The organism is Solwaraspora sp. WMMA2101, assembly GCF_049179175.1.
Taxonomy (GTDB): Bacteria; Actinomycetota; Actinomycetes; order Mycobacteriales; family Micromonosporaceae; genus Micromonospora_E.
On record NZ_JBMHMA010000006.1, the window covers coordinates 5207340 to 5265010 of the forward strand.

Here is a 57671-nt window from a genome sequence, read left to right on the forward strand (position 1 = left end):
ACCTCGGCGGCCACCCGCGCCAGATCGGCACCGAACCCGCCGTCACCCGACAGGGCAGTGTCGGTGAGCCGCAGCGGCAGCAGCACCGCGCACGGGCCGAACAGCCGGTGCAGGTCCGGCAGCGGATGGTCGCGGCCGGTCACGGTCAGCCCGACCACCAGGTCACCCTGGCCGGTCAGCCGGGCCAACCCCCGGTGGTACGCGGTGAGCACCGGCGCGTACCCGGTGGTGCCCGCCGCTGCGGCCAGCCGACGCAGCCCGGCGGTGGCCGTACCGTCCAAGGTGAACCCGCCGGTGCGGGCCGGCGCTGCACCATCGGCGGTGTGCTCGCGCAGCGTCGGCGGCCGGTACGGCGAGGCGAACCGCTCCCGCCACCAGCGCAGCGCCACCGGATCCGGCACCTGGCGGTGCAGCCAGTCGACGTAGTCGCGGAACGTGGTCCGGGGCGGCGGTGCCGCCTCGCCGGTGGCCGGATCGTCGTGCAGCGCCAGCAGTTCCTGACCGAGCAGCGCGGCGCTGTAGCCGTCGCCGATCAGATGATGGGCGTGCACCACCAGGACATGCTCGTCCGGGGTGAGCGTCAGCACCAGCAGCCGCAGCAACGGCCAGGCCCACGGCTCCACCGGCCGCTGCCGTTCCCGGGCCACGATCTCTGTGACCTGACCGGCCGAGGCGACGCGCTCGAACCGCACCGGCAGGCGCAGCGTCGCCGGCAGCTCCTGCTGCACCGGCGGCCGTGCCCCGGCGGGAAACACCGTCCGCAGCATCGGATGCCGGGCCACGACGGTGTCGACGGCCCGTTGGAACCGTCGCCGGTCCAGCCGACCGGCCAGCCGCAGCCGGGCCAGCCAGGTCGAACTGCTGCCCGGCGCGGCGGCCTCGGCGAGCAGGAACCCCCGCTGCGCCGGGGACAGCGGAAACGGCCGTGGGTCGTACGCGTCGACCACTGCCGGCACCGCGTCCGGTGCTGCCTCCGATCTCGGTGCCGTCGCCGCCTCGGATTCCGGTGCGGCGGTGTCGATCGCGGCGGCCAGTCCGGCCAGGGTCCGGTGGTCGTAGATGACGGCCGGGCCGGGCACGGCAGGGAACCGCTCCCGGAGCCGGGCGAAGACCTCGATCGCCACGATCGAGTCACCGCCGAGGGCGAAGAAGTCGTCGTCGCGGTGCACGGCCGGCACCCCGAGCACCGCCTGCCACACCTGCGCCACCTGCCGTTCGGTGCCGGTACGCGCTCCGCCGTCAACTGGTGCCGGCTCGTCGTCGAGCAGCCCGGCCAGCAGCTGCCGGTCCACCTTTCCAGTGGCGGTCAGCGGCAGCGCCCGTACCGGTCGGATCCGGGCCGGCACCCACTGCGGCGGCAGCCGGTCCGCGAGATGCCGGCGCAGCGCGGCGGCCGTTTCCGCCTCGAACGCGGTCACGCTGTCGGCCAGCTCGACGAACGCGACCAGCCGGGGGTACGGCGTCGCCTGGTGCAGCACGGCCGCGCCGCTGACCGCCGGGTGCTCGCCCAGCGCCGCTTCGATCTCCGCCGGCTCGATCCGGTGGCCGTGCAGCTTCACCTGGTCGTCGAGCCGACCGAGGAACTCGAGGTCACCGGTGGGGCCGACGCGGACCCGGTCGCCGCTGCGGTACCAGCGTCGGCCGTCGCGGTGAGTGAACGCCGCCTGAGTCTGCTCCGGATCGTCCAGGTAGCCGCTGGTCAACCCGGGCCCGGAGATCTGCAGCTCGCCGGCTTCGCCCGGCGGGCAGGGTCGCCCGTCGGCGTCGACGACGGCGAGGGTCGCGCCGGCCGCCGGCCGGCCGATCGGCACCCGCCGCAGGCCGTCGGCGGGCCGCCGGTCGATCAGGAACCAGGCGGCGTTGATGGTCGCCTCGGTCGGCCCGTACAGGTTGGTGATCCGGTGCCCGGGGCCGAACAGGTCGAACCAGCCGCGTACCTGCCCGGGCGGCAGCGCCTCGCCGCCGACGTGGATCCAGCGCAGCGCCGACAGGTCCGGTCGCCCACCCGAGGCGGTACGCCGCCGGGCCGCCGCCAGCAGTTGGCTCCACAGGGTCGGCACCGAGCTCCAGACCGTGATCCGGTCGTGTTCGACCCGGCGCAGCACCTCGTCGGGGTCGCGCAGCAGCCGCTGATCCAGGACGACGACCGTCGCCCCGACCAGCAGCGGTGCCAGCAGTTGCCGGACCGAGGCGTCGAAGCACCACGACGACGTCTGCGCCAGCCGGTCGTCGCTGTGGTAGCCGAACGTGTCGACCGCCCACCGCAGGTAGTTCCCCATCGACCGGTGGCTGACCGGCACACCCTTGGGCTGGCCGGTCGACCCGGAGGTGAAGATGATGTACGCCGTACCGTCGGGGTCAGGGGCCACCGCCCCCCGCACCACCGTGTCCACAGAGGTCTCATCGGCGACGGCCGCGTCGACGTCGACCGTCACCAGCCCGGCCTGCGCATCGGCCAGTGCGTCGACCAGCACGGTGGACGCCGCGTCGTGCAGCAGCACCCGAGCGCCGCTTCGCCGCAGCTGGTCACTGAGGCGGGCCGCCGGGTGGGCGACGTCCAGCGGCACCCAGCCGGCCCCGGCGCGCAGCACCCCGACGACGGCGGCGACGGCGGCCGGGCCGCGCGCGGTGAGCATCCCGACCAGGTCACCGGCGCGGACCCCGGTGCGGCGCAGCGCGGCAGCGACCCGGTCGGCGGCGGCGTCCAACTGCCGGTACGTCATCCGTACCGCGCCGTCGGCGACGGCGACCGCGTCGGCGTGCCGGCGGCACACCTGCCCGATCCGCTCCACCACCGAGGGTGCCGTGCCCTCAACGGACTCCGCAGACGTCGATTCAGCCAGCTTGGCCAGGTCAGCCAGTTCGGCCAGGAAATCGGCGGCCAGCCCGGCGACGGTCGACCGGTCCAGCAAGGCCGCCGGATGGTTCCAGGCGAACCGCAGCCGCTCACCGTCGGGCCAGCAGAGCAGGCCCAGCCGGGTGCTGGCCGACGCGGTGCCGGCGGCCACCGGCGACACCCGTACCGGGCAGTCCGCGTCGGGCGTGACCGGGAAACGGGCGAAGCTGAAACTGGCCGGGCTGGCGGTGACCGGCCCGCCGCCGCCAGTGGGGTAGTCGGGTCGCGGCGTCGCCCGCGCCAGGTCGACCGCGTCGACCGTGCCGTGCCGCTGCGCCACCAGCCAGGCGGCCAGGATCCGGTGCGCGAGGTCGGCCGCCGGCTCGGCCGGGTCGACGTCGACCGTCACCGGCAGGGTGTCGGCGAACGGCCCGACGACCCGGTCGACGCCGGGCAGCCGGGCGTCGCGGCCGGCCCGCGCCACCGACACGGTGACGATGCGCTGCCCGCTGGCGCGGGCCAGGCACCGGGCGTACCCGGCGAGCAGCAGGTGGAACAGCGACACCTGCGCGGCGGCGGCCGCCCGGGTCAGCGCGGCCACCGTCGGCGGGTCCACACTGACCTGATGGGCCGCGTACGGCGGCGCGGGCGGTGCGGCCGGGTCACGCCACGGCAGCCGCAGCCCGGCCGGCCACGACGCCAGGGTCTCCCGCCAGAAGGCCAGGTCCTCCTCGCGTGCCGGGGCGGCGGCGGCCAGCTGGTCGCGGAACGTCGTCGGCACCGCCGGCAACTGCGGTACGCGGCCGGCGGCGAACGCGCCGTACACCTGCCACAGCTCCTCGCTGAGCACACTCAGGCTGGCCCCGTCGCCGGCGGCGTGGTGCAGCACCAGCAGCAGTTGAGCGTCGGCGGGACCGGTACGGATCAGGTCGGCCCGCAGCGGCGGCCGGCAGGTCAGGTCGATCGGCTCGTTGCACAGCCGTTCGGTCAGCGCCTCGACGTCACCGTCGCCGCCAGCTTGGCCGGCGTCGTGGACGGCGTACCAGTCGGTCAGCGGCGTCGGCGGGCCGATCAGCTGGCGGGGCGCCGCGTCGCCGTCGCCGTCGGTCCACCGCATCCGCAGCATCGGGTGCCGGCGCGTCAGCTGGTCGAGGGCCTGGCCGAGCAGGTCGGCGTCGAGCGGCCCGGTGACGGCGTGCCGGACGAAGCCGTACGCGGCCACCTGCGGGTAGAACCGGTGCAAGGTGTGGAACGCCCGCTGCACCCCGGACAACGCGAACGACTCCGCGTCACCGTCGGCAGACGGCGTAACCGCAGACGGCAGCGGTGCCGGATCCGCCAGCCGGTCGACGAGTGCGGCGATCGTGCCGTGCTCGAACAGCAGCATGGTCGGCAGCGGCCGGCCGAGCTCGCCTTCGAGGATCTTGACCAGGTCGATGGCGGTAAGCGAGTCCAGGCCGAGGGAGAGAAACGGCGTGTCGTCGTCGATCCGCGCCGGGTCGCAGTCCAGCGCGTCGGCGAGCAGCCGCCGCAGCAGGTCCCTGATCTCACCCGGACTGTGGACCTGCCGACCCGCGTCACCACTCGACACTGCCTGCGGCTGCGGCACGGCGTCAGCTGGAGGCACGTTCGCGGCGGTCAGCCGGGCGACGACCAGGTGGGCGGCGGGTCGGCGCAGCGCCGACCGCAGCGCCGGCAGGGCGTCGTCGAACGGCAACGCCGGCAGACCCCGGGCGGCCAGCCGCGCCGCGAGCGCCGGATGCGCGGCCATCCCCGCGTCGGCCAGGGCCGAGAACCCGACGGTACGCAGCGGCTGGCCGGCAGCCTGTTCGACAGCGGCGTACGTGTCCAGGAAGGCGTTGGCGGCGGCGTAGTCGCCGACTCCTCCGGCGAGTCCGGGCAGCAGCGCGCTGACCGAGGTGAACGCCACCACGGTCGCCGGGCGTCGACCGTACCGGCGCAGCGCCTGGACGAGCAGGTGGCCGCCGCGTACCTTCGGCGCCAGCACGGCCTGCAGCTGCGCCACGGACCTCGACCGCAGCGGACCTGGCCGGACCACCCCGGCGGCGTGGAACACCCCGGCGAGGTCGGGCAGCCCGGCGATCAGCGTGTCGACGTCGGCGGCGTCGGTGATGTCGCACCGGCGGTAGTCGACCCGCGCGCCGAGGGTCCGCAGCCGGTCGACCAGCCCGTCCGGTGCGGCGGCGGCGCGACCGGCGAGCACGATCCGGCGGTGTCCGCGCGCGGCCAGGTCCGCGGCGAGCGCGGCGCCGACGCCACCGGTGCCGCCGACAATCAGCTGTACGCCGTCGGCGTCGACAGATGGTGTCGGCTCCTCGCCACTCGGCTTGCCGGCGGCGGACTCGTCGGTGAGCGGCGCGGCGGGGACGAGTCGGGGGCCCAGCCGCTGCCCGGCCCGCCACGCCACCAGACCGGACTCCGCGTGCGTGGTCGCCACCTCGGCGGCCAGCGCGTCCACCCGGGCCGGTACGTCGTCGGCCCGCGATAAGTCCACTGCGGACACAACGCTGTCGGGATGCTCGTCGGCGAGCGCCGCCGACAGCCCGGTGACCAGGCTCTGCACCGGGTCCGGCCGTTCCCCGGCCGCCCCGGTGCCGACCGCGTCGTGGGTGACCACCAGCAGCCGGAACCCGCGTTCGGGCAGCGTGGCGACCAGCCCGGTCACGCCGTGCAGCGTGGCGTCGACGGCCGCGTCCAGCCCGGCCACACCGCCGTCGACGTCGAACGGGTCGACGCTGGCCAGGTACACGACGAGCTCGGCGTCACCGGTCCCGGTGACAAGCTCGATGCCGTCGGCGGCCAGCCGGTCGCGCAGCCCGTCCGCCAGCGGGCCGCCGGCCACCGTGCCCGGCCCGGTCAGGTGCACCGAGGCGGGGGATAGCCCGGCCGGCACCGGCAGTGGCGACCAGCGCACCTGATGGACCAGATCGTCCTTCATGGTCGCCGGCAGCCAGTGCCGGCGCCGCTGGAACGGGTACGTCGGTACGGCGACCCGCCGCCGACCGCCGGCCATCCGGACCCGGTCCACGGCGACCCCGCGCTGCCACAACGCCCCGACCAGCCGAACCAGCCCGGTCGGGCCGGTCGGGCCGTCGTCGTCGGTCGGCGGCACCGACAGCACCTCGACCCGGTCGGCCGACTCCGGCGACGCCTCGCGTACCGCCCGGGTCAGCTGGTGCGGGTCGACGCCGAGCAGCAGGTCGTATCCCTGGTCGAGCAGGCCCCGCAGCTGGTCGGCGTCGTCGCCGACGACGGCATCGGGCACCACCCCCCAGTCGGCGAGCCGCCGGCAGACCGCCGCCGGCCCGGTCGCGTCGTCGGCCGTGCCGTCGAGCGCCACCACGGCGGTACGCGGCCGGCGTACCACCTCGGTGACCGGGCCGGACGCGGCGGCGGCCAACGCGGCGGCCAGCCCGGCGGTGCTGTCGGCGACGACGGCGACCCGGTGCGCCCGGTCGTCCCGGAGGGTGTTCACAGTGGCGCAGACGTCGCCGGGATCCAGATCAGGGTGGGCGTCGAGGTGGGCGGCGAGGTCCCGCAGCGACTGCCGCAACGCGACCTCGGTCGCCGCCGAGCAGGTCAGCAGGTACGGCGGCCCGGCGCTGTTCGCCCCGGCCCGCTCAACTGTCGCCCCGGCAGCCTGCTGCGATGCCGGTGCCGGTGCCGGATCGGCCTGCTGCAGGATTGCGTGCGCGTTGGTGCCGCCGAACCCGAACGCGTTCACCCCGGCGGTCAGCGGAGCGTCGTCGTCGACCCAGTCCCGTGCGCCGGTCACCACCTCGAATCCGGCGCCGGCCAGGTCCAGCCGGGGCGACGGGGTGTCGACGTGCAGCGACGGCGGCAGTTGCCGGTGCCGCAGCGCCAGTATCACCTTGACCAGAGCCGGCATCCCGGCGGCGTTGAGCAGGTGACCGAGGTTCGACTTGACTGAGCCGAGCAGCCGGGGCCGGCCGTCCGGGCGCGGCGGGAAGGCGTACGCCAACGACCGTACCTCGACCGGGTCGCCGAGCTCCGTACCCGTCCCGTGTGCCTCCACGTAGGACACAATGGTCGGGTCGACGCCGCTGTCCCGGTACGCCTGGGCGATCACTTCCCGTTGGCGCAACGGGTTCGGTGCCAGCAGACTCAGCGAGCGGCCGTCGTTGTTGACGGCGGTCCCGCGTACCAGGGCAAGCAGCTCGTCCCCGGCGGCGCGGGCGTCGTCGGCGCGGGCCAGGACCAGCGCGGCCCCGCCTTCACCAGGCACGAACCCGTCGGCGGCGGCGGCGAAGACCCGGCACCGGCCGGTGGCCGACAGCGCCCCGGCGGCATCCAGCAGCCGGTGCCCGGTCGGCGTCAGGTTCAGGTTGACCCCGCCGACCACCGCCAGGTCGCATTCGCGCTCGCGCAGGCTGCGGACCGCCAGGTGCAGCGCGACCAGCGCCGACGAGCAGGCGGTGTCGACCGCGAGTGCCGGCCCGGTCAGGTCGAGAGCCTGCGCGACCCGGGCCGGGATCAGGTTGCGTAGGTTGCCGGCCAGCGCGGCCGGGTGGGTGGCACCCTCCGGTTGGGCGCGCAGCAGTTCGGCGTAGCCGCTCTCGCCGACCGCCGCGAACACCCCGACCCGGCGGCCGTGCCGACGCGGCCCGGCGTACCCAGCGCGTTCCAACGCCTCGTGTGCCAACTCCAGGAAGATCCGGGCGTGCGGGTCGGTAACGTCGGCGTCGGTGTCGGACATGGCGAAGAAGTCGGCGTCGAAGCCGGCCGGGTCGTCCAAGAACGCCCCCCAGCGGGCGGTGCCGGTGTCGGTGTCGTGCTGCCAGCGCTGCGGCGGGATCTCGCCGACGCTGTCGTGCCCGTCGAGCAGTTGCCGCCAGAACTCGTCGGGGCTGTCCGCACCGGGGAACCGGCAGGCCAATCCGACGACCGCCACCTCATCTCCCGGCCGGGTAGGGACCTCGGCGGCTGCGCCGCCGGCCACCTTCTGCGCCACGCTGCCCGCCAGGCGCCTCGTCCTGCCGTTCGCACCCTTCACCGGGGTGAGCAGATGGTCGACCAGTGCCGCCACTGTCGCCCGTTCCCGCAGCTCGGCCGGGTCGAGTTCGCGGCCGAACGCGTCCTCCAGCCCCGCCAGCACCTCCATCGCCTGCAGCGACGAACCGCCCAGCGTGGTGAACCGGTCGTGCAACCCGATCTCGTCGACGGGCCGGCGCAGCACCTTCGCCCACACCGCCAACACCACCTGCTCCACCTCGTCCCGCCTCCCATCCCTCCTCTCCGCCCCCCACCTCCCTGACGATCTTGCAGTTATCGCGAGCTTTTGTCCGGATTGTCCAACGATAAGTGCAAGATCGTCGGGATCTTGAGCGGGTGATGGTGGCAGCGGAGAAGGTGCCCAGCGCTGCTCGACCGCGGCGAAGTCACCGGCGGCGTACCGCTGGCGCAGCAGGGGACGGCGCAGCTTGCCGCTGGTGGTACGCGGGAACGCCCCGGGCGGCACCGGCAGCACCCGTACCTGGTCGTGCCCGGTCGCCGTCACGATCCGGGCCGCCACCTGCGCCAACACCGCACCGGCGTCGGCTGAGGGCGCCACGGCGTTGGCCCACTGCACGAACACCACGATCCGCTCGGCACCACTGGCATGGTCGGTGCAGCCGATCACCGCGACCCGCCCTGATGGCAGCCCGGCCGTGCCGGCGACGACCTCCTCCAGGTCGGCGGCGTGGAAGGTACGGCCGTTGACGAAGACCACGTCCTTGTTCCGGCCGGTCACGCATAGCCGGCCGTCGTCGCGCAAGAACCCCAGATCACCGGTACGCAGCCAACCGTCCACGAACACCTCGGCGGTGGCCGCCGGATCACCGTGGTAGCCGGCGGCCACGTTCGGGCCGCGTACCTCGATCCGGCCGACCTGACCGTCACCGGCGACGCAGCCGGCGTCGTCGACGATCCGTACCTCGCAGCCGGGCACCGGCAGCCCGACGTCCATGAACTCCACTGCGCCCGGGTCACCCTCGCCGGCCGGCTGCACCGTGCCGACCGCGAGCGCCGCCCGGTCCACCCGCACCGGTACGGCGACCTCGCCCAGCGGCGGGACGGTGACGGCAAGGGTCGCCTCGGCCAACCCGTACACCGGTTGCAGTGCGGCCGGGTCGAGCCCGGCGGGCCGGGTCCGTTCGACGAACGCCCGCCACACCACCGGCGAGATCGGCTCCGCGCCGACCATCATCAGCCGTACGGCGCTCAGGTCCAGCCCGGCCAGGGCTTCGGCCGGCACCCTCCGGACGGCCAGGGCGAGGGCGAAGTTGGCGGCCGACAGCAGCGTGGAGCGGTGCCGGTGCGCGACGCTGAACCACAGCAGCGGCCGTTTCGCGAACGTCAGCGGGCCGATCCGCACCTGCCGCAGCCCGGCGGCCAGGGGCGCCAGGTGGGTGCCGATCAACCCCATGTCGTGGAAGTACGGCATCCAGCTGACCGAGACGTCGTCGGCGGTCAGCGCGGCGGCCTGGCCGATCTGCCGCAGGTTGGCCAGCACGTTGCGGTGCCGCAGTTCGACGCCGCGTGGGGTGCCGGTGCTGCCGGAGGAGAACTGCAGGAAGGCGGGACTGTCGGGGTCGGGTGCCGGCAGCCGACGTGGCGTCCGCCCGTCGGCCCGCAGCGTGGCGAGGTGCAGCGCCGGTGCGTCGGCCGCTTGCGCGACCGGGGCGCAGGCATCGTCGACGATCACCGGTACGCCGCCGAGCAGGTCACGCACGCCGGCCACCCGGGTCGGTTCCGCCGGCAGCGGTACGGGCACCAGCCCGGCCGCCAGCGCGCCCCAGAACATCGGCTGGAAGTCGTCGCCGGCATCGGCCAGCAGGATCACCGGCGTGCCGGCCGCAATCCCGGCATCGTGCAGCCCACCGGCGACCTTCAGCGCCTCGTCGCGCAGCTGCCGGTGCGTGACGACGCGTTCGGTCCCGTCTCCGCGAACGTGCGTGACCGTCTGATCGGGGGCGGTGTCGGCGGCTGCGATCAGCACATCGAGCAGGTGTTTCTCGCCGTTGGGCCCGTCCGTGATCAGCACGGCCAGACCCTAGCCGAGCCGGTCGACACCCCACCTGGTCCGACCGGCCGGAACGTGGCGGATCCCGGGTGCCGTGTGCCGGCGAGCGTCGGCGTGTGAGCCAGTCCGGCTTGGCGTAGCTGCGCGCCGGAAGCGCTCGTCGCTACTGCTCGGCTGGATCCGGGAACAGCTCCTCAAGCATGAATTGAACCTTGGGGGCGATCGGTCGTCCTGGATACACGGACTCGACCAGGTCAAGTCCTTGCGCCGCTGTGGTGAATCCGCAAAGCCGATACAAGATGGCTATGTCATCAATGTCCTGTTCTCTTGCCGCCAGGAGTTTCATGGCGAGGAGATACTCAGGTGAGGCGACGTCGACGCGAAGAGAGTCGTTCTCGAACACCTGGCGTGCTTGTGGATCCGATCCAGGGAGGAACCCTTTGACGGCATCGTTGAGCCAGTCGTCGGGAAGATCGTTTCTGGCTGCCACGGCAGCGGCCGCCAGGTGCACTCCGGTTTTCGGGGCGAAGATGGCATCGATGTCCCGGGTCGCCCGGCGAGCGTCGTAGGCGAGAGCCATCGCCGCACCACCGACCAGGAAGACTTCAGCGCGAATGCCCTGGTTGCGCAGCTCTGCGGAGAGCTCGTTGAACAGATGAATAATCTGGCTGCGATCGAGAAGGCTCATACTCGCACTAACGCCGATTCTGTGATGAACACACCGCGCTTGCGGAATGCCAGTGGTGACTCGACGATTGCGGTGGCATGCCAGGACTTGAGTCCCGATACGAACCACCAGGGCTTTGCGTACCGCTTCTGGTCGAAGGCCCAGGCCGGTGGCCGCCAGCCATCCCGGCGGGCGAGATGTTCGGCCAATCCAGCGAGAGCGGCGTCTACCCGAACGTCGCCAGTTTCGGGTGGCACCGTTGCGAACAGCGTCGCTCCAGAGGCAACACCATCCGTGGACAGTGCTCGCTGGTAGTCGTCAAGGAGCTGAAGGAGACAGCGGAAGGCGTGCTGAGGACCGCCGCCGCCTGCCAGCTCGGCGGCGGCATTGCGGGCGGCATCTGCTGCGGTCCAGAGCGTCACACTCAGAGCTTACGACGCCGCGCTGCACGTCGCCTCAGGGCGCGGGACTTCGTCGAGGAGCATGACGTGGCGAGGTGAGCCGGGTCCAGCTGCGGTCGAAACGCAGGGCGGCGAGCCTGGTGACGGTCTCCGGCGGGAAGTCGGGCCAGGTGCGCAGGGTTTCGTGGCGTCGGTTCAGCCGGCGGTCGAGGAAGCGTTGGGTGCGGACGAGCCCGTCGGCCGCCTCGGCCGGCGTCAACGCGCCATCTCTGGCCGCTGCGGCGTACTCGTCGAGGTCGAGCACCCGGTAAGGATGGTCGGGTGGTCCGACGATGACATCGATCCATAGGTCGTCGACGACGATCTCGGTGTCGGTGCCTGACACCCGGACCAGGTCGCAGTACCACCACCCTTGCTGCGCCGGTGGAAAGATCACCGGCTGGTTGATCTGGAACCCGTCATCGAGCAGTACGTAGCTGCGCTGCTCGTGGTGCCGTCCGTTGAGCCGGAAGCCCCAGTCGTAGACGATGACGTCGTCGAGCCGCCGTCCCGCTGCGCGTATCTCGCCGTCGCGTACCACCGTGACCGGCGCGAGTCCGTCGATGCTGGTGTCGTCCATGCGTGGCATGGTGCCCCAGACAGCTTGCCATCTGGTACGGAGTTCCCGAAACGCTGGATGCTATTCGACGGCCGAGGGTCGTGGAAATTCCACGAAAGGTGGCGAGTGCGAGTTGTCCACAGGCCGTTGAATTGATCTCTCCGATCTGCGTTACTTGTGTGCACCGTGGACACGGGCCGCGACGGGAGGGCGTCCAGTTGACCGGACGGCGGGACAGTTTCATCAGGAGGCGCAGGGCGGCCGGCTTCAGCCAGGAAGGGCTGGCCGAGCGCCTGCAGGTCGATCGCACCACCGTTGCCCGGTGGGAGCGGGGTAAGGCCGAGCCGCAACCGTACACCCGAGCACGACTCGCGGAAGCGCTCGGGACCTCGGTCGATCAACTCGATGCCCTGCTCGCCGGGGAGCCAGAAAACCGATCTCTGGACATCGACGATTGGGGCGGTACCGTTACATCGGGGGACGACAATGGAGGTGATCTTACGGACCGGCGTGCGTTCACGATCAATGCTGCTCTGGCGGGCCTGGGCATCGCCAGCCCGCTGCGGGACTGGGTCACCGCGCCCGATGTGCCGCAGCACCTGAGCATGGAGCACCTGCAGCAGGTGTCGGCCACCATCGCGAGCCTTGAGCGGGCCGACGCGGCGGCCGGTGGCGGCAGGCTTTGCGACATCGCCATCGCCATGCACCGGCGGCTGACCCGCTGGGATCGGGAGGCCACCTATCCCCGGCAGGTCGGGGACGCGCTGCAGAGCAATCTCGGCGATCTGGAAGCCTGGATCGGCTGGCTCGCACTGGATGCGGAGCGGCGTGCCGAGTCGCGCCGCTACCTGCAGGAGGCGATCGTCCGCGCTCGACTGCGCGACGATCCGCACCTTGAGGTCCAAGTGCTGGCGATCATGGCGATGCTGGTCAGGGACGCCCGGCCGGTCGAGTCGGTGCAGATTGCCGAGGCAGCCCTCCGCATTTCGGCACCCTGGGCCACTCCTCGGCTTACCAGCCTGCTGCACCTGCGGACCACGCACGCGTCGGCGTTGATGGGCGACGCCGTCGAGTTCAACCGCGCACTCGCTAGAGCCAAGACCGCGCTCGATCGTGGCCCCAGCGATGACGACCCGCCCTACACCTGGCATGTCGGCGAGCGCGAGGTCAACGGAGCGGAAGGGCTGTCGCACCTGGCGCTCGGCCGCCCCGACCGGGCGATTTCCTGTCTGCAGGCTCGGGTGGCACACCACGACCCTGTCTATCGGCGGAATCAGATCCTCGGCAAGGTCAGCCTGGCGATCGCGCTGCACCAGCAGGGCGACTCCACCGCAGCAGGCACCGTCGCGCTGGACGCGCTGCCGGAGATCGCCGACCTGAAGTCCGGGCGTGGCCGTAAGCGGCTCGCTGGGTTGCGGGCCGACCTCGGGCAGGTGGCCGACCAGGTGCCAGCGGCACGGGACTTCGTCGAGGCGTACGACGTGGCGAAGATGGCGGCCTGACGAGTCGCCCGACCTGCCGGTGTCGGCGGGCTGGGCCAGGCTCTGGCCGCCGGCGTCGGCTTGGCTGAGGCTGGGAGACTGGGCGGTATGTCGACTGTGATCGTGCCCGCCGGGTTGAGCATGGGTCCGCGCTACCGGTACGTCCGACCGCCGGACCCGACGCCGGAGTGCTACGAGGTGCACCTCGGCGACGACCTGGTCGAGTTGACCGAGACCGAGGCGGCGGTGTGGGCGGCGGCGTTCCTCTACCCGGACCGGCACGCCAAGCTGTCGGTCAACCGGGAGTCGCTGGTGCGGATGCTGGAGACCGCACCGAAGCCGGAGCCACAGGCCGCCCGGTACGTCGACGATCTGATCGCCCGGGGTCTGCTGGTGGAGTTCGACCCGGACGGCGATCTGCGCCCGGTGTTCAGCCGGCACAAGCTGCTGCCGCTGGCCCAGGGCCTCGGCTCCACACCGGACGCCCCTCACCAGCACCGCATCGGCATCGCCGACCAACCCCTCGTCGCCCTACCAAATTCGGTGTACGGGCTCTGGTCGTTCTCGTTCCACAGCAAGAACCTGTGGGAGGCGTGCGCCTACTACGCGGCCGCCGACGAGGACGAGTTGGAGCCGGGGGAGGAGCCCTTGGGGCTGACGCCCGAGTCGATAGCTCAGGAAGTCGCCGAGAACCTGCCGGTACTGATCTCGGCGACCTGCGCCTTTCTCGATCCGGTGGTCGACGAGTGAGCTGGCGGCGGCGTCAGTATCGGGCTGGTGAACGACCGGCTCAGTCGTTCGTCCAGCAGTGGCGGCACGAAACCACGAAGGAAGGCACCGGCAACCTCGTCCAACAGTTGGGGGCCGGCCTCGGCGCCCTGGCTGCACTCGCGACCACGAAGTGGGGACTTCCGTCGTCCGTCGCGATCGTCGGGGCGATCCTCGGCCATGCGGTCAGCGTCGCCGGTAAGGGGTTCGTCAACACGGTGTTGGACCGGCGACGTGAGGCTCGGGCGGGCGACGGGGCGACCCCGGGTGGCTCCGGCGCTGGTGGTGGCGGTGGGGCGAGACCGTTGAGCGGCATCCGTCGCCGCTATCCCGGCCACCGGATCCGGGGCGGTGGCGACCGTACGATCAGCATCGGCGGCCCGGCCAGCCGGGGCGGCAGCGGTGGGGGCGGCGGCAGCACCGGCTCCTATCTTCAGCAGCTGCGTCGGCTGCTGGACGAGATTGAGACGCAGCAGGTGAAGCTGGCGAACGTCGCCAACGCGATGCGGGCGAGTCAGCTCGGCGTGGCACAACTGCTCGCCGGTGGGCGGCAGGACCGTACGCAGGAGATCTACACCTGGTCGGAGCTGTCCCGCGCCAACGTCGAGGAAGCTGCCGTCCTGACTCACCAGGCAGTCAAGAGCCTGAAGGCGTACCTGTCGAACCTCTAGGTTGATCATGCGTTGACCAGCGTTGATTCCTCCGCCTGGTCACGAAGGTCGGCACGATCGTTCGTGTCGTGCTGCGACAGTCGCAAGTAACCTGGCCCACAATCCCTTGTGGCAAGTGGGGACATGGCTGAATCTAAACGGTTCCGTGTCCACCACCACTCAGCCCCTTGGGACATGACTCCGTGATCACTGGTGAACTGAAGAGCAAGATCGACCGCATCTGGGACGCCTTCTGGTCGGGCGGTATCTCCAACCCCCTCGAAGTGATCGAGCAGATCACGTATCTGCTGTTCATCCGCCGTCTCGACGAGTTGCAGAAGCTCGCCGACAACCGGGCGCAGCGTCTCGGCCCCGACGGGGTTCGGCACATCTACCCCGACGGCGACGACCCGCTCGGTCGCCCGTACAGCGAGCTGCGCTGGTCGTACTTCACGGGCCTTGGCGACCCGCGAAAGATGTACGAGATCGTCGGCGAGCACGTCTTCCCGTTCCTGCGCACCCTGGGTGGCGACGGGTCGGCGTACTCGCGGCACATGAAGGACGCCCGCTTCACCATCCCGAACCCGGCGCTGCTCGGGCGGGTCGTCGACATGATCGACGACATCCCGATGGATGACCGGGACACCAAGGGTGACCTGTACGAATACATGCTCAGCAAGATCGCGACGGCTGGGCACAACGGCCAGTTCCGGACGCCCCGGCACATCATCAACCTGATGGTCGAGATGGTCGAGCCCGGCCCGAAGGATCGCATCTGCGACCCGGCCTGCGGCACCGCCGGCTTCCTGGTCGGCGCGGTCGAGTACATCCGCCGGCGGCATCCGGCCGCGCTGCACGACCCGGTGCTACGTGGCCACTTCCACCAGGACATGTTCCACGGCTTCGACTTCGACAACACCATGCTGCGGGTCGGCAGCATGAACATGCTGCTGCACGGGGTGGAGAACCCGGCCATCGACTACCGGGACTCGCTCGGTGACGACGTCAGCGACGAGACCGACGCGTACTCGGTGATCCTGGCCAACCCGCCGTTCGCCGGCAGCCTCGACTACGAGCGCACCTCGCGGATCCTGCAGCAGACCGTCAAGACGAAGAAGACCGAGCTGCTGTTCCTGGCGCTGTTCCTGCGGCTGCTGCGCAACGGCGGCCAGGCGGCGGTAGTCGTGCCCGACGGGGTGCTCTTCGGCTCCAGCAAGGCACACAAGGAGCTGCGCCGCATGCTGGTCGAGGACCAGAAGCTCGACGCGGTGGTCAAGCTTCCCGGCGGGGTCTTCAAGCCGTACGCCGGGGTGTCGACCGCGATCCTGTTCTTCACCAAGACCAACAGCGGCGGTACGGGCAACGTCTGGTTCTACGAGGTGAAGGCCGACGGTTGGAGCCTCGACGACAAGCGTGGCCCGCTGCTGCCGGAGGCGAAGCTCGGCCCGGTGCCGGCCGAGGCGCTGACCGCTGAGGAGCACGCCAAGAACAACCTGCCGGACGTGCTGGCCCGCTGGAAGCAGCGCGACGGTGCAGAGCGGGAGCGGGCGCGCACCGAGCAGTCCTTCTGCGTGCCGAAGGACGATATCGTCGCCCAGGACTACGACCTGAGCCTCAACCGCTACAAGGAGATCGTGCACGAGGAGGTCGAGCACCGGCCGCCAGCCGAGATCATCGCCGAACTCGAACGCCTCGAATCCGAGATCCGGCAGGGCCTCGCCGACCTCAAGGGGCTGCTGTGACGTGGGCTACGAAAAGGCTGGACGAAGTCTGTTCGATCGTGATGGGACAGGCGCCACCGGGTGAGGGTTACAACCTCGATGGGTTGGGTTGGCCGCTGGTGGCAGGTCCCGGCGACTTCGAAGGTGACCGCCCAGTAGTCAAGAAGTTCACGAAGCATGCCGCCAAGCTTTCTCAGCGAGGGCAGATCATCCTCGGCGTGCGGGCGTCAATCGGCGCGAAGGTTTGGAGTGATCGAATCTATGCGTTGGGTCGTGGAGTCGCTGGTCTGACTCCTGCGGAAGAAGTTGACTCCCGCTATCTCTGGCACTGGCTAACGTGGTGTGCCCCTGAGCTTTCAGCTAAGGGTAAGGGCGCGACATTTAAGCAGGTGAATCGACAGGACATTGGCGAGATGGAGGTGCCGGTTCCTGGTTTGGCTGAGCAGTGGCGGATCGCGGACGTGCTGGACCGCGTCGATACCCTGCGCGCTAAGCGTCGCGCTGCTCTCGGTCTGTTGGGTGCGGCGCGCACTGCCGCCTTTGTTCACATGTTCGGCGATCCGATCTTGAATGACCGATCATGGAAGAGGGTGGCGCTTGGTGCCTTGGTCGAAAGGATTCATAGTGGGCGTAGCCCGATCTGTCTCGATCGGCCGGCTTCTGAGGGTGAGTGGGCTGTGCTCAAACTGGGGGCTGTGACAAGCGGTGAGTTCCGACCTGCCGAGAACAAGGCGCTTCCGGTAACCGTCGCGCCACGCGCTGAAGACGAGGTGCGTGCTGGTGACATCCTATTTTCGCGTAAGAATACGAGAGATCTGGTTGCTGCCTGTGTTCTTGTGCGGTCTACCCCGGTGCGGCGGCTGATGCCTGACTTGATGTTTCGGCTTGAGCTGAAGGAGGAAGCCCCTGTCGTAGCGGAGTATCTTCATGCATTGCTCAGTTATCCACCGAAGAGGCGGACCGTCCAAGATCTTGCATCTGGTTCGGCTGGATCTATGCCGAACATCTCAAAGGGCAACCTGGCCACTGTGGCTGTCGAGGTTCCTCCCTTGGATCTTCAGCGGGAATTCGCGAGCGCTATCTCTTCGATTGAGACTGCCAAGGTGGTGCAGCGGAGGGCGTTGGGGGAGTTGGATGCGTTGTTTGCGTCGTTGCAGCACCGGGCGTTTCGGGGGGAGCTGTGACGGCGGCCAGCAACTTCGCCTTCCTGCGGGCTGAGTGGCCCGACCTGTTCGACGAGGCGCAGCGGGTCGAGCAGCACACGTTCGCAGACCCCCGCTACGCCTGCTTCTATGCTCGGCGCTGCCTCGAACACCTGGTGAAGTGGCTGTACCGGGCCGATGAGGCGCTGGGCCGGCCGTACCGGGGTCAGCTCGCGGCGCGGATCGCGGAGCCGGCGCTGAAGAACCTGGTCGGTGAGCACCTGCACGCCAAGATGGAGATTATCCGGCGGCAGGGCAACACGGCGGTCCACGAGAGCCGCCGGGTCAGTGACCGGGACGCGCTCGTGGTCTGCCAGGAGCTGTTCCACCTGATGTACTGGCTGGCCCGCACCTACACCCGCGACCAGGCCGCCGTGCCGTCGAGCAGCCTCGTCTTCGACGAAGCGCTGCTGCCGAGGCCGCAGGTGCGTCAGGCCAAGACCCGTGCCGAGCTGCGTGCCCTCGCCGACCAGCTCGCCGCGCAGGAAGAGCGCGAGGAGCGCGAAGCCGCCGCCGAGCTCGACGGTGACCTCGACGAGCAGGTCAAGGAACTCCGCCGGCAGGTCGCCGCCGCCAAGGCGCGCAACAGCAGGGTGCCGGACACCCACGACTACAACGAGCAGCAGACCCGGGACCTGTTCATCGACCTGCTGCTGCACGAGGCAGGTTGGGCGCTGGATCAGGCACGGGACATCGAGTTCCAGGTCAGCGGCATGCCGAACCAGACCGGCATCGGCTACGTCGACTATGTCCTGTGGGGAGACGACGACCGGCCGCTGGCGATCGTCGAGGCCAAGAGCGCCCGGCGGCACGCCATCGACGGCCAGAACCAGGCCCAGCTGTACGCCGACGCGCTGGAGCGGATGTACGGCCGGCGGCCGGTGATCTTCTACACCAACGGCTATGAGATCTGGCTCTGGGACGACGTCAGGTACCCGTACCGCAAGGTCCAGGGTTTCTACACCAAGGATCAGCTTGACCTGCTGATCCAGCGCCGGTCGAGCCGGCAGCGGCTGGCCGACACGTCGATCGATTGGGGGATCGTCAACCGGCACTACCAGCAGCGGGCGATCCGCCGGATCGCCGACACGTTCGAGGTCGACGGCCAGCGTAAGGCGCTGGTGGTGATGGCCACCGGGGCCGGCAAGACCCGCACCACGATCGCCCTGGTCGACCTGCTGCAGCGGGCCAACTGGATCAAGCGGGTGCTGTTCCTCGCCGACCGGTTGGCGCTGGTGCAGCAGGCGACGAACGCCTTCAAGACGCACCTGCCGGACACGGTGACGGTGAACCTGTCGCAGGACCGTAACCGCACCGACGGCCGCGTCTACGTCGCCACGTACCCGACGATGATGGGTCTGATCAACGAGCTGGACGAGGGCGGCAGCCGACGGTTCGGGCCGGGCTACTTCGACCTGGTGATCATCGACGAGGCGCACCGGTCGGTCTACCAGAAGTACGGCGCCATCTTCGACTACTTCGACTCGCTGCTGGTCGGGCTGACCGCCACCCCGAAGGACGAGGTCGACCGCAACACGTACCGCCTGTTCAACCTGGAGAACGGCGTGCCGACCGACGCGTACGGCCTGCAGGACGCGATCCGCGAGGGTTACCTGGTCCCGCCGCGCGCCGTCTCCGTCGCGATCCGCTATCCGCGCCACGGCATCCGCTACGACGACCTTCCCGAGCACGAGAAGGAGAAGTGGGACGAGCTGGAGTGGGGTGAGGAGGAGGCACCGGACCGGGTCGACGCGCAGGCCATCAACCAGTGGCTGTTCAACGCCGACACCGTCGACAAGGTCCTCGAACTGCTGATGACCCGGGGGCACCGGGTGGCCGGCGGCGACCGGATCGGCAAGACCATCATCTTCGCCAAGAACACCCGGCACGCCGAGTTCATCGCCGACCGGTTCAACGCCAGCTACCCGCAGCTGCGCGGCGAGTTCGCCCGGGTCGTGCTGCACAAGGACCGGTACGCACAGAGCCTCATCGACTCGTTCGGCACTCCGGACAAGGCACCGCACATCGCCATCTCGGTCGACATGATGGACACCGGCATCGACGTGCCGGAGGTCGTCAACCTGGTCTTCTTCAAGCAGGTGCGGTCGAAGACGAAGTCTTGGCAGATGATCGGCCGAGGCACCCGGCTGTGCAACGACCTGTTCGGCCCCGGCCAGCACAAGAAGGACTTCCTGGTCTTCGACTTCTGCGAGAACTTCGAGTACTTCGGCCAGTCACCCACCCGTACCGAGGGGTCCACGGCCGCGTCGCTCAGTGAGCGGATCTTCAAGGCGAAGGTCGAGCTGATCAGCCAGCTCGACCAGCGGCTGCCCGCCGGCACGGTCATCGACGGCGACGGCACCCGCAGCGAAGTCGGGCTGCGCTGGGACGTCGCGAACGAGCTGCGCGGCCTGGTCGCCGGTATGCGGCTGGAGAACTTCCTGGTCCGCCCACACCGGCAGGCCGTCGAGCGGTACGCCGACCCGGCGAGCTGGCAGCGGCTGACGCCGGAGTCGTCGGAGGAGATCAGCCACGAGCTGGCTCGGTTGCCGAGCGAAGTGCGCCCGACCGGTGACGAGGAAGCCAAACGGTTCGACCTGATGATCCTGCGGCTGCAACTCGCCCGACTCGGTGCCGGCGGCCGCTTCGACCGGATCAAGGCCGATGTGCAGGCGATCGCCGCCGCGCTGCTGGAGCAGACGAACATCCCGGCGATCCGCGCCGAGGTGGAGCTGCTCGACCAGGTCGCCGCCGAGGAGTGGTGGCGCGATGTCACCCTGCCGATGCTGGAAGGGCTGCGGCGACGGGTCCGGTCGCTGGTCAAGCTGGTCGAAAAGTCGAAGCGGGCGATCGTCTACACCGACTTCGAAGACAAGATCAACGACGTGACCGAGGTACGCCTGACCGGTCTCGACGTCGGCACCGACTTCGAGCGGTTCCGGGAGAAGGTACGGGTGCACCTGCGGACCCACGAGGACCATGTGGCGTTGCAGAAGTTGCGGCGTAACCGGCAGCTGTCGCCGACCGACCTGGCCGAGCTGGAACGGATGCTGGTCGACTGCGGCGGCAGTGAACAGGAGATCGCCCAGGCCCGGCGGCGGGCCAACGGCCTCGGACTGTTCCTGCGCTCCCTCGTCGGGCTGGACCGGCAGGCCGCCACCGAAGCGTTCGACGAGTTCACCGCCGGCCGCAACCTGGACGCCGGGCAGCTCGACTTCGTCAACATCATGATCGAGCACCTGACCCAGAATGGGGTGATGGAGCCGAGCCGGCTCTACGAGTCGCCGTTCACCGAGCTGGCGCCGGCCGGACCGGATTCGGTCTTCCCGTCGGCGGACGTCGACAAGCTGGTCAGCATCCTGCGTACGGTGAAGGCGAGAGCGGCCGAGCCGGAGACCGACGTCGCCTGACCTTGCAGCCGGAGTCGCCGGAGGGATTGGAATCGGCTGTGACTGACCGAGTGCCGCCTTGAATCAGTAGATCGAGGGTGTTTGACTGAGCGCATGGCAACCAGACCGGTTGAGATGAGCGAACGCATCCTTACGGACTCCAGACGGGCTCCAGTCAAGGCCTTGGCGGAGGCGATCTGGAACGCTCTCGACGTCGGTGCCGATCACGTCAAGATCGACTTTGAGTTCGACGCGCTCGAAGCAATCCACACGATCATCGTCACAGACGACGGTGAGGGAATGAACCGGGAACGTGCCAGCAAGGGGTTCGGAGAGTACGGGGACTCCTGGAAGCGGCGCATCGATGCGCGGACCCACAACGGTCGCACCGTCCATGGTCAGCGCGGGCAGGGGCGGTATGACCTTCTTGGTCTCGGGCTGTCCGCCCGTTGGGAGTCGGTTGCCCAGCAGGCTGATGGGGCCGTCGCGGCTATTCAGGTCGAGCTCACGGGCACTGATCCCCGTAACTACGAGATCAGCGAACCGGTGTCCTGTCTCGGACCTACTGGGACGATGCTGCGGATCGCGAACGTAACTCCCGCAGCAGACAAAGAGCTGAATCGGCCAGATCTTGCCGACCTTCTTGCTGCTGAGTTTGCTCTTTATCTCCGGCAGTATCCGAAAGTTGAAATTGAGATCCGGGGCGTTAGTATCGACCCTTCGTCAAGTCATCTTCCCCCAGTGGATGTGCTCGTCGACGTCGAGGGCCTGACTGAGCCGGTCACGGTAACGTTCATTGAGTGGAAGCGCAAGATGAAGGGCATTCAGCGCGTCTACCTGTGTGACTCTAACGGGGCGGCTCTTCTTGATGTTCCGGCAGATCTCAGGGCACGTGACATTCTCTTTACTGGTCATATCTGCTGGGATGGCTTCAAGGGTCCGGACACCAGCGCGAGCCTAGCGATTCTGGGTGGCGAAGACGTGGGCGCGCGGGTGTTCGAGGCTGGCCGACAGGCGATCGCCGAACAGATAGAGCAGCGGTCCCGTGAGCGTCAGATGCAGGTCGTCGACGATTGGAAGCTGGAGCAGTCATACCCGTACAAATCGGAGCCGACGACCGCGTCTGAGCAGGTCATCCAGAAGGCATTCGACATCATGGCGACTGCCGCAACCCCATTACTCACGAAAATGAACGTCGAGCAGCGACGATTCAGCATGCGGATGTTGCGTGTCGCGGTCGAGACCGATCCGTCGGCCGTACACAAGATCATGCTCGAAGTGCTGCGGCTACCCGAAGAGCGTGCGGAGGAGATGGCCGCGCTGTTTGAGCGGACCACGCTCGAAAGTATCATCACCACCACGCACAGCGTCTTGGATCGTCTCGACTTCATCTCTGGTCTCCGGTCCATGGTGTTCGACCACGAGTCGAAGAAGGCCACTACTGAGCGGCGCCAACTACACAAGATCCTCGAACGCGAGGCTTGGATATTTGGCGACGAATGGACGCTGATGGCAAGTGATGAGGCGCTCCGGCGCGTCCTCGTCAAGCACCTGAATCTGCTCGGCGAGGATGTTGCCTACGATGACGTCATTCCTCAATCCCGGGAGGACGGGCAGCTGTTGATCCCGGACCTTGTGATGTCGGGCAGCGCTTCCTCCTACTCCAAGAGTCGCGAGTACCTGGTTGTCGAACTCAAGCGTCCATCGGTTACTCTCGGTAAAGAAGAGCTGGACCAAATCGAAGCGTACGCTATAGCGATCACCGATGATGACCAGTTCAGTCAGCCAGGAATATCGTGGGATTTTTGGTTGATCGGCAACGACTACGATTCATATGTCAAGCGAAAGCTCGACACACCCGGCAATCCTCGAGGCTGCGCACTGGTGGCACCGAAGTTCCGGGTCCATGTTCGGACGTGGGCCGAGGTGTTGGCTGATGCTGAGCACAGACATCGGTACATCCAGCAATCGCTCGCCAGCAACTCCGACGAGGATGCTGGGCTGAGCTATCTCAACCGGGTGCACCAGCAGTTGCTGCCGAGCGTCATGAAGCTGGGCGCAGCCGGATCGAGCTCCGCGACGCCCAAGCAGCGGCGACCGACCGACGCGCCAGCCGAGCCTCTCCCATAGGGTTGGCCGCGAGGACCGGGGTTCAGCCGGCCGGTGGTGCTGGGATTCTCATCTGGTCGCGGCGTAGCTGCAACGCCGGGTGACGGGCCGGGGCGAAGCCCATCGACTGGTACAGGGTTCCGCTGCCCGCCGTGGCGTTCAGGTCGACGACGCTGACCGTGGTGTCGGTGGCGAACCAGTCCAGCAGCGCCTTGAGACAGTCGCGGGCGTAGCCGCGGCCCCGATGGTCCGGCTCGGTGCACACGTTGAACAGGTGCCCGCGCAGCCCGCCCGGGTTGCCAGGGGAGGGGGCGTGCCGGTCGCAGAGGCCGACGGCACCGCTGATGATGCCGTGCTGCGGGTCGTCGACCACGAACGCCGCGAACATCTCCGGGTCGCCGAGTGACCGGGAGAACCAGTCGAGGGCCGCCGAGCGCCAAGCTGCCGACTCGTCGCCGACCGGCGCGCCCATGTCCTGCAGCATGACCGCTCGGAGTCGCACCAGGGCGGGTGCGTCGGCGAAAGTCGCGCGTCGCACCTGCGGATGCGCAGGCAGCTGCGTCGACGGTTGCGTTGGATCTTGCATCAGCGCAGCCTATCGCCGGCCGCCGAACCGGGCGTCGACTGCATCGAGGGAACCGCCATTGTCGTCACACCGGCGGTTTAAGAACAATGACGGTTCCCTCGTGGTCGGCAACGCGGTCGACGACGAACACTCCCACCCCGGGTACGCCTCGGACAACACCCTCTGCCTGCAGGGCGAGGATCGCTTGGCGGACGACCGAGGCGGCGACCCGATGACGTTCGCGCAACTGGTCGGTGGGCGGCAGCCGATCGCCGGGACGGAGTTCACCGGACTCGATCTGCGCGCGGATGTCGTCCGCTACCTGCTCCCACTGAGGCCCTGTGGTCACTCGCCCTCCAGCGCGTTGGCGCTACGAGCCGGCGGCCTCGTCGCGGTCGGCGACGAACACCCCAAGCCCATGTACGCCCTGCACCATGCCCTGCATCTGCAACATGAGGATGGCGCGGCGGACCACTGTGGTGGATACGTCGTGCTGCTCGCGGAGCTGCGCGGTTGACGGGATTCGATCACCAGGGCCCAGCTCGCCGGACTCGATCTGCGAGCGGATGTGATCAACGAGCTGTTCCCACTTGGGCTTCACGGGCATTGAGGACTCCCAGGTCTGCCCCGCCATTGGATCACAGCCCAGCTATGTACGACAAGACACAGCTACTGCAGCAAAGCTGTATGCGACCGGATGCACAAAGTTGGCTCCGGTGTCTTGCTTGGTGCAACCGGGTGTGCAAAGCTCCCATTGACCGGTTCCCAGGTCTGCAAACCCGGAGCTGGTTTTCCCGCAAGGAGCCTGGTCAGCCGGCCCGCCAGCCGGCTGACCAGGTGCGCCCTCTCCACGCCCTGAACGGGAGGCACCGACCGGTGACATCCGACCCCCTATCCATCACCGCCCAGCCCGAACAGCAGCTCGACCCACAGGTGGCGACCACCGCCAGCGGCACCGTCTACACGGCGTACGCCCGGAAGGTGGTGATGGCCGCGCAGCAGGCCGTCGACGTGCACACCACCTCGGCGTACAACGGGTGTTGTCTGGGCTGCGGACGGCCCGGCCCCTGCGCCGACCTGGCCGCCGCCGAAGCGGCCCTGGCCCGCTACCACCGGCTGCCGTTCCGCCGGCCCGGCGCGACCCTGCTCGACCCGCGCCCGCTCGTCCCGACCCGGACCACCCACGCCGGCCAGGCGCGGTTCACCTGGTGGCGGCGGTCGGCATGAGCGACACCGACGCGCCAGCTGAGCAGAACGAGAACGCTGACGGACAGGCGTTGCAGGCGGCCGCTGACACGATCGACGTGCTGCGGGCCGTCGCCCTGGCGATGGAGACGGCAGTCACGCACGCCGAGGAGCAGCTCGACGGCGGCCGGCACCCGGACGCGTGCCTGGCCACCGACCGCTACCAGGCCGCGCTGCACGAGGCGTGGGAGGCGTACGGCGATGTCCTCGACGCCGTCGCGGACGGCCGCCCGCAGCTGCCGGGTGGCCGGCCGGTCGCGGTCGCGTCCATTCTGTACGGCCTGCGGACCGCGCGCCACCACGCCGCGCACGCTGCCGCCCAGCTGCCGCAGCTGCGGCACCGACTCGGGTACGCCGCCGACCGGTTGCGCCGCAGCGACCACGCGCCCGCGCAGGCGACCGCCGACCGGCTGACCGCCGCACTGGGGCGGCTGCGTGACGTCGAGATCAGCCTCGACCTCGGTAGCGGGGCGCTCGACCGCTACCTTGACGCCCTCGACACCGGTGCCGATCCGCCGGCCGCGCGGACCGCCCGGCTGGCGGCGGTGCGGCCGATGGCCGGCCCGAACGGTGACGCCGTCGCCGTCGGCACCCGGATGGCGGCGACGGTGGTCGCCGCGCACCGGCGGCACCTGCGGTTCCGGACCCGCTGGCAGGTGTTCCGCCAAGAACTGTGGAACAACGTGAAGCGGGAGGTGGGGCGGTGACGGCCAGCCAGCCGGTGGCGGCGCTGACCTTCCTGATGGCCGGGCAGGTGGGTGCCCACGACCGGCGGGTCCAGCGGTTCACCGACGCCGACCGCCAGCACTATCTTGACCTGCTCAGCGGGCTGTTCGTGCTCTGCGTCGACCGGCGGTTCCGCCGTGACGACGACCACGGGGCGGTGATCCGGTTCGTGGCCAGTGTCCGGGAGCGGTTCGACCCCGAGCGCACCCTGGTCGACCCGACGGTTGCGGAGAATCTGCTGCTTGCCGCGCTCGGCGGGCACGACACGCTGCCGGCCACCGCCGAGAACGTCACCGTGCAGACGCTGCTGACCGTCGCCCTGGTCAGCGATGAGCAGCCCAGCCCGGCCGGCTACGACGCGCTGCTGTGTCAGGTCGACGCGATGATGGCTGTCGTGCCGTCCAGCGACTAGGCATCCACCTCGACGATTGTTCCTTGATGGACTGACCGGAATACGCTTTTCCGTAACCGATTCGAGGATGGGCGATGACAGCGACCAACCCGACCTCCACCATGCTGCTGCAGACTCCCGGCGAATGTGAACTCCAGCCGGCCCGTCTGCTCGACGCCGTCGCCGACCAGCGGCGGCAGCTCCTCGACGACCTGCGCGGCTTCGGGTCGCCGGAGTGGTCCTCGCCGACCCGCTGCCCCGGCTGGTCCGTGCACGACACGGTACGGCACATGTGCGACGTCACCCGCGCGATCGCCGCCGACCCCGGCGACCGCACCCTCGACATGACGGCCGGGTTCGACCCTCGGGTCACCCCGAACCGGTGGCTCACGGCGTCTGCCGGTGAGCCGCCCGCCGCCACCGTCGACCGGCTCGCCGCGACGACCGACGAGGTCCTCGCCGTGGCGCGGGGCCGGCTGGCCCGCGGCGAGCGGTTCGACGTCGTTCTGCCGTTCGGGCCGATGGACTGGACGGTGCTGGTGCTGCACGTCCTGTGGGACTCGTGGCTGCACGAACGGGACATCTTCCTGGCCCTCGGCGTCGACCGCCCGACCAAGAACGGGGCGACCGGCTACGCGACGGCGTACGGGCTGCTCATCGCGGCGGCGGTCGCGCGACAGTTCGGTGACCAGGTCAGCCACCGCCTCGAGCTCGGCGGCGACGGCGGCGGCATCTTCGAGCTGGAAGCCCGGGACGCGGTGACGCTCACCGTCACCTCGGCGCCGGCGGCCGGCCCGTCCGCCGCCGAGGTGACCGACGCGCTGGCCGGGCGCGGCTCGGCCGCCGTGCTCGACATCATGCCCGACGCGCCGCGGACCGCCCTGACCCACCTGGCCACCTTCTTCACCAGCCCGGTCGAGCAGACCAGGGTCTGATGTGGCACAGGTGGTACCTACGGGGTGATGACGATCCGGGCGCCGGCCGACCCGTCGGCCTGGGCCTGCCAGGCGGCGGCCACCTCGTCGAGCGGCCGTACCTGGTGGTCGACGGTCAACCGGCCGGCGTGGGCGTGCCCGGCGATCGCGGCCAGCGCCGCCGCCCGCTGCTGCGCCGTCAGCTCGTTGTTGCTGTAGCCGAGTACGCGCAGCGCGCCGCCGCGTAGCGTGGCCGATTCGAACGGGGCGGTCGCCCCGGCCGAACCACCCAGGTTGACCAGCCGGCCACCGGGGCGCAGCACCCGTAGCGAGGCCGCCGCCGGCACCCCGAACAGCGGGTCGAGGACCAGGTCGACCGGTCCGCCGGCGGCATCACGCAGCCGGTCGGCCAGACCGGGTACGTCGTCGTCGGCGCGCAGCGGCACCACCGCGTCGGCACCCAGGTCGCGCAGCCGCTCGGCGGCCGCGGCCGACCGGGCGGCGGCGATCACCCGCCGGGCGCCGACCAGCCGGGCGAGCTGCACCCCGGCCTGCCCGACGGTGCCGCTGGCCCCGAGGACCAGCACGTCCTCGCCGGGGCGCAGCCCACCCCGCATGGTCAACGCCGACCAGGCGGCGATCGCCGAGTAGCCGAGCGCGGCGATCAGCCGGTGGTCCACTCCGTCGGGCAGCGGCACCAGGTCGGCGACGGCCACGGCGGCGTACCCGGCGAGGCCGCCGTCGCCCGGTGCCATCCCGGCGCGGGTCGGGAACCACACGCCGGAGCCGTCGGCGAGGGTGCCGACGCCCTGCACCCCGGGCACGTACGGCAGGGCCGGCGCGCCCAGGTAGGAGCTGCCGGAGGCGCAGAGCAGGTCCAGCGGGGTGATCGGCGCGGCGTCGACCCGGACCAGGACCTGCCCGGCGGCGGGTCTCGGCCGGGGCCGGCGCTGCACGACCGGTGGTTCGCCGTACCCGGTGAGCACGGCCGCCGACATCATGCCGGTCGTGGGCATCGACTCCGACGTGTTCATCAGGTGGCGATGTCCGGGTACGGCAACGCGAAGTGGGCCAGCCGCAGCCCGTACTGCTTCTGGTAGGCCAACGGCTCGTCGTGGTCGCGTTCGAACATGGCGATGAACAGGGTCAAGGTGAGGAACGGGTGGGCGCCCAGCTCGAACAGCCGGACGTGGTCGTGGGCTGCGAGGGCGTCGCGTTCGTCGTCGGTGAAGCGCAGCCAGGTGCTGGCCTCACCGGTGTGACAGTTCAGTACGGAGTTCGCCCGCTCCGCCTCCCACCAGGTGACGAATTCGGCTGGCTCGGACCGGTAGCGCTCGACGAGCTCCGGGTCCCGGTCGACGGTGTAGAGGAACTTGTCCACAAGTTACTTGCTCATGCCGGCGCTCCGTTCGGGTACCAGGTGAAGTAGGCCTCCATGGTGTGGAACAGATCGAGGGTGTCGACGTGGTGTGCCTTCGCCCCGGCACCGGCGACGCCTATCATCAGCATGAAGTCCATGAAGCCGTGGGTGGCGTTGCCGGGGGAGTGCAGGCTGTCGAGCGTCACTTCGGCGAGGCAGCCGTCCAGGTCGCCGTTGGCGATCCACTCCACCGCCCGCTGGTCTAAATCCGGGTCCGGGCCGTGCGGGCCGAACTGGCGCGGCCCGCCGAGCTCCAGCGACAGGTGGCCGGTGCCGATGACCGCCACCCGCAGGTGGCTCGGCCAGGATTCGACGATGTCCCGGATCGCCTCGCCGAGCTGCACGAAGCGTTTCGGCTGCGGCAGCGGCGGGGCGAAGATGTTGGTGTAGATCGGCACGATCGGCAGGTCGGCCTCGGGCCGCAGGGTGATGATCGGGCAGGTGATGCTGTGGTCGATCCGCAGTTCGTTGCTGAACGCCAGGTCGAAGCCGGCGTCCAGGCCGGCCCGCAGCAGGTGCCCGGACAGGTCCTCCTGGCCTTTGAGCAGCATCCGGGGCAGGCCGAACTCGCGTTCCTCGTTGTACCAGTTGGCGTCGTAGAACGGCGCCTTGCCGACCAGGAACTGCGGCATGTTGTCCAGCCACAGCTGGTAGAAGTGGTCGGAGCCGACCATCACCAGCGCGTCCGGGTTGGCCTTGGTGAGGGTCTCCCGGAAGGCGAGGATCTTGCGCTGCCACTCGTCGGCGAAGGGTGGCCGGTCCTCGCCGGTGGCGGTGGTGGCCCGGTAGTAGAACGGGTGGTGTGTGGAGGCGATGACCGCGACGATGCTGGCCATGGCCGCTCCTTCCAAGAGTTGGGATCAGGCGGTGGCAGGGGGGACGTAGCGGGCGTTGCGGTCGACGGTGCGGTAGATCTCCATGCCGAGCGGGTTGCGGCGTTCCTCGGCGAGGTGGCCGAGCAGCCCGGCGGTGCGGGCCAGCAGGGCGAAGCCGCGCAGCAGGTCGACCGGCAGGTCCAGGTCGGCCAGCGCGGCACCGCACACCCCGGCGCCGTTGAGCGGCAGGGTGCGGCCGAGGACCTGCGGGTGGACCCGGCCGACTCTCTGGACAACCCCCGGCGGACACCCGTCCGCCGGGCCGTCCCCGGCCGGGGTGTCACCCGCCGGGTCACCGGCAGCGGAGGGTCGCCATGGCGCGGAAAGCCGGACGTGAAGCCGGTGCCGACTTCATCGAGGCGCTGGCCCGGGGGCTCGACGTGCTGCGCTGCTTCCGGCCCGGCCGGCCAACGATGACGTTGAGCGAGATCGCCGCCGCGACCGGGCTGGCCCGTCCGACCGTACGGCGGATCCTGCTCACCCTCGAGGAGCTGGGGTACGTGCGCAGCGCCGCCGACCGGGGTTTCGCGCTCACCCCCCGGGTGCTGGAGCTGGGCATGGCGTACGTCAACGCGTTGAGCATCTGGGACGTGGCCCGCCCGCACATGCAGCGCCTGGTCGGGCAGACCGGCGAGTCGACGTCGATGGCGCAGCTCGACGGCAGTGACATCGTCTACGTGTCCCGGGTCGCCGTGCCGAAGATCGTCACCCTGGCGGTGACCATCGGCACCCGGTTCCCGGCTGTGGCGACCTCGATGGGCAAGGTGCTGCTGGCCGCGCTCGACGACGAGGAGCTGACCGCCGTACTGGCCCATCCGGGTCGCTCCGGCATCTCCCCACGCTGGCAGCCGGAGCGCGCCGAGCTCGACCAGGTGCTGCGCGAGGTCCGCGCCCGGGGCTGGGCCGCCGCCGACCAGGACCTGGCCGCCGGGATCCGGTCGGTCGCCACCGGGGTACGCGACGGCGACGGCCGGGTGGTCGCGGCGGTGAACGTGACCGTGTACGCCGCCGAGACCTCGATGGAGCAGCTGCTCGGCGAGTATCTGCCGAAGTTGCTCAGCACCGCCGCCGACATCAGTCACGACTGGGCGTTGCTGGCCGCCGTACCGATGTCGACCGTACGGCAGTTCGCCGCCCAGCCCGTGCACGGCTGACCGGCCGACCGTACCGTCGACTCCTGGGCGGCTTTGGTCCGATTGTGCCCTTTTTTCGGTAAACATCGCTCTTGTTCGGAAAGGCGCTGATAGAACTGTCCGTACCTGTCGGGGTTCGGAGAGTGGGTGCGCAGCGCAATGACCAGTGCCGAGCTGGCCACGAGCGAGCCGCGAGTGGCCGTAGCCGCGCCAGCGTCGACCGTGGTCCGCCCGGCCGCGGCCGGTCGTGAAAACTCCGCAGTGGACACCGCCCGGCCGACGACCGACCACCGCGGACCCACCGGCGGATTCCGCCGGGACATCGAAGGGATGCGCGCGGTCGCCGTCGCGCTCGTCGTCGCCTACCACGCCAAGGTGCCGCTGTTCGGCGGCGGCTACGTCGGCGTCGACGTCTTCTACGTCATCTCCGGTTTCGTGGTCACCACCGTGCTGCTGCGCGAGTTCGCCAACACCGGCTCGGTGTCGATCCTGGGCTTCTACGCCCGGCGGGCCCGGCGTCTGCTGCCCGCCGCCATGGTCGTCCTCGTCGCCACCCTGATCGCATCCTGGTGGTGGCTGCCGCTGCAACTGCAGTGGATCGCCACCCAGGCGGTCGCCAGCGTCGCATACTGCGTGAACTTCCTGCTCGCCCGCAACAGTGTCGACTACCTCGACTCGATGCGCCGCGAGTCGCCGCTGGAGCACTACTGGTCGCTCGCCGTGGAGGAGCAGTTCTACCTGTGCTGGCCGCTGCTGCTGATCGTCCTGCTGCTGTGGGCCCGGCGCCGGCGTGCTGCCGGCCCGATGGCCGGCGGTCACGCCGGCCTGCCGGTCGTGCTCGGCGTCGTCGGCACACTGGCCGGGGCGTCCTTCATGCTCGGCGTGTGGCTGACCGCCCACTCACCCGGGTACGCCTACTTCGGCTCGCCGGCCCGGGCCTGGGAACTGCTCGCCGGCGCGCTGCTCGCGCTCGGCCTGCCGACCGTCGCGCGGATCCCGGCCCGGCTGGCCGCCGGCCTGACCTGGGTCGGCCTGGCCGCCGTGGTGGCGGCGGCGCTGCTGTTCGACGGTGCCACCCGGTTCCCCGGGTACGCCGCACTGCTGCCGGTGGCCGGCACCGCGTTGGTGATCGCGGCCGGGAGTGTCCCGCACACCGGGGGAGCCGTGGGGCTGCTCGGCCGGACACCGTTGCAGTGGACCGGTCGGCTGTCCTACTCGTGGTACCTGTGGCACTGGCCGTTCCTGGTGATCGGCGCGGCGCTGCTCGGCGGCACCGCGATACCCTGGCAGAACCTGGCCCTGGTGGCCGGTGCGCTGCTCGCCGCCGTGGTGACGTACCGGCTCGTCGAGGACCCGCTGCGCCGCGCCCGGGTGCTGGCGGTGCGTCCCTGGCGGACCATCGGGCTGGCCGCGGTGGCGTCGGCGGCCGCCGTGGCCGTGGCGGTGTCGGCGGTGCTGGTCCGCCCGACCGTGGCCGGCACCGGTGCCCCGGTCGACACCGCGGCCGTGCTGTCCGCGTCGACCGACGTGGAGCGCGACCTTCGCCGGCTGGTCGCCGCCAGCGTCGCCGCACCGGCCGTACCGGCGAATCTGACACCGCCGTTGCCGCAGGTCACCGCGGACATCCCGACGGTGTTCCAGGACGGCTGCGTGGTCCTGAAGATCACCGACACCGGCACCGACCACCCCTGCGGGTACGGCGACCCGACGGCGGCCCACACCGTCGTGCTGTTCGGCGACTCGCACGCCGGCAGTTGGTTCCCCGCCCTGCGTGAGCTGGTGACCGCCCGTGGCTGGCGGTTGATCGTCATGGTCAAGGGCTTCTGCAGCGCCGCCTCGGTCCGCTTTCGCCTCGACTCGGTGAACCGCCCGTACGACGAATGTGTCCAGTGGCGGGACCGGGCGCTGGACCGGATCCGCGAGCTGCGGCCGGCAATGGTGGTCACCTCCTCGACCAACTACACCTTCGGCGACCCGGTCGGCGTCTTCACCGAACGTGACCAGGTCTGGGCGGACGGCTGGGCCGGTACGGTGGCGGAACTGCGCTCCCACGGCAGCCAGGTGGTGTTCATCGGCGACGTGCCGTGGCTGCCCCCGACCGTCGTCGACTGTCTCGCCGTCCATCTCGACGACGCCCGTACCTGCCACGGTGCCGTCGACGACGTGGTGCTGGAGCCGCGTCGTCGCCAGTTGACCGCCGACGCCGTAGCCGGGCACGGCGTGCTGGTCGTCGACCCGACGCCCTGGTTCTGCACCACGACGGTCTGCCCGGCGCTGGTCGGCAACGTCGTCACTCTGCGCGACGGCAACCACATCTCGGCCACCTACTCGCGGCTGCTCTGGCGGGTGCTGGACGAGCGGATCGGCCGGCTGGGCGCCTAGTGGCGGCGATCGAGGCGAGACCCGCTCCTGCCGGGGCGCCTGCCGCGTCGTGCGCCGGTCGGCCGGCTGGTGGCCCCGCCGACGCCCCGGGCGTCAGCTGGCTGCTGGCCGCCGTACTGGTCCCGGCGACCAGTGTGGCGCTGGCCGCGACGAATCCACTGCTGCAGCACTGGTTTCTCATCCCGGTCACCGTGTGCGGGGTGCTGATCGGGGTGGACGCGGTCGAGTGGTTGCTGCGCCGACGCGACGTGTTCGACCCGCAGGCGATTCTCGGCCTCTTCGGCCTTCATTTCTACTACCTCGCCCCGATTCTGCACGTCACGCTCGACTTCTGGCCACCGCTGCTGTTTCCATCCACACCGGACTGGCGGGCCGCGCTGGGCGCGATGGCGCTGCTGAACGCGGTCGGCCTGGCCGGTTACCGGGCGATCGTGTCGGCCCCGGCCGGCCGCCGCGCCGAGGTCAAGGTCCAGCGGCATGGCGGGATGCGGTTCCTGAGCTTCGACGAGGGGCGGTTCCAGCGGTTCGCGGTGACGGCGGTCGCGGTGGGTCTGTTGGCGTTCGCGGCCCTGGTGACCCTGCTCGGCGGGCCGGCGGGCTTCCTCACGGCGATGACCCAGGACCGGCAGGCGCTGGCCGGACTGGGCTGGCTGCTGCTGCTCAGTGAGTCCTTCCCGCTGTTGCTGTTCTGTCTGGTGGCGGTGCGCTGGCGTGGGGTGCTGCGGCAGCGCACCGGCCTCGTGGTGGTGCTGCTGGTGGGGCTGGTCGTCGTCCAGTTCGCGGTGAGTGGGCTGCGGGGCAGCCGGTCGAGCGTGCTGTGGCCGCTGGTGCTGGGTCTGGTCCTGATCCACCTGGTGGTCGTCCCGATCACCCGCAAGGCCTTCTTCGCCTCGGCGGCCGTGGTCGTGGTCTTCGTCTACGGCTACGGGCTCTACAAGGGTGCCGGCGTCGAGGTGATGGACATCGCCAAGGGCATCCGGACCGTCGAGGAGGTCTCCGAGACGACCGGGCGGGGTCTGCCGATGGTGCTGCTGGGGGACTTCGGCCGGGCCGACATCCAGGCGTTGCTGCTGGACCGGGAACGCACCGACGCGGCCGGCTGGAGTCTCGGCAGCACCTATCTGGCCGCACCGCTGTCCCTGGTGCCCGGCACCCTGGGCGACGCCGACCTGCGGGACAAGTCCCAGGTCGGCACCAACGCGTTGTACGGGCCCGGGGTGTACGAGTCGGGGCTGCGCTCCGAGCGGGTCTTCGGGATCACCGGCGAGGCGACCCTGAACTTCGGTCCGGCCGGTGCGCTGGCGTCGTTCGCCGTCCTCGGGCTGTTCCTGCGGTTCGCCCGCCGCTACCACCGCTGGGCGAGGCGGTCGTCGCAGCTCACGCCGAAGCTGCTCTGCGTACCGCTGGGTGCGGTCACGGTCATCCTGGTGACGGCCGACCTGGACAACATCCTCGCGTTCTACGTCGGCGAGGTGCTGCCGTTGACGGTGGTGGTGTTCTGCGCGCTGGCCCGGCGGCCGGCGACAGGGGTCGACAATCCCAAAGTTGGACATTATGCCTCTAAGCGAGTGTTAGCCTCAAATACAATCGAATCGTGACGGAGGGTGCGCCATGGATGACATGCATGCCGTGATCATGGCGGGCGGCAAAGGCGTCCGCCTGCGGCCGTACACCACCGCGCTGCCGAAACCACTGGTGCCGATCGGGGACGACTTCGCGATCCTGGAAATCGTCCTGCATCAACTCGCCGCGTACGGCTTCCGCACCGCGACACTGGCCATCAACCACCACGGTTCGTTGATCCGGGCCTTCGTCGGCGACGGCACCCGGTTCGGCCTGCACGTCGACTACGCCGAGGAACGGACCCCGCTGTCCACCGTCGGCCCACTGTTCGGGCTGCGCGACCGGCTACCGGACCGGTTCCTCGTGATGAACGGCGACATCCTGACCAACCTGAACTACGCCGACCTGCTGCGCGCCCACGTCGACTCCGGCGCCCCGGTGACCGTCGCGACCTTCCGCCGCAAGGTCGAGGTCGACTTCGGAGTGCTGGCCGTCGAAGGCGACAAGGTCGTCGAGTTCAAGGAGAAACCCGTCCTCGACTACCGGGTCAGCATGGGCGTCTACGGGCTCAGCAAGGCCACGATCGCGGCGTACCCGGTCGGTATCGCCCTCGGATTCGACCGGCTGATGACCGACCTCATCGACCGGGGCGACCCACCCGCCGCCTACGACTTCGACGGCTACTGGCTCGACATCGGCCGACCCGAGGACTACGACGAGGCGAACCGCACCTTCGCGACGCTCGCGCCGATCCTGCTGCCGGCGGCGTTGCGCGACCCCCGGTGACCACCCGTATCCCGAAGGAGAGACCGTGTTCAACCGGATCGCAGTAGTGGGGATGGGCTACGTCGGCCTGACGCTGGCGGCCGGCCTGGCCCGCAACGGCTTCGAGGTGTACGGCGTCGACAGCTCGCCGACCGTGCGGGACTCCCTCGCCCAGGGCCGCGTGCACCTCTACGAACCGGGCCTGGCCGACGCGCTGACCGAGACCCTCGGCACCTCGCTGTTCATCCACCCGGACCTGCCGGCCGGCCTCGACGCGGCGATCATCTGCGTGTCGACGCCGGTACGCGCCGACACCCGGCAACCGGACCTGACGAACATCGCCGCAGCGGCGGCGCAGATCGCCCGCCAGTGCGGGCCCGACACCCTCGTCGTGGTGCGCAGCACCGTACCGGTCGGCACCAGCCGGCGGACCGTGCTGCCGGCGCTGACCGCGGCCTGGGGCCGGGCCCGCCTGGTGATGGCCCCGGAACGCACCATCCAGGGCCAGGCCATGCGGGAGCTGGCCGAGCTACCGCAGATCGTCGGCGGCCTCGACGACGCCAGCCGCAACGCCGGGGTGGCCCTGTTCGGGGTGCTCGCCCGCCAGGTCGTCCCGGTCTCCAGTCTGGAGGCCGCCGAGCTGGTGAAGCTCGCGAACAACTGCCACACCGACCTGATCTACGCCTACGGCAACGAGATCGCCCTGCTCGCCGGGGCGCACGGCGTCGACCCGCTGGAGGTCGTCCGGGCCGCCAACCACGACTACCCCCGGCCCGACCTGGCCCGCCCCGGGTTCGTCGGCGGCAGCTGCCTGACCAAGGACCCGTACCTGTTCGGTGCCAGCGCGCCGGCACACACCCCGCTGCTCGTCGCGGCCGCCCGCCAGCGCAACGAACAACTGCCGGTGCAGGTCGCCGAGACCGTCGTCGGGCGGCTGCGGCAACTGCGCGGCGGCACCGCCGGTGCGACCCTGGCCGTCCTCGGCTGGGCCTACAAGGGCTGGCCGCCCACCGACGACATGCGGGGCGCGGCGATCGTGCCGATGATGCCGGTCTTCCAACGGGCCGGGCTGCGGGTACTCGGCCACGACCCACTCGTCACCGACGAGGTCGTCCGGGCACACGGCGGCGACCCGGTCAGCCTGGACAAGGCGTTCAGCGAAGCCGACGCCGTGCTGGTGCTCAACGACCACCCCGACTACCGGGCGCTGCCGGTGACGACGCTGCTGCCCGGCACCGGCGTCCGGCTGGTCTACGACTCGTGGCGCATCCTCGACGAGGAGCTGGTCCGGGCCGCCGGCGCCCACTACGAGGGCATCGGCTACCGCCCGGCCGGGGAGCTGGTGTGATGCGCGCGCTCGTGCTCGGCGGAGCCGGCTTCATCGGACTGCACCTGACCCGTCGGCTGCTCGCCGACGGACACACCGTCACCGTCGTCGACGACTTCTCCCGGGGCCGCGACGACGCCGAACTGGCCCGGGTCTGCGCCGACCCGGCCGTCGAGGTGGTCACCGGTGACCTCACCCGCGCGAGCACCTGGGCGGCGCTGCCCCACCGGTTCGACCAGGTGTACCTGCTCGCGGCCGTCGTCGGGGTCCGCAACGTCGAAGCCGACCCGGCCCGGGTGGTCCGGGTCAACGCGCTGGTCGCCCTGCACCTGATGGACTGGCTGACCACCGCCGACCGGGTCTTCTTCAGCTCCACCAGCGAGGTGTACGCCGGTGCCGTCGACGCCGGCGTCGCCGCCGTACCCACCGGTGAGGACGTGCCCGCCATGGTGGCCGACGTCACCGCGCCCCGGTTCGCGTACGCCACCAGCAAACTGCTCGGCGAGGCCGCCGTGCTGCACGGCGCCCGCGCCGCCGGAGCCGGCGCCGTCGTCGGCCGGTTCCACAACGTGTACGGGCCCCGGATGGGCGCCGACCACGTGGTGCCGGAGATGGCGCTGCGGGCGATCCGGGGCGAGGACCCGTTCCGGGTGCCCGGCGCCGACCAGTACCGGGCCTTCTGCCACGTCGACGACGCGGTCGAGGCGGTCCTGCGGCTGATGGCCACCCCGGCCGCGACCGGGCAGATCGTGCACATCGGCAACGACGCCGAGCAGACCAACATCGCCGACCTGGCGAAACTGGTGCTGCGGACCGCCGGCAGCCACGCCAGCCTGCAACCCGAGCCGGCACCGCCCGGCTCGGTGCACCGGCGCTGCCCCGACCTGCGTACCCTGCGCCGGCTGACCGGCTACGAGCCGCAGGTCGGGCTGGACGACGGCGTCGCCCGCACCTTCGCCTGGTACCGCGACCACTGGCGACCCGACCACGGGCACCGCGCCGCCACCGGCCCGGTCCGGCCGGACCACACCGGAAAGCAGGTGCCGCCATGTCGGTGAGTCTGCGCCGACGGATCCTCGACGCGGTCGACGACCGGGTGGATCCGCGGATCATCGCCGGGCTGGGCGGGATCGCCCTGTCGCTGCGCTCCCGGTCGCGGTGCGTCGTGCGCTACGAGGACCAGGACTGGATCCACCGGTACCCGAGCGGGGTCGTGGTCAACACCACGCTGGGCGGGGCGTGCGCCGCGCAGGAGGACCGGATCGCCCGGGACACCTTCCTGTACGCCCACCAGCCGCGCCCCGGCGGCACGGTCGTCGACATCGGCGCCGGCGTCGGCTCGGAGGTCCGGATCTTCTCCCGGGCCGTCGGTGACACCGGCCGGGTGCTCAGCATCGAGGCGCATCCGCGCACCTTCCGCTGCCTGCGCCGTACCGTCGAACTGAACCGGTTGTCGAACGTGACCCTGCTGGAGTGCGCCGTCGTCGGCGAGGCCGGCCCGGTCCGCCTCGACGAGGACACCCTCGGCCACATCCGCAACGGCATCACCCGCGCCGACGCGCCCGACAGCGACACGGGTGCCGGCGGTGTCGAGGTCGTCGGCCGACGGCTGGACGAGATCCTGCACAGCTGCGGCGTCGACCGCGTCGACCTGCTCAAGATGAACATCGAAGGCGCCGAACTGGAGGTGCTGCGGTCCGCCGTCGACGTGCTCGACGTCGTCGACAACCTGGTGGTCTCCTGCCACGACTTCAAGGCCGACGGCCCCGCCGACGCCTGGATGCGCACCTTCGCGCCGGTCAAGGCACTGCTGCGCGCCGCCGGCTACACGATCACCACCCGGCCCGGCGACCCCCGGCCGTGGATCCCCTACTACGTGTACGCGAGCCGGGGCAGGTGAGCATGCGACTGCTCTACATCGGCGGGATGGGCCGCAGCGGCAGCACCCTGGTCGAACGGATCCTCAACGAACTGCCCGGCGTCTGCGGCCTCGGCGAGGTCGCGCAGGTCTGGGACAACGGCGTCCGCGACAACCGGCGCTGCGCCTGCGGCGCCGCGTTCCACGACTGCCCGCTGTGGCGGCGCATCGGCGAGTACGCCTTCGGCGGCTGGCACAACGTCGACCTCGACCGGGTACGCCGACTGCGCGACACGGTCGGCCGTACCCGGCACCTGCGGCGGCTCGCCGGGCCACGACTGACCGGCCGCCGCCGATCGCGGGTCGCCACCTACGTCGGCTACCACGCGCGCATCTACACGGCGGCGGCGACCATCACCGGAGCACAGGTCGTCGTCGACTCGTCCAAGGACACCGCGTTGGCGTACGGCCTGCGCTGGGCCGGCCCGGCCGACCTGCGGATCCTGCACCTGGTACGGGATCCGCGCGGGGTCGCGTACTCCTGGATGAAACCGGTCCACGACCACGAAGCCGGCACCCTGGTGCCGGTGCCGACGTTCCCGTCGGTCCGGTGCGCGCTGAGCTGGAGCGGGCACAACGCCGCCTACGATCTGCTGGCCCGCCTCGGCCGCCGCACCGACGTCCCCGGGACCGACCTGCGGATACGCCGGATGCGCTACGAGGACGTCCTGGCCGATCCGCCGGGTGCCCTGACCGCCCTGGCCGACTTCGCCGGCCTGCCCCTTGCCGAGGCCGACCTGTCCTTCCTGGGCGACGACCACGCACGGTTCAGCACCCTGCACAGCGTCTCCGGTAACCGGATGCGGTTCGACACCGGCCGGCTGCGGCTGCGCGTCGACGACGCCTGGCGCGCCTCGTTGCCGGCGGGGCACCGACGGCTGATCGGCACCCTGACCGCCCCGTTGCTGCGCGCGTACGGCTACCACCGGCCGACGCCGCCGGTCGAGTCCGTACCGCCGGGCGCTGCGGCCGAGTCCGTACCGCCGGGCCCGCCGGCCGGGTCCGGGGCCGAACCTGCCCGGCACGGCGCCGGCCAGAAGGTGTGACCTCGAACGCAAGGAGACGTCGATGCGAGCGGTGGTAGCCGTCGAAGGACGGATCGCACGGACCCCGGACGACAGACTGTGGACCGAGATCGGGCAGGACCACCAGTTCTGGACCCGGTACCTGACGGCGTTCGACGAGGTCCGGGTGGTCGCCCGGGTACGCGACGTCGCCGTCGCGCCGCCCGAGGCGAAACGGGTCGACGGCCCGCAGGTGCAGGTGCGGCCGGTGCCGCACTACCTCGGCCCGTACCAGTACCTCGCCCGCCGGGCCGCGATCGGCCGGGCGCTGCGCGACTGCGTCGGACCCGCCGACGCGCTGATCCTGCGGGCCCCGACACCGGTCGGCGGCCTGCTCGCCGCCGCCCGGGACCGGCAGCGACTGCCGTACGCGGTGGAAGTCGTCGGTGACCCGTACGACCTGTTCGCCCCCGGCGTGGTGGACCACCCGCTGCGGCCGGTGCTGCGCCGCACCTGGGTCCGGCAGCTGCGCCGACAGTGCCGGCGCGCCATCGCCGTCGGGTACGTGACCGAACAGTTCCTGCAGGCCAGATATCCGACCGCCGCGGGCGCGATCAGCGTCGCCGTCTCCGACGTCGACCTCGCCCCGGCCGCGTACGTCGACACCCCCCGTACGGCCGTCCGGCCCGCCGGACCCACCACGCTGATCAGCGTCGGCTCCCTGGAGCAGCGCTACAAAGGCGTCGACACCCTGATCGCGGCGCTCGCCGGACTGGTCGCCGCCGGCCGCGACCTGCGGCTGGTGCACGTCGGCGACGGCCGGTACCGGCCATGGCTGACCGACCTCGCCCGCCATCACCGCGTCGCCGACCGGGTCGAATTCACCGGCGCGCTGCCGCCGGGCGACGCCGTCCGCCGGCGACTCGACGCCGCCGACCTGTTCGTCATGCCGTCGCGCACCGAAGGTCTGCCCCGCGCGATGCTCGAAGCGATGGCGCGGGCGCTGCCCGCCGTCGGCTCCACCGTCGGCGGCATCCCCGAACTACTGCCAGCGGAGTTCACCGTCGCGCCCGACGACCCGCACCGGCTGGCCGCGACCATCGCCGCGCTGCTGGACCGGCCGGAGCTGATGGCCGCCGCGTCGGCCCGCAACCTGGCCCGCGCCCGGGACTACGCCGCGTCCGAACTGCGCGCCCGCCGGGCCGGCTTCTACCAGGCCGTCGCCGACGCGACCGCCGCCCGGTGCCGCCGACACGCCACCACCCGGCAGAGGAGCTACACGTGAGCCGGCCATTCGCCGCTTCGACCACCAGGACACCGGCTGCGGCAGCGTCGGCGGCGGTCCGGGAGCCGGCGGAACCGGTGCACGTGGTCCACGTCATCGCCAGCCTGGACCGGGGCGGCGCGGAGACACTCTCGCTCGACATGTGCCGGGCGATCCCCGCCGACGAGGTCCGGCAGACCTTCATCACCATGGGCGGGCGCGAGGGCAGCCTCGCCCCGCAGTTCCGGGCCGCCGGAGCCGAGGTCGTGCAGGTCCCGCAGCACCCGGCCGTCACCCACCCGGTGCGGCTGTGGCGGTGCCTGCGGTCCCGGCCGGTCGACGTGGTGGTCTCCCACATCAGCCTGTTCAGCGCGATCGTGCTGGCGGTGGCGATGCTGCGGGGCGTACCGGTGCGGATCGCCCGGATGTGGAGCGAGGGCGACGGCCGCCGCGACACCGCCGCCCGCCGAATGTTGCGCGCCGTACTGCGCCGCCTGCTGCACCTGGTCGCCACCGACATCGTCGCCGTCAGCGACGCGGCGATGGCGTACGCCGGACGCCGCGTCGGCCTGCCCGGCTGCCGGATCCTCTACAACAGCGTCGACGCCGCCCGGGTCGCCGGCCCCGACCGGCTCGCCGCCCGCCGGCAGTGGAGCATCCCCTCCGACGACGTCGTCATCGGCTACATCGGCCGGGCCGCACCGGAGAAGAACCGGCCGTTCCTGGTCGACGTGCACCGCGCGGTCCGCGACCAGACACCGCCGGGGCAACCGACGACCCGGCTGCTGGTCGTCGGCCCGTGCGGCACCGACGACATCGTGTCGGCCCACCCCGACGTGGTCGACGACCCGACGGTCACCCTCGCCGGCGAAGTCGACGAGATCGCCTCGGTCCTCGCCGCCGCCGACGTGTTCGTCCTGACCTCCCACTGGGAGGGACTGCCCGGGGTGGTCCTCGAAGCGCTCGCCGCCGGGCTGCCGGTCGTCGCCACCGACCTGCCCTGCCTGCGGGAGGCGTCCCGGTACGTCAACGGGCTCACCCTCGTCGACCTGGCCGCCGGAGCACACCGGTGGGCCGAGGCGGTGACCAGCGCCGTCCGGACCGACCGGGACGGGCGGGCCCGGATCCGGGCGAGTTTCACGGCGTCGCCGTTCCAGACCCGGCACGCGGCCGCGCAGTGGCGGACACTGTGGCGGGCCGACCCCCGGTGATCCGCAGCCGGCGGTCCACCCTTGCCCTGCTGACCGCCTCCAGCGCCGTCCAGCTGGGCAGCAACATGGTGGCGGCGCTGCTGGCCAGCGCGGTGCTCGGCCCGCACGGGCGTGGCCTGATGGTGCTCGGCGTCTCCACCGCCGGAATCGTGCCACTGCTCGCCGGCCTGGGCACCGGTCCGCAACTGCGGGCGGCGTACCCGTCGACCCTGACCGGCACCCGCCGGCGCGACCTGGTTGCCAGCTACACCTGGTGGTCGGTCGCGGCGGTCGCCGTCGCCGCCGTCGCCGCCGTCGCCGTCTCGGCGGCCTGCGCCCCGCTGATCGACCCGGGCCTGACCGACCCCCGCTACCTGCTCGCCCTGTCCGTGCTGACCTGCGGGTACGTCGCCCACACCCAACTGCCCGACAGCTGGTACGCCGCCGGCGGGTTCCGCAGCGGCAGCCTGTGGGCGATCACCACCACCGTCGGCGGGACCGTCGGGCTGCTCGTCGCCGTGGCCGTCGCCCCGGCCGTCTGGACCCTGCTGGCCGGCCAGGGCCTCGGCATGCTCGCGGCGGTCACCGTACAGGTGACCCGGCTGCGCGCCGCCGGGCTGCTGAGCTTCGCGCGACCGACCCGCAGTGACCTGTCGGCCCTGCTCCGCCACGGGGTCCGGGCGCTCGGCCTCACCCTCGGCCTGGCGCTGACGCTACGGCTCGACCGGTACGTGCTCGGCGCGATCACCGGCGCGGCGACGGTCGGCGTCTACTCGGTGGCGTCCACCCTCGGCCAGCTGCCCCGGATGGTGCCCACCGCCATCGGCCAACTCGTCAACCGCGACGCCGCGCTCACCGACCGCCCGTTGCGCCCGGTACGCACGGTGACGACCACCGCCGTCGCCGTCGTCGCCACCGGCGCGGCGACCGTCGGACTCGGCTGGCTGGTGATCGTGCCACTGCTCGGCCCGCAGTTCGCCGGTGCCCGGCCGCTGTTGCTGGTCCTCGTCGTCGCCGAGATCGCCTTCGTGCCGTACGCGGTGGCCAGCCGGGCGCTGCTCGGCGCCGGCCGGATGGGCGCCGTCGGCGCGTTCGGCCTGCTCTGGAGCGCGGTGGCGGTGCTGCTGTTCGTCGTCGCAGTCGGGCTGTGGGGCGCGCTCGGTGCGGCCCTGGCCTGCGTCACGCTGTACGCCGGACTCTCCGTCTCGTCCTGGTGGCTGCTGACCCGACGACTCACCCGCCGCCCGGCCCGGGAACCGGCCGAGGCGCGCCCACGACCCGCCCCGTTGACCCGGGTGTGAAGCCACCCTCGACGACAGGAGTCAACTCGATGCTCGCCTACGGACAGCCCTGCCTCGACGCCTCCGACGCCGACGCGGTCGCCGACGCCGTCCGCACCGGATGGCTGGCCGCCGGACCGACCGTCCACCGGTTCGAAGCCGCACTCGGCGCCCACCTCGGCGGAGTCGGCTGCGTCAGTGTCAGCTCCGGCACCGCCGCGCTGCACACCGCGTACGCCGCTGTCGGCCTGCGCCCCGGCGACGAGGTGGTCACCACGCCGTTGACGTTCGTGGCGACGGCGGCCACCGCCGCGCTGCACTGCGCCCGGGTGGTCTTCGCCGATGTCGAGGAGGCCACCGGCAACCTCGACCCGGCCGCCGTCGCGGCGGCGGTGACGACCCGGACCCGGGTGGTCACCGCCGTCGACTACGCCGGCCACCCCGCCGAGTACGGACAGCTGCGCAAGGTGGCCGCCGAGGCGGGGGCGGTCCTCGTCGACGACGCCGCGCACGCCATCGGGTCGACGTACCGTGGGGTGCCGGTCGGCGCGCTGGCCGACCTGACGACCTTTTCGTTCTACCCCACCAAGAACCTCACCACGGGGGAGGGCGGCGCGGTGACCGGCACCGACCCCGACCTGCTGGACCGGGTACGCCGGTTCGCCAGCCACGGCATGGTGCGCGACCCGCAGCGGCTGCGCGAACCCGACGAGGGCGGCTGGCACCAGGAGGTGCACAGCTTCGGGCTCAACTACCGGCTCTCCGACGTACTGTGCGGTCTCGGACTCAACCAGCTGGCCCGGCTGCCGCAGTTCACGGCCCGCCGGGCACAGCTGGCGGCCCGCTACGGTCAGCTGCTCGCCGACCTGCCGGGGCTGCGGCTGCCCGAACAACGGCCCTGGGTCGACCCGGTCTGGCACCTCTACCCGGTGCGGGTCCGCGACGGCCGCCGTCGCGAGGTCTACGACCGGATGCGGGCGGCCGGCATCGGCGTGCAGGTCAACTACCTGCCGGTGTACCGGCACCCGGTCTTCGCCGATCTCGGCTATCGGCGCGGCCTGTGTCCGACGGCGGAGGCGTACTACGCCGAGGAGCTGTCGCTGCCGATCCACCCGGAGCTGTCCGACGCCGACCAGGACCGGGTCATCGACGCGCTCCGGACCATCCTGCGCTGAAGCTGGCAGCTCGTCGCTTCAGCGGTCAGCCGTCGCGAAGTGCTGGTGTCCCAGCACCGCGAGCAGCCGGATCTTGTCCTCGGCCTCGCTGCCCGGCCGTGGCGTGAGTACCAGCAACGCCTGCGACTGGTCCTCGGTGAACAGGGCCTGACAGTCCACCTCGATCGCACCGACCTCCGGATGCACCACGATCTTGTGGTCCGAGAACCGGCGGGCGACCTCGTGCCGCTCCCAGAGTTCGTGGAACTCGGGCGACTCGGCCAGCAGCGCCCGCACCAGCTCACCGGCGCGTGAGTGCGGCCCGGCCGCGCCGTGCACCACCCGCAGCGAGGCGACGAGGCCGCGGCCGTGCCGGTCGTGGTACTCCGGCGGGTACACCGCCCGGGAAGCCGGATCGGTGAACCACCGGTAGACGTCGCAGCGGGCCAGGCCGGTACGCGCAGCCGGATCGCCGAAGATCGACACCGCCAGCCGGTTCGCCACCAGCGCCTCGCCGAGCGACGACAGAATCAACGCCGGGGTGTCCGCCATCCGGTCCAGCACCCGCAGCAGGGCCGGGGCGACGTGGGTGTCCTCGGGCGTACGGCGGGGGACGTTGTGCCCGGCCAGCCGGAACAGATGGTCCCGTTCGTCGGCGGTCAACCGCAGCGTCCTGGCGAGCGCGGCCAGCATCTGCGTCGACGGCTGCGGGCCGCGCTGCTGCTCGATCCGCACGTAGTAGTCGGCGGACATGCCGGTCAGCGCCGCGACCTCCTCCCGGCGCAGTCCCGGCGTGCGACGACGCGGCCCGGACACCAGACCGACGTCGGACGGGCGCAACGCCTCGCGGCGGCGGCGCAGGAAATCGGCCAGGGCAGCACGGTTCATGCCGTCCATGGTGCGCCGCGCCGCGCCGTCGCAGCCAGGGATCGCGGATCCCCCGATCACCGGGTTGGTGCCTAACCGGCGGCCCGGCGGCGAAGGTAGGTGACATGAACACGTCCGGAAACACCATCTTCGTACCCGGTGCCACCTCCGGTATCGGACTGGCGCTTGCCCTACGGCTGCAGGCCGCCGGCAACACCGTCGTCATCGGCGGGCGGCGTGGCGACCTGCTCGACAAGCTCGCCGCCGACCACGGATTCGGGACCGTACGCATCGACACCGCCGACGCGGCGTCGATCGCGGCGGCGACCGCCGACGTCGTCGAGCGCTACCCGGAGCTGAACGTCCTGATCGCAATGGCCGGCATCATGCGGGCCGAGGACTGGACGGGCTCCGGCTTCCTCGCCGATGCCGAAGAGGTCGTCACCACCAATCTGCTCGGCCCGATCCGGCTGATCGCCGCCCTCACCGGGCACCTGCAGACCCGGCCCGACGCCACGATCGTCACGGTCTCGTCCGGCCTTGCGCACGTCCCGCTGCGGGTCACCCCTACCTACAACGCCACGAAGGCGGCGATCCACCAGCTCAGCGAGACCCTGCGCCTGCAGTTGGCGCCGGTCGGCGTACAGGTGATCGAGCTCGTGCCACCCGCCGTGCGGACCGCGCTGATGCGGGGCCACGAGACCTCGGACGCCGCGATGGCACTCGACGAGTTCGCCGACGAGGTGATGACCTTGATCGAGGCCGACCCGAAAGCCCACGAGATCCTGGTCGACCGGGTGAAGTTCCTCCGGCACGCCGAGGTCTGCGGCGACTACGACCAGGTTGTGACGACGCTCAACGCCACCGACCCGCACGCCCGCTGAACCAGCCGGTCAGAAAGGAAACCCCCATGCCGTACGCCAACCTCAAGGTCCCCGCCGACACACTCACCCCGGAGTCGAAGAAGAAGCTGCAGGACGCCGTCACCGACGCCTTCGTGGACGTGTACGGCGAACGCGCCCGGCCGACCACGTTGGTGATCCTCGAGGAGGTCACCGACGGCGGTTGGAGCCTGGGCGGCACCATCCTCAACGCGGAGCTCCTCGGTCGCAGTTGACCGACTCGGTCGCACACGTCGAAGGGCCGGACCCCGGGGTACGGGGTCCGGCCCTTCGACCTGTCTGCTGTGTCTGTGTCTGGTTCCGGGTCAGCTGTTCCAGTGCTGGGCGACGAGTTCGGCGGCCTGGGTCTCCCACTGGGCGTAGTGGTCCGGGTACGCCGACACCTGCACGGTCTGCGCGGCCTGGGTCAGCGGCATGTCCTGCCAGCCGTCGACGGCCTTCAGCCCGTTGAGGAACGCGGTGGTGGAGTATTCGACGTCGGTGATCTGCTCGACGGTGCCCCAGCCGGACGACGGCCGCTGCTGGAACAGGCCCTGCGAGTCGTGGTCGTTACGGTCACCCAGGTGGCCGAGGTTCTCCAGCTTCGACTCCTGCAGCGCGGTGGCGATCGCGACCACGGCGGCCCGCTCGTCCATGCCGGCCTTCTTCGTGGCGGCGATGATGCCCTTGACGTTGTCGGTCTGCTCGCTGCTCAGGTCGATGCGGGACTGTTCGCCCTGCACGCCGTGCGGGATGAGCTTGGCGGTGTCGACGCCGCTGTCGCTCGCGGCTGCGGCGGACACGGGTGCGGCGAGGGCGGTGGGGGCGTGGTCGGCGGCCAGGGCGGGGCCGGCGATCGCGCCGCCGGCCAGGGTGAGACCGGCGATGCCCAGGGCGGTGGTGCGCAGGGTGCGGGTGATGATCGTGGTCATGGGGGGTCCACCTTCCGTTTTCCGAGGGGGCACACCCGCCACCCGGGCCCCGGGAAGCGTGCCGGGGCGGGCGGTCGTGCGGGGTGTGCGGTAAACGGTCGTCCGGGTGGTACGGGGACGCGGCGGCGGCTACTCGCCCGCTCGGGGCTGGCCTTCCGTGCGTCGCGACAATGTACAACCATGCGGGCCGGCCGGCCATTCCCCGCAGTGGCCTCGCGGTCCGCCACGTCACCGACCGTGACGGCGCTGGACAGGGACACCCGTCCGGGCGATATACCTCAGAGGAATGATTATTCCTCTGAGGAATACTGTTCTACCGCAGTACCGGTCCGCCAGGACGCCCAGGCAGGTCGGAACGGGCAGGTGGAACGGGCAGGCATGCCGGGGGGCTGGCCGAAGCGGTCTACTGCGCGTCGCGGACCATGCACAACGACCCGGCCCGGCGGATCATTCCAGCCAGGCCCGCGGCACGCCCGCGACCGGGGATGGCAAGCGTTCGTAGAAACCGCCGCTGACCTGCGGTGGAGCTGGTGGAGCGGGCGACGAGAATCGAACTCGCGTAATCAGTTTGGAAGACTGAGGCTCTACCATTGAGCTACGCCCGCACGCACCTCGGCAGGCGAGGTGCAAGGTCCAGCGTACAAGTTCTGCCCGGATCGCCGCACAGGGGGTGTCGCCGGCAGGCGCGGCGGGGGCCGATCCGGCGTCGACGTCCCGCCCGGCGGATACCGGGCAGCGTGGTGGTTTGCCGACGGCATAGACTGATCGTCGCCACGGGGTGTGGCGCAGCTTGGTAGCGCACTCGCTTTGGGAGCGAGGGGCCGTGGGTTCAAATCCCGCCACCCCGACTGTCAGCCGCCGGCACGGGTGCCGGGTGCGGGTAGTCCGGCATGTCGGCATGCCTACACTCGATGGGCTGCGCCATGCCACGCGCCGGGGCGGCCCGCCCCGGGTAGCGCCCGGAGCCGACAGCGATGACCGGACAAGACTGACATGCATCAAGGAGTACGCCTGTGAAGAGCACCGTCGAGACCTTGAGCCCGACTCGGGTCCGGCTCGCCATCGAGGTGCCGTTCGTCGAGCTCGAACCGAGCCTGCGGAAGGCGTACCGGGAGATCTCCCAGCAGGTCACCATCCCCGGCTTCCGCAAGGGGAAGGTGCCCGCCGCGATCATCGACCAGCGGGTCGGTCGGGGCACCGTGCTGAACGAGGCCGTGCAGGAGGCGATCCCGCAGAACATCCTGGCCGCCATCCGTGAGCACGAGGTCAAGACCCTTGGCCGACCGGCGGTGGAGATCACCGATTTCACCGATGGTGAGGCATTGAAGTTCACCGCCGAGGTGGACGTGCGTCCGCAGCTGACCCTGCCGGACCTGAGCGCCGTCGAGGTCACCGTCGACGAGCTGCAGATCGACGACAGTGAGATCGAGGACCAGATCGGCAACCTGCGGGAGCGGTTCGCCACGCTGAAGACCGTGGAGCGTCCGGCCCAGGAGGGCGACTACGTCCAGATCGACCTGGCAGCGACGGTCGACGGCGAGGAGGTGCCGGGCGGTTCGGCCACCAACCTGTCGCACGAGGTCGGCAGCAAGCAGCTGTTGCCGGGTCTGGACGAGGTGCTCGTCGGGATGTCGGCCGGTGCGGCCACCAGCTTCGTCACCCAGCTCGTGGGCGGTGACTTCGCCGGCCGTGACGCCGACGTCGCGGTGACCGTGCGGACGGTCAAGGAGAAGCAGCTGCCGGAGCTTGACGACGCGTTCGCCCAGATGGCCAGCGAGTTCGACACCATCGAGGAGCTGCGCGGCGACCTGCGTCAGCGGGTCGAGCGGGTCAAGCGGGTCGAGCAGATCTACGCCGCCCGGGACAAGGCGCTCGACCAGTTGGTCGAGGCGGCCGAGGTCCCGGCACCGGACGGCGTGGTCAGCGAGGAGGTCGAGCACCGCAAGCAGGCGATGACCGACCAGCTGGAGCGCATCGGCGCCTCCTGGGACGATTACCTGGCCTCCGAGGAGAAGTCCGAGGCCGACATCGACGCCGAGCTGACCGAGGCGGCCGGCAAGGCGGTGAAGATCCAGCTGCTGCTGGACACCCTCGCCGACGCCGAGGACGTGCAGGTCTCCGACGACGAGTTCGGTCACGAGATCGTGCACCGCGCCCAGCGGGCCGGGATGGCGCCGCAGCAGTACTACGACCAGTTGGCCCGCTCCGGTGCGGCAGGCGCGGTCTACGGCGATGTCCGCCGGGGCAAGGCCCTCGGTCTGGTGATGGAGCGGATCACGATGAAGGACTCTGCCGGCAACCCGATCAGCATGGACGCCATCCGGGAGGCCAACGAGGCCGAGCACGACCACGGGCACGACCACTGACGGTGACCCATCTTGCTGTCACCCGGTACGTCGGTGCCGGGTGACAGCTGTTTGGTGGTCCGTCCGGTGGCTGGCGTCCAGCGCCGGTATTCCCTGCGACGGCGTGTCGCCGTACCCCCTGCGCTGTAAGCGAACAGCACCCTGAGAACGGCGCCCGGCCCGTTCGGAACGGTTAATGTCGGGCCTAACGACGCACGGAGAGCGAAGGGCTGCCATGACCGATCTGCACATCCCAGCTATGCCCATCCGGGTGAGCGAGGCCCGCGGCGGTGACTCACTCAGTGGCAACCTCGACGACACGGTCTTCAACCGGCTGCTCAAGGAGCGGATCATCTTCCTCGGCAGCGAGGTGACCGACCAGGTGGCGAACCGCATCTGCGCCCAGCTGCTGCTGCTGGCGGCGGAGGACCCGGAGCGGGACATCAACCTCTACATCAACTCGCCGGGCGGGTCGGTCTACTCCGGCATGGCGATCTACGACACCATGCAGTACATCACCAACGATGTCGCGACCATCGCGATGGGCATGGCCGCGTCCATGGGCCAGCTGCTGCTCTGCGCGGGCGCGCCGGGCAAGCGGTACGCCCTGCCGCACGCCCGGATCATGATGCACCAGCCGTCCGGTGGGATGGGCGGGACGGCGTCGGACATCGCCATCCAGGCGGAGCAGATGCTCTACACCAAGCGGATGTTCCAGGAGCGGGTGGCGTTCCACACCGGCCAGGACCCCGAGCAGATCGAGGCCGACTCGGACCGTGACCGGTGGTTCACCGCCGCCGAGGCGCTCGACTACGGTTTCATCGACCGGGTGATCACAGGAGCCACGCAGGTCCCGACCGGCGCCGGCACCCGCAACTGAGGAAGGCGACGATGACTGACTTGACCATGCCGCCCGGGTTCGGGCCGGTGCACAACCGGTACGTCCTGCCGTCGTTCGTGGAGCGCACCTCGTACGGGATCAAGGAGTCGAACCCGTACAACAAGCTCTTCGAGGACCGGATCATCTTCCTCGGCGTACAGGTGGACGACGCGTCGGCCAACGACGTGATGGCCCAGCTGCTGACCCTGGAGGGCACCGACCCGGACCGGGACATCATCATGTACATCAACTCGCCGGGCGGGTCGTTCACCGCGATGACGGCGATCTACGACACGATGCAGTACGTCCGGCCGGACATCATGACGGTCTGCCTGGGGCAGGCGGCCAGCGCCGCCGCGGTGCTGCTCGCCGCCGGTACGCCGGGTAAGCGGATGGCGTTGCCGAACTCGCGGATCATCATCCACCAGCCGGCCACCGAGGGTGGGTACGGGCAGGGCTCGGACATCGAGATCCAGGCCCGGGAGATCCTGCGGATGCGGACCCAGCTGGAGGACATGCTCTCCCGGCACTGCAACCGGCCGGTCGATCTGGTCCGCAAGGACATCGACCGTGACAAGATCATGACGGCGGAGGAGTCCCGCGAGTACGGGCTGGTCGACACCATCCTGACCAGCCGCAAGAAGGGTCTGCTGGCCGCCAGCGCGGCCAGCTGATGACGTACGGTCAGAGGTCGGCCGGTCGGTGAGTAGACTGGCCGACCTCTGACACACCCGATTTTGGGGGTCGGAGTTTGCCCCGCCAGCGGGTAACGTCGAGATGCACCGTCTGACGGAGTTGACCGGCGGCAGGTGTTCGACACTGACGAGGCAGACCCGTCCAAGGCCAGGGCCGGCGTGACCGGCCGAGAGCGCAGGGAGAACGTAGGTGGCACGGATCGGCGACGGCGGCGACCTACTCAAGTGCTCCTTCTGCGGCAAGTCGCAGAAGCAGGTCAAGAAACTCATCGCGGGCCCAGGGGTCTACATCTGCGACGAGTGCATCGACCTCTGTAACGAGATCATCGAGGAGGAGCTGGCCGAGTCCGGCGAGGTGAAGTGGGAAGAGCTTCCCAAGCCGATGGAGATCTGCCAGTTCCTCGACTCGTACGTGGTCGGCCAGGACCACGCGAAGAAGGCCCTCGCGGTTGCGGTCTACAACCACTACAAGCGCATCCAGGCAGACGCCGCCGGCGCGCCGGGTGCCAACGACGCCGTCGAGGTCGCCAAGTCCAACATCCTGCTGATCGGCCCGACCGGGTGCGGCAAGACGCACCTGGCGCAGACGTTGGCCCGGATGCTCAACGTGCCGTTCGCCATCGCTGACGCGACCGCCCTCACCGAGGCCGGCTACGTCGGCGAGGACGTCGAGAACATCCTGCTCAAGCTGATCCAGGCGGCCGACTACGACATCAAACGGGCCGAGACGGGGATCATCTACATCGACGAGGTCGACAAGATCGCCCGCAAGTCCGAGAACCCGTCGATCACCCGGGACGTCTCCGGTGAAGGTGTCCAGCAGGCGCTGTTGAAGATCCTCGAGGGGACCGTCGCCAACGTTCCGCCGCAGGGCGGGCGTAAGCACCCCCACCAGGAGTTCATCCAGATCGACACCACCAACGTGCTGTTCATCTGCGGCGGCGCCTTCGCCGGGCTGGACCGGATCATCGAGTCACGGACCGGCCAGGGCGGGACCGGCTTCGGTGCCCGGCTGCGAGCGGTGTCCGAACGCTCCACTGACGACATCCTGACCCAGGTCATGCCCGAAGACATGCTCAAGTTCGGGCTGATCCCGGAGTTCATCGGCCGACTCCCGGTGATCACGAACGTGCGGAGTCTCGACCGCGAGGCACTGGTCAGCATCCTGACTCAGCCGCGCAACGCGCTTGTGCGCCAGTACCAGCGGCTGTTCGAGCTGGACAACGTCGAGTTGGAGTTCGATCCCGGTGCGTTGGAGGCGATCGCCGACCAGGCGATGCTGCGCGGCACCGGCGCCCGTGGGCTGCGCGCGATCATGGAGGAGGTGCTGCTCTCCGTGATGTACGAGGTGCCCAGCAACCCGGACGCAGCCCGGGTGCTCATCACCCGCGAGGCCGTCCTGGAGAACGTCAACCCGACCATCGTGCCGCGGGAGTTCACCGGCCGGCGTCGCCGCGACCGCGAGGAGAAGTCGGCCTAGCGGCGGCCTGCGGGGACGGGCAGGGGGAATCGCGGTGCGCGTCGCCGTCTGTCAGCTCAACAGCGGTGCCGACCAGGCGGCGAACCTGGCCGCCGCGCGCGCCGCGTTGGAGTCGGCCGCCGCCGGCGGCGCAGACCTCGCCGTCCTCCCCGAGTACGTCGACTACCTGGGCACCGCCGCCGGTCTGCCCGATCCGGAGCCGGTCGACGGCACCGTCGGCCGATTCTTCGCCGACGCCGCTCGTGCGCTCGGCATCTGGGTGGTTGTCGGCTCGTTTCACGAGCGCGGGCCGGACCCCACTCACACGTACAACACCTGCCTGGTATTCGACCGCAGCGGCGGGCTGGTCGCGACCTACCGCAAGATCCATCTGTACGACGTGGAGATCCCCGGCCGCGTGTCGTACCACGAGTCGCGCAACGTCGCTCCCGGAAGCGATCTCGTCGTGGTCGACTGCGAAGGCGTACGGCTGGGCCTGTCCATCTGTTACGACCTGCGGTTTCCCGAGCTGTACCGACGGTTGGCCGCTGTCGAGGGCGCCCAGGTGCTGGTGGTGCCGGCGGCCTTCATGGTGCACACCGGCCGGGACCACTGGGAGGTCCTGCTGCGGGCCAGGGCCATCGAGAACCAGTGCTACGTCCTGGCCGCCGGGCAGATCGGCAGCCATGATCCCGGGCGTACCTGCTTCGGACGCAGCATGGTCGTCGACCCGTGGGGGACGGTGCTGGCCCAGGCACCGGACATGGTCACAGTCGTCCTCGCCGACGTCGACCCCGACCGGCTGGCGACCATCCGTGCCGAGCTGCCCAGCCTGGCAAACCGTCGACTCTGAGCTTGGGGGGAGTCGGCTCGCCGGCGGGTCAGCGGCCGGCGGTCAGTACGCCGAGCACCGCGAGCCCGAGGATCGCGCCGGCGATGATCAACATGGCGTTGGTCATGCGGGATCGTCCCCGTCGGGCGAGTCGACGGACCGACACGACTACCGCGAGCACCACCACTGTCCCGATCACGAGTTGCCAGAAGGGCAACAGCAGAGCGGAGATGGCGTCGATGGCGAGTGGTCCTTCGACTGGCATGGACTCACTCTGACACGTGGGTGACCTCGGCGGGTGACCCCGGCACGGTCATGTTGGTGCGTCAGCGGCAACCCGAACGGGGTCGTCGACATGGTGCCCGGCGTCGGCGGCGGCGCGTCCCCGTACGTCGAGTACCTCGGCCCGACCGGCTCTGACCTGTGCAAACTCGGCGAGCAAAGATATCCGTCATGATCGATTTGCGTTCCTGCGCCGAGCCGCGTAACTTTCTCTCTGTCAGCGCGACACGGACAAAACGGCCGAAACGCTGACAGCAGGATGGGGCGGGAGACCGCCGAACCATACTGCACCGGGTGGTGCGACTCGCCGGGACACCGGACTTGAGATTGCGAAACCAACCGGGTAAGGTAGGAAGCCGGCAGGGAGCCGGGCCGAGCCTCGGGATCGAGGAGGGCCGGTCTGCCGGACACCCCGACCACGAACAGCCGTTCAGCGGCTGAGCGAAGCGCGGGGACTTCCGGGTGGTGCGGCAGGAGCCGAAACTGGTTCTTGACACCGCGAAGCCAACCGGGTAAGGTAGAGAAGTTGCCCGGCGGAAGTCGGGTGGGACGGATGGCCCTGGTGGGGTTGCCTGCTTGGTGTGGGTGGTTCTGCTGGTGTGTGTTTGTTCTTTGAGAACTCAACAGGGTGCTTGATAAGCCAGTGCCAAAGTTTGTTTGGTTCCCGGCTGGTTGACTGCTGCTTTGGTGGTGGTTTTCTGGTTGGTGATTCCTTGGCATTTTATATGCCGGGTTTGATTCTCTAAATTTTTGTTGGAGAGTTTGATCCTGGCTCAGGACGAACGCTGGCGGCGTGCTTAACACATGCAAGTCGAGCGGAAAGGCCCTTCGGGGTACTCGAGCGGCGAACGGGTGAGTAACACGTGAGCAATCTGCCCCAGGCTTTGGGATAACCCCGGGAAACCGGGGCTAATACCGAATATTACATGCTGCCGCATGGTGGTGTGTGGAAAGTTTTTCGGCTTGGGATGGGCTCGCGGCCTATCAGCTTGTTGGTGGGGTAATGGCCTACCAAGGCGACGACGGGTAGCCGGCCTGAGAGGGCGACCGGCCACACTGGGACTGAGACACGGCCCAGACTCCTACGGGAGGCAGCAGTGGGGAATATTGCACAATGGGCGGAAGCCTGATGCAGCGACGCCGCGTGAGGGATGACGGCCTTCGGGTTGTAAACCTCTTTCAGCAGGGACGAAGCGCAAGTGACGGTACCTGCAGAAGAAGCGCCGGCCAACTACGTGCCAGCAGCCGCGGTAAGACGTAGGGCGCGAGCGTTGTCCGGATTTATTGGGCGTAAAGAGCTCGTAGGCGGCTTGTCGCGTCGACTGTGAAAACCCACAGCTCAACTGTGGGCTTGCAGTCGATACGGGCAGGCTAGAGTTCGGTAGGGGAGACTGGAATTCCTGGTGTAGCGGTGAAATGCGCAGATATCAGGAGGAACACCGGTGGCGAAGGCGGGTCTCTGGGCCGATACTGACGCTGAGGAGCGAAAGCGTGGGGAGCGAACAGGATTAGATACCCTGGTAGTCCACGCTGTAAACGTTGGGCGCTAGGTGTGGGGGGCCTCTCCGGTTCTCTGTGCCGCAGCTAACGCATTAAGCGCCCCGCCTGGGGAGTACGGCCGCAAGGCTAAAACTCAAAGGAATTGACGGGGGCCCGCACAAGCGGCGGAGCATGCGGATTAATTCGATGCAACGCGAAGAACCTTACCTGGGTTTGACATGGCCGCAAAACCTGCAGAGATGTGGGGTCCTTCGGGGGCGGTCACAGGTGGTGCATGGCTGTCGTCAGCTCGTGTCGTGAGATGTTGGGTTAAGTCCCGCAACGAGCGCAACCCTCGTTCGATGTTGCCAGCGCGTTATGGCGGGGACTCATCGAAGACTGCCGGGGTCAACTCGGAGGAAGGTGGGGATGACGTCAAGTCATCATGCCCCTTATGTCCAGGGCTTCACGCATGCTACAATGGCCGGTACAATGGGCTGCGATACCGTGAGGTGGAGCGAATCCCAAAAAGCCGGTCTCAGTTCGGATCGGGGTCTGCAACTCGACCCCGTGAAGTCGGAGTCGCTAGTAATCGCAGATCAGCAACGCTGCGGTGAATACGTTCCCGGGCCTTGTACACACCGCCCGTCACGTCACGAAAGTCGGCAACACCCGAAGCCGGTGGCCCAACCCCTTGTGGGAGGGAGCTGTCGAAGGTGGGGCTGGCGATTGGGACGAAGTCGTAACAAGGTAGCCGTACCGGAAGGTGCGGCTGGATCACCTCCTTTCTAAGGAGCGCTCTCCCGGCGAAGGTCGGGTAGGGAGCCTGCCGCCTCCGAGTGTGGGGTGGGGGTGCTCATTTGGCGGAGACACTGGTGAGTTCGTGTCGGCAACGGCTGATGCTGCTGGTACTGCTTCTGCTTTCGGGTGGGGGTGTGGAGAGTGGTGTTGGTGCGGCTGGTGTGAATGTAGAGCATCCTGTTGGGTCCTGAGGGAACAAGCCACGTGTGGGTTGTTGTCTTGGTGTGCCAGGCATGGCCTGGTCTCGCATACCGGCTGCCGGTTGGTGGTGCTGGTGTGGGGCTTGGGGTTGTGGGTTGGTCGTTTGTTGAGAATTACACAGTGGACGCGAGCATCTTTGTGGTCAAGTTGTCAAGGGCGAACGGTGGATGCCTTGGCACTAGGAGCCGATGAAGGACGTGGGAGGCCGCGATAGGCCTGGGGGAGCTGTCAACCAAGCTGTGATCCCAGGGTGTCCGAATGGGGAAACCTGGCATCAGTCATGTGGTGTCACCTGCACCTGAACTCATAGGGTGTGTGGAGGGAACGCGGGGAAGTGAAACATCTCAGTACCCGCAGGAAGAGAAAACAACAGTGATTCCGTGAGTAGTGGCGAGCGAAAGCGGATGAGGCTAAACCGGCTGCGTGTGATACCTGTCAGGGGTTGCGTGGTCGGGGTTGTGGGACTCTGCTGATCGGACTGACATCCGGTCGAGAAGTTACAAAGCCAGTTGCTAGCCGAATGGTGTGGAAAAGCCAACCGTAGGCGGTGATAGTCCGGTAGGTGAAAGTGGCTGGTCTTCTGTGGATGTTCCCGAGTAGCGGCGGACCCCTGAAATCTGCCGTGAATCTGCCAGGACCACCTGGTAAGCCTAAATACTTCCTAGTGACCGATAGCGGACGAGTACCGTGAGGGAATGGTGAAAAGTACCCCGGGAGGGGAGTGAAATAGTACCTGAAACCGTTCGCCTACAATCCGTCGGAGCCTTTAGGGGTGACGGCGTGCCTTTTGAAGAATGAGCCTGCGAGTTAGTGGCATGTGGCGAGGTTAACCCGTGTGGGGTAGCCGTAGCGAAAGCGAGTCTTAATAGGGCGTTGAGTCGCATGTTCTAGACCCGAAGCGGAGTGATCTAGCCATGGGCAGGCTGAAGCGCGGGTAAGACCGCGTGGAGGGCCGAACCCACCAACGTTGAAAAGTTGGGGGATGACCTGTGGTTAGGGGTGAAAGGCCAATCAAACTCCGTGATAGCTGGTTCTCCCCGAAATGCATTTAGGTGCAGCGTCGCGTGTTTCTTGCCGGAGGTAGAGCACTGGATGGTCTAGGGGGCCTACAAGCTTACCGAAATCAGCTAAACTCCGAATGCCGGTAAGTGAGAGCGCGGCAGTGAGACTGCGGGGGATAAGCTTCGTAGTCGAGAGGGAAACAGCCCAGATCGCCAGCTAAGGCCCCTAAGCGTGTGCTAAGTGGAAAAGGATGTGGGGTCGCTTAGACAACCAGGAGGTTGGCTTAGAAGCAGCCACCCTTTAAAGAGTGCGTAATAGCTCACTGGTCAAGTGGTTCCGCGCCGACAATGTAGCGGGGCTCAAGCACACCGCCGAAGCTGTGGCATTCACGCGTGTACTTCGCTGATTCTCTTCGGAGGGTTGGTGCAGGTGTGTGGATGGGTAGGGGAGCGTCGTGCCGGGGGTGAAGCAGCGGGGTGACCCAGCTGTGGACGCGGCACGAGTGAGAATGCAGGCATGAGTAGCGAAAGAAGGGTGAGAAACCCTTCCGCCGGATGACCAAGGGTTCCAGGGCCAGGCTAATCCGCCCTGGGTGAGTCGGGACCTAAGGCGAGGCCGAGAGGCGTAGTCGATGGACAACGGGTTGATATTCCCGTACCCGCGAAGGAGCGCCCATGATGAACCTCGTTGTGCTAACTGCCCGAACTTGGTGAGGTTTTCGGACTGATCTGAGGGAGCGCGGGAACCTGGCGGGTAGTAGTCAAGCGATGGGGTGACGCAGGAAGGTAGCTGATCCCGGCCGGTGGTTGTGCCGGGGTAAGCGTGTAGGCCGTACCATAGGTAAATCCGTGGTGCATGAGGCTGAGACGTGATGCCGAGCCGATTCAGGTGAAGTCAGTGATCCTATGCTGCCGAGAAAAGCCTCTAGCGAGCTTCTAGCGGCCCGTACCCCAAACCGACACAGGTGGTCAGGTAGAGAATACCGAGGCGATCGGGCGAACTGTGGTTAAGGAACTCGGCAAATTGCCCCCG

The 57671-nt window shown here is 69.7% G+C and carries 44 protein-coding genes, 2 tRNA genes and 2 rRNA genes (2 of these 48 cut by a window edge); 33 read left to right on the plus strand and 15 right to left on the minus strand.

Annotated features, from left to right (window positions below):
• The 4 genes from ACN28F_RS24730 to ACN28F_RS24745 form a co-directional block, all read right to left on the minus strand.
• Positions 1-9902 carry the 5' portion of an amino acid adenylation domain-containing protein gene (locus ACN28F_RS24730; RefSeq protein ID WP_421359925.1) on the minus strand. 1543 nt of this gene lie to the left of the window's left edge, so only the first 9902 of its 11445 coding nucleotides appear in the window; it begins with the start codon at positions 9900-9902; its stop codon lies off the left edge, out of view.
• Positions 9903-10044: 142 nt separating this feature from the next.
• Positions 10045-10569: a DUF6036 family nucleotidyltransferase gene (locus ACN28F_RS24735; RefSeq protein ID WP_289210243.1), complete on the minus strand. Its 525-nt coding sequence runs from the start codon at positions 10567-10569 to the stop codon at positions 10045-10047.
• Entirely contained in the window at positions 10566-10970 is a 405-nt protein-coding gene (locus tag ACN28F_RS24740; protein ID WP_289210244.1) for a hypothetical protein, read from the minus strand. The genes ACN28F_RS24735 and ACN28F_RS24740 overlap by 4 nt, the downstream gene beginning before the upstream one ends.
• A 34-nt stretch (positions 10971-11004) precedes the next feature.
• Positions 11005-11568, minus strand: coding sequence for a DUF402 domain-containing protein (locus ACN28F_RS24745; RefSeq protein WP_289210245.1), 564 nt, complete (start codon positions 11566-11568; stop codon positions 11005-11007).
• A 197-nt stretch (positions 11569-11765) separates the two neighbouring features.
• On the opposite strand from ACN28F_RS24745, the gene ACN28F_RS24750 reads away from it, so the two are divergent.
• The 7 genes from ACN28F_RS24750 (at position 11766) to ACN28F_RS24780 (ending at position 22888) form a co-directional block, all read left to right on the plus strand.
• Positions 11766-13049, plus strand: a complete 1284-nt coding sequence (locus tag ACN28F_RS24750) for a helix-turn-helix transcriptional regulator (protein WP_421359927.1) — start codon at positions 11766-11768, stop codon at positions 13047-13049.
• A gap of 87 nt (positions 13050-13136) precedes the next feature.
• Positions 13137-13778 carry a hypothetical protein gene (locus tag ACN28F_RS24755; protein ID WP_289210247.1) on the plus strand — a complete coding sequence of 214 codons (642 nt, stop codon included), beginning with the start codon at positions 13137-13139 and terminating at the stop codon, positions 13776-13778.
• On the plus strand, positions 13775-14467 hold the full coding sequence (locus tag ACN28F_RS24760; protein ID WP_421359928.1) for a hypothetical protein: 693 nt from the start codon (positions 13775-13777) through the stop codon (positions 14465-14467). Before ACN28F_RS24755 ends, ACN28F_RS24760 begins: the two co-directional genes overlap by 4 nt.
• Positions 14468-14649: 182 nt before the next feature.
• A complete protein-coding gene (locus ACN28F_RS24765) occupies positions 14650-16188 on the plus strand; it encodes a type I restriction-modification system subunit M (RefSeq protein ID WP_289210249.1) in 1539 nt (512 codons plus the stop codon).
• Positions 16185-17351, plus strand: coding sequence for a restriction endonuclease subunit S (locus ACN28F_RS24770; RefSeq protein WP_421359930.1), 1167 nt, complete (start codon positions 16185-16187; stop codon positions 17349-17351). The genes ACN28F_RS24765 and ACN28F_RS24770 overlap by 4 nt, the downstream gene beginning before the upstream one ends.
• On the plus strand, positions 17348-20779 hold the full coding sequence (locus ACN28F_RS24775; RefSeq protein WP_421359931.1) for a DEAD/DEAH box helicase family protein: 3432 nt from the start codon (positions 17348-17350) through the stop codon (positions 20777-20779). The genes ACN28F_RS24770 and ACN28F_RS24775 overlap by 4 nt, the downstream gene beginning before the upstream one ends.
• A 114-nt stretch (positions 20780-20893) precedes the next feature.
• A complete protein-coding gene (locus ACN28F_RS24780) occupies positions 20894-22888 on the plus strand; it encodes an ATP-binding protein (protein ID WP_289210252.1) in 1995 nt (664 codons plus the stop codon).
• A gap of 22 nt (positions 22889-22910) precedes the next feature.
• Here ACN28F_RS24780 and ACN28F_RS24785 read toward each other — a convergent pair whose 3' ends face one another.
• From ACN28F_RS24785 to ACN28F_RS24795, 3 genes are all read right to left on the minus strand, one after another.
• The gene (locus tag ACN28F_RS24785) at positions 22911-23405 is read right to left on the minus strand and encodes a GNAT family N-acetyltransferase (RefSeq protein WP_289210253.1); all 495 of its coding nucleotides are present in this window, start codon (positions 23403-23405) and stop codon (positions 22911-22913) included.
• Positions 23406-23517: 112 nt separating this feature from the next.
• Positions 23518-23781, minus strand: a complete 264-nt coding sequence (locus ACN28F_RS24790) for a winged helix-turn-helix domain-containing protein (RefSeq protein ID WP_421359933.1) — start codon at positions 23779-23781, stop codon at positions 23518-23520.
• Positions 23782-23802: 21 nt separating this feature from the next.
• Positions 23803-24066, minus strand: coding sequence for a winged helix-turn-helix domain-containing protein (locus ACN28F_RS24795; RefSeq protein ID WP_421359934.1), 264 nt, complete (start codon positions 24064-24066; stop codon positions 23803-23805).
• A gap of 242 nt (positions 24067-24308) precedes the next feature.
• Between ACN28F_RS24795 and ACN28F_RS24800 the strand changes: the two genes are divergently transcribed.
• From ACN28F_RS24800 to ACN28F_RS24815, 4 genes are all read left to right on the plus strand, one after another.
• Positions 24309-24659, plus strand: coding sequence for a hypothetical protein (locus ACN28F_RS24800; protein ID WP_421359935.1), 351 nt, complete (start codon positions 24309-24311; stop codon positions 24657-24659).
• The gene (locus ACN28F_RS24805; RefSeq protein ID WP_421359937.1) at positions 24656-25384 is read left to right on the plus strand and encodes a hypothetical protein; all 729 of its coding nucleotides are present in this window, start codon (positions 24656-24658) and stop codon (positions 25382-25384) included. The genes ACN28F_RS24800 and ACN28F_RS24805 overlap by 4 nt, the downstream gene beginning before the upstream one ends.
• Entirely contained in the window at positions 25381-25815 is a 435-nt protein-coding gene (locus ACN28F_RS24810) for a hypothetical protein (RefSeq protein WP_421359938.1), read from the plus strand. The genes ACN28F_RS24805 and ACN28F_RS24810 overlap by 4 nt, the downstream gene beginning before the upstream one ends.
• A 74-nt stretch (positions 25816-25889) precedes the next feature.
• Positions 25890-26729 carry a maleylpyruvate isomerase family mycothiol-dependent enzyme gene (locus ACN28F_RS24815; RefSeq protein WP_289210259.1) on the plus strand — a complete coding sequence of 280 codons (840 nt, stop codon included), beginning with the start codon at positions 25890-25892 and terminating at the stop codon, positions 26727-26729.
• A gap of 17 nt (positions 26730-26746) precedes the next feature.
• Here ACN28F_RS24815 and ACN28F_RS24820 read toward each other — a convergent pair whose 3' ends face one another.
• From ACN28F_RS24820 to ACN28F_RS24835, 4 genes are read right to left on the minus strand one after another with little or no spacing between them, the layout of a single operon-like run.
• Positions 26747-27742, minus strand: coding sequence for a quinone oxidoreductase family protein (locus ACN28F_RS24820; protein WP_421359939.1), 996 nt, complete (start codon positions 27740-27742; stop codon positions 26747-26749).
• Entirely contained in the window at positions 27742-28089 is a 348-nt protein-coding gene (locus ACN28F_RS24825; RefSeq protein ID WP_289210261.1) for a hypothetical protein, read from the minus strand. The genes ACN28F_RS24820 and ACN28F_RS24825 overlap by 1 nt, the downstream gene beginning before the upstream one ends.
• An 11-nt stretch (positions 28090-28100) precedes the next feature.
• On the minus strand, positions 28101-28964 hold the full coding sequence (locus tag ACN28F_RS24830; protein ID WP_289210262.1) for an extradiol ring-cleavage dioxygenase: 864 nt from the start codon (positions 28962-28964) through the stop codon (positions 28101-28103).
• 24 nt (positions 28965-28988) lie between these two features.
• Entirely contained in the window at positions 28989-29171 is a 183-nt protein-coding gene (locus ACN28F_RS24835; RefSeq protein WP_289210263.1) for a hypothetical protein, read from the minus strand.
• 146 nt (positions 29172-29317) lie between these two features.
• Between ACN28F_RS24835 and ACN28F_RS24840 the strand changes: the two genes are divergently transcribed.
• The 12 genes from ACN28F_RS24840 to ACN28F_RS24895 all read left to right on the plus strand — a co-directional run bounded on the left by ACN28F_RS24840 (position 29318) and on the right by ACN28F_RS24895 (position 44004).
• Positions 29318-30157: an IclR family transcriptional regulator domain-containing protein gene (locus ACN28F_RS24840; RefSeq protein ID WP_421359941.1), complete on the plus strand. Its 840-nt coding sequence runs from the start codon at positions 29318-29320 to the stop codon at positions 30155-30157.
• Positions 30158-30283: 126 nt separating this feature from the next.
• On the plus strand, positions 30284-32518 hold the full coding sequence (locus tag ACN28F_RS24845) for an acyltransferase family protein (RefSeq protein ID WP_421359942.1): 2235 nt from the start codon (positions 30284-30286) through the stop codon (positions 32516-32518).
• Positions 32518-34116 carry a hypothetical protein gene (locus ACN28F_RS24850; protein ID WP_421359943.1) on the plus strand — a complete coding sequence of 533 codons (1599 nt, stop codon included), beginning with the start codon at positions 32518-32520 and terminating at the stop codon, positions 34114-34116. Before ACN28F_RS24845 ends, ACN28F_RS24850 begins: the two co-directional genes overlap by 1 nt.
• A gap of 13 nt (positions 34117-34129) precedes the next feature.
• The gene (locus ACN28F_RS24855) at positions 34130-34867 is read left to right on the plus strand and encodes a sugar phosphate nucleotidyltransferase (RefSeq protein ID WP_289210267.1); all 738 of its coding nucleotides are present in this window, start codon (positions 34130-34132) and stop codon (positions 34865-34867) included.
• A 25-nt stretch (positions 34868-34892) separates the two neighbouring features.
• Positions 34893-36194 carry a nucleotide sugar dehydrogenase gene (locus ACN28F_RS24860; protein ID WP_421359945.1) on the plus strand — a complete coding sequence of 434 codons (1302 nt, stop codon included), beginning with the start codon at positions 34893-34895 and terminating at the stop codon, positions 36192-36194.
• Positions 36194-37231: an NAD-dependent epimerase/dehydratase family protein gene (locus ACN28F_RS24865; protein WP_421359947.1), complete on the plus strand. Its 1038-nt coding sequence runs from the start codon at positions 36194-36196 to the stop codon at positions 37229-37231. Before ACN28F_RS24860 ends, ACN28F_RS24865 begins: the two co-directional genes overlap by 1 nt.
• Positions 37222-38073, plus strand: a complete 852-nt coding sequence (locus tag ACN28F_RS24870) for an FkbM family methyltransferase (protein ID WP_421359949.1) — start codon at positions 37222-37224, stop codon at positions 38071-38073. Before ACN28F_RS24865 ends, ACN28F_RS24870 begins: the two co-directional genes overlap by 10 nt.
• A 2-nt stretch (positions 38074-38075) precedes the next feature.
• Positions 38076-39137 (plus strand): sulfotransferase domain-containing protein, encoded by a 1062-nt coding sequence (locus tag ACN28F_RS24875; RefSeq protein ID WP_289210878.1) that lies wholly within the window; start codon positions 38076-38078, stop codon positions 39135-39137.
• 22 nt (positions 39138-39159) lie between these two features.
• Positions 39160-40380, plus strand: a complete 1221-nt coding sequence (locus tag ACN28F_RS24880; RefSeq protein WP_421359950.1) for a glycosyltransferase family 4 protein — start codon at positions 39160-39162, stop codon at positions 40378-40380.
• Positions 40377-41570 (plus strand): glycosyltransferase, encoded by a 1194-nt coding sequence (locus tag ACN28F_RS24885; protein ID WP_421359951.1) that lies wholly within the window; start codon positions 40377-40379, stop codon positions 41568-41570. Before ACN28F_RS24880 ends, ACN28F_RS24885 begins: the two co-directional genes overlap by 4 nt.
• A complete protein-coding gene (locus tag ACN28F_RS24890) occupies positions 41549-42850 on the plus strand; it encodes a lipopolysaccharide biosynthesis protein (RefSeq protein ID WP_421359953.1) in 1302 nt (433 codons plus the stop codon). Before ACN28F_RS24885 ends, ACN28F_RS24890 begins: the two co-directional genes overlap by 22 nt.
• Before the next feature lie 29 nt (positions 42851-42879).
• Positions 42880-44004 carry a DegT/DnrJ/EryC1/StrS family aminotransferase gene (locus tag ACN28F_RS24895; RefSeq protein WP_421359954.1) on the plus strand — a complete coding sequence of 375 codons (1125 nt, stop codon included), beginning with the start codon at positions 42880-42882 and terminating at the stop codon, positions 44002-44004.
• 18 nt (positions 44005-44022) lie between these two features.
• On the opposite strand, the gene ACN28F_RS24900 is transcribed toward ACN28F_RS24895, so the two are convergent.
• Positions 44023-44871, minus strand: coding sequence for a helix-turn-helix transcriptional regulator (locus tag ACN28F_RS24900; RefSeq protein ID WP_289210275.1), 849 nt, complete (start codon positions 44869-44871; stop codon positions 44023-44025).
• Positions 44872-44975: 104 nt separating this feature from the next.
• Between ACN28F_RS24900 and ACN28F_RS24905 the strand changes: the two genes are divergently transcribed.
• Both ACN28F_RS24905 and ACN28F_RS24910 read left to right on the plus strand, forming a co-directional pair.
• Positions 44976-45734 carry an SDR family oxidoreductase gene (locus ACN28F_RS24905; RefSeq protein ID WP_421359956.1) on the plus strand — a complete coding sequence of 253 codons (759 nt, stop codon included), beginning with the start codon at positions 44976-44978 and terminating at the stop codon, positions 45732-45734.
• Between the two features lie 26 nt (positions 45735-45760).
• Complete coding sequence (locus ACN28F_RS24910; RefSeq protein ID WP_289210277.1) at positions 45761-45967, plus strand: tautomerase family protein; 207 nt, start codon at positions 45761-45763, stop codon at positions 45965-45967.
• A gap of 90 nt (positions 45968-46057) precedes the next feature.
• Here ACN28F_RS24910 and ACN28F_RS24915 read toward each other — a convergent pair whose 3' ends face one another.
• A complete protein-coding gene (locus ACN28F_RS24915) occupies positions 46058-46663 on the minus strand; it encodes a hypothetical protein (protein WP_421359958.1) in 606 nt (201 codons plus the stop codon).
• Between the two features lie 531 nt (positions 46664-47194).
• Positions 47195-47268 (minus strand) — tRNA-Gly (locus ACN28F_RS24920).
• Positions 47269-47437: 169 nt separating this feature from the next.
• Between ACN28F_RS24920 and ACN28F_RS24925 the strand changes: the two genes are divergently transcribed.
• The 6 genes from ACN28F_RS24925 to ACN28F_RS24950 all read left to right on the plus strand — a co-directional run bounded on the left by ACN28F_RS24925 (position 47438) and on the right by ACN28F_RS24950 (position 52895).
• Positions 47438-47511: transfer RNA gene (locus tag ACN28F_RS24925), tRNA-Pro, on the plus strand.
• A 165-nt stretch (positions 47512-47676) separates the two neighbouring features.
• A complete protein-coding gene (gene tig / locus ACN28F_RS24930; protein ID WP_289210294.1) occupies positions 47677-49029 on the plus strand; it encodes a trigger factor in 1353 nt (450 codons plus the stop codon).
• A gap of 214 nt (positions 49030-49243) precedes the next feature.
• Complete coding sequence (locus tag ACN28F_RS24935) at positions 49244-49888, plus strand: ATP-dependent Clp protease proteolytic subunit (protein WP_289210295.1); 645 nt, start codon at positions 49244-49246, stop codon at positions 49886-49888.
• 11 nt (positions 49889-49899) lie between these two features.
• The gene (locus ACN28F_RS24940; protein WP_289210296.1) at positions 49900-50562 is read left to right on the plus strand and encodes an ATP-dependent Clp protease proteolytic subunit; all 663 of its coding nucleotides are present in this window, start codon (positions 49900-49902) and stop codon (positions 50560-50562) included.
• Positions 50563-50773: 211 nt separating this feature from the next.
• Positions 50774-52063: an ATP-dependent Clp protease ATP-binding subunit ClpX gene (gene clpX, locus ACN28F_RS24945; RefSeq protein WP_282228674.1), complete on the plus strand. Its 1290-nt coding sequence runs from the start codon at positions 50774-50776 to the stop codon at positions 52061-52063.
• A gap of 34 nt (positions 52064-52097) precedes the next feature.
• Positions 52098-52895, plus strand: a complete 798-nt coding sequence (locus ACN28F_RS24950) for a carbon-nitrogen hydrolase family protein (RefSeq protein ID WP_289210297.1) — start codon at positions 52098-52100, stop codon at positions 52893-52895.
• Positions 52896-52923: 28 nt separating this feature from the next.
• Here ACN28F_RS24950 and ACN28F_RS24955 read toward each other — a convergent pair whose 3' ends face one another.
• Positions 52924-53139, minus strand: coding sequence for a hypothetical protein (locus ACN28F_RS24955; protein ID WP_289210298.1), 216 nt, complete (start codon positions 53137-53139; stop codon positions 52924-52926).
• Positions 53140-53906: 767 nt separating this feature from the next.
• Here ACN28F_RS24955 and ACN28F_RS24960 point away from each other — a divergent pair.
• Both ACN28F_RS24960 and ACN28F_RS24965 read left to right on the plus strand, forming a co-directional pair.
• Positions 53907-55423: ribosomal RNA gene (locus ACN28F_RS24960) — 16S ribosomal RNA — on the plus strand.
• A gap of 354 nt (positions 55424-55777) precedes the next feature.
• Positions 55778-57671, plus strand: a 23S ribosomal RNA gene (locus tag ACN28F_RS24965) (it continues 1213 nt past the right edge of the window).
• Together the 16S and 23S rRNA genes form the textbook arrangement of a ribosomal RNA operon.

Excerpts from the sequence above, each read along its gene's own strand:
- ACN28F_RS24820 (WP_421359939.1), bottom strand. The coding sequence starts at position 27,742 with ATGAACACGTCGGAGTCGATGCCCACGACCGGCATGATGTCGGCGGCC.
- ACN28F_RS24865 (WP_421359947.1), top strand. The coding sequence starts at position 36,194 with ATGCGCGCGCTCGTGCTCGGCGGAGCCGGCTTCATCGGACTGCACCTG.
- ACN28F_RS24905 (WP_421359956.1), top strand. The coding sequence starts at position 44,976 with ATGAACACGTCCGGAAACACCATCTTCGTACCCGGTGCCACCTCCGGT.
- ACN28F_RS24910 (WP_289210277.1), top strand. The coding sequence starts at position 45,761 with ATGCCGTACGCCAACCTCAAGGTCCCCGCCGACACACTCACCCCGGAG.
- ACN28F_RS24855 (WP_289210267.1), top strand. The coding sequence starts at position 34,130 with ATGGATGACATGCATGCCGTGATCATGGCGGGCGGCAAAGGCGTCCGC.
- ACN28F_RS24815 (WP_289210259.1), top strand. The coding sequence starts at position 25,890 with ATGACAGCGACCAACCCGACCTCCACCATGCTGCTGCAGACTCCCGGC.
- ACN28F_RS24875 (WP_289210878.1), top strand. The coding sequence starts at position 38,076 with ATGCGACTGCTCTACATCGGCGGGATGGGCCGCAGCGGCAGCACCCTG.
- ACN28F_RS24895 (WP_421359954.1), top strand. The coding sequence starts at position 42,880 with ATGCTCGCCTACGGACAGCCCTGCCTCGACGCCTCCGACGCCGACGCG.
- ACN28F_RS24735 (WP_289210243.1), bottom strand. The coding sequence starts at position 10,569 with ATGAGCCTTCTCGATCGCAGCCAGATTATTCATCTGTTCAACGAGCTC.
- ACN28F_RS24940 (WP_289210296.1), top strand. The coding sequence starts at position 49,900 with ATGACTGACTTGACCATGCCGCCCGGGTTCGGGCCGGTGCACAACCGG.
- ACN28F_RS24745 (WP_289210245.1), bottom strand. The coding sequence starts at position 11,568 with ATGGACGACACCAGCATCGACGGACTCGCGCCGGTCACGGTGGTACGC.
- ACN28F_RS24840 (WP_421359941.1), top strand. The coding sequence starts at position 29,318 with ATGGCGCGGAAAGCCGGACGTGAAGCCGGTGCCGACTTCATCGAGGCG.
- ACN28F_RS24780 (WP_289210252.1), top strand. The coding sequence starts at position 20,894 with ATGAGCGAACGCATCCTTACGGACTCCAGACGGGCTCCAGTCAAGGCC.
- ACN28F_RS24795 (WP_421359934.1), bottom strand. The coding sequence starts at position 24,066 with ATGGCGGGGCAGACCTGGGAGTCCTCAATGCCCGTGAAGCCCAAGTGG.
- ACN28F_RS24900 (WP_289210275.1), bottom strand. The coding sequence starts at position 44,871 with ATGAACCGTGCTGCCCTGGCCGATTTCCTGCGCCGCCGCCGCGAGGCG.
- ACN28F_RS24915 (WP_421359958.1), bottom strand. The coding sequence starts at position 46,663 with ATGACCACGATCATCACCCGCACCCTGCGCACCACCGCCCTGGGCATC.
- ACN28F_RS24935 (WP_289210295.1), top strand. The coding sequence starts at position 49,244 with ATGACCGATCTGCACATCCCAGCTATGCCCATCCGGGTGAGCGAGGCC.
- ACN28F_RS24870 (WP_421359949.1), top strand. The coding sequence starts at position 37,222 with ATGTCGGTGAGTCTGCGCCGACGGATCCTCGACGCGGTCGACGACCGG.
- ACN28F_RS24880 (WP_421359950.1), top strand. The coding sequence starts at position 39,160 with ATGCGAGCGGTGGTAGCCGTCGAAGGACGGATCGCACGGACCCCGGAC.
- ACN28F_RS24755 (WP_289210247.1), top strand. The coding sequence starts at position 13,137 with ATGTCGACTGTGATCGTGCCCGCCGGGTTGAGCATGGGTCCGCGCTAC.
- ACN28F_RS24830 (WP_289210262.1), bottom strand. The coding sequence starts at position 28,964 with ATGGCCAGCATCGTCGCGGTCATCGCCTCCACACACCACCCGTTCTAC.
- ACN28F_RS24805 (WP_421359937.1), top strand. The coding sequence starts at position 24,656 with ATGAGCGACACCGACGCGCCAGCTGAGCAGAACGAGAACGCTGACGGA.
- ACN28F_RS24955 (WP_289210298.1), bottom strand. The coding sequence starts at position 53,139 with ATGCCAGTCGAAGGACCACTCGCCATCGACGCCATCTCCGCTCTGCTG.